This is a genomic window from Actinoplanes cyaneus, assembly GCF_016862095.1.
GTDB classification, from domain to species: Bacteria; Actinomycetota; Actinomycetes; order Mycobacteriales; family Micromonosporaceae; genus Actinoplanes; species Actinoplanes cyaneus.
In genome coordinates, this window is record NZ_BOMH01000031.1 from 112,325 (window position 1) to 168,906 (window position 56,582).

General features: G+C 70.3%; 55 protein-coding genes (1 of these 55 cut by a window edge). 28 read left to right on the forward strand and 27 right to left on the reverse strand.

Annotation, left to right across the window (positions count from 1 at the left end; all coding sequences use genetic code 11):
• The first annotated feature begins 180 nt into the window (after positions 1-180).
• A complete protein-coding gene (locus tag Acy02nite_RS20630; RefSeq protein ID WP_203742886.1) occupies positions 181-603 on the forward strand; it encodes a (deoxy)nucleoside triphosphate pyrophosphohydrolase in 423 nt (140 codons plus the stop codon).
• Here the strand turns inward: Acy02nite_RS20630 and Acy02nite_RS20635 are convergent.
• Positions 600-2,135 (reverse strand): long-chain-fatty-acid--CoA ligase, encoded by a 1,536-nt coding sequence (locus Acy02nite_RS20635; protein ID WP_203742888.1) that lies wholly within the window; start codon positions 2,133-2,135, stop codon positions 600-602. The genes Acy02nite_RS20630 and Acy02nite_RS20635 overlap by 4 nt on opposite strands.
• A 104-nt stretch (positions 2,136-2,239) precedes the next feature.
• Between Acy02nite_RS20635 and Acy02nite_RS20640 the strand changes: the two genes are divergently transcribed.
• The 4 genes from Acy02nite_RS20640 to Acy02nite_RS20655 all read left to right on the forward strand — a co-directional run bounded on the left by Acy02nite_RS20640 (position 2,240) and on the right by Acy02nite_RS20655 (position 6,252).
• Positions 2,240-2,869 (forward strand): TetR/AcrR family transcriptional regulator, encoded by a 630-nt coding sequence (locus tag Acy02nite_RS20640; RefSeq protein ID WP_203742890.1) that lies wholly within the window; start codon positions 2,240-2,242, stop codon positions 2,867-2,869.
• A complete protein-coding gene (locus Acy02nite_RS20645; protein ID WP_203742892.1) occupies positions 2,866-4,275 on the forward strand; it encodes an aldehyde dehydrogenase family protein in 1,410 nt (469 codons plus the stop codon). Before Acy02nite_RS20640 ends, Acy02nite_RS20645 begins: the two co-directional genes overlap by 4 nt.
• A complete protein-coding gene (locus tag Acy02nite_RS20650) occupies positions 4,272-5,360 on the forward strand; it encodes an alcohol dehydrogenase catalytic domain-containing protein (protein ID WP_203742894.1) in 1,089 nt (362 codons plus the stop codon). The genes Acy02nite_RS20645 and Acy02nite_RS20650 overlap by 4 nt, the downstream gene beginning before the upstream one ends.
• Positions 5,361-5,667: 307 nt before the next feature.
• Entirely contained in the window at positions 5,668-6,252 is a 585-nt protein-coding gene (locus tag Acy02nite_RS20655) for a Uma2 family endonuclease (RefSeq protein WP_203742896.1), read from the forward strand.
• A gap of 129 nt (positions 6,253-6,381) precedes the next feature.
• Here the strand turns inward: Acy02nite_RS20655 and Acy02nite_RS20660 are convergent, their stop codons facing one another.
• From Acy02nite_RS20660 to Acy02nite_RS20675, 4 genes are all read right to left on the reverse strand, one after another.
• Positions 6,382-6,795, reverse strand: a complete 414-nt coding sequence (locus Acy02nite_RS20660; RefSeq protein WP_203742898.1) for a PIN domain-containing protein — start codon at positions 6,793-6,795, stop codon at positions 6,382-6,384.
• Complete coding sequence (locus Acy02nite_RS20665; RefSeq protein ID WP_203742900.1) at positions 6,777-7,061, reverse strand: hypothetical protein; 285 nt, start codon at positions 7,059-7,061, stop codon at positions 6,777-6,779. Before Acy02nite_RS20665 ends, Acy02nite_RS20660 begins: the two co-directional genes overlap by 19 nt.
• A 96-nt stretch (positions 7,062-7,157) precedes the next feature.
• Positions 7,158-8,243 carry a redox-regulated ATPase YchF gene (ychF, locus tag Acy02nite_RS20670; RefSeq protein WP_203742902.1) on the reverse strand — a complete coding sequence of 362 codons (1,086 nt, stop codon included), beginning with the start codon at positions 8,241-8,243 and terminating at the stop codon, positions 7,158-7,160.
• Positions 8,244-8,266: 23 nt separating this feature from the next.
• Positions 8,267-9,052, reverse strand: coding sequence for an alpha/beta fold hydrolase (locus Acy02nite_RS20675; protein WP_239175045.1), 786 nt, complete (start codon positions 9,050-9,052; stop codon positions 8,267-8,269).
• A gap of 115 nt (positions 9,053-9,167) precedes the next feature.
• Here Acy02nite_RS20675 and Acy02nite_RS20680 point away from each other — a divergent pair, with 115 nt between their 5' ends.
• The 4 genes from Acy02nite_RS20680 (at position 9,168) to Acy02nite_RS20695 (ending at position 14,811) form a co-directional block, all read left to right on the forward strand.
• Entirely contained in the window at positions 9,168-10,649 is a 1,482-nt protein-coding gene (locus Acy02nite_RS20680; RefSeq protein WP_203742904.1) for an AlkA N-terminal domain-containing protein, read from the forward strand.
• Between the two features lie 260 nt (positions 10,650-10,909).
• Entirely contained in the window at positions 10,910-11,419 is a 510-nt protein-coding gene (locus Acy02nite_RS20685) for a methylated-DNA--[protein]-cysteine S-methyltransferase (RefSeq protein WP_438820864.1), read from the forward strand.
• Between the two features lie 156 nt (positions 11,420-11,575).
• Positions 11,576-14,077 (forward strand): valine--tRNA ligase, encoded by a 2,502-nt coding sequence (gene valS / locus Acy02nite_RS20690; RefSeq protein WP_203742908.1) that lies wholly within the window; start codon positions 11,576-11,578, stop codon positions 14,075-14,077.
• 152 nt (positions 14,078-14,229) lie between these two features.
• A complete protein-coding gene (locus tag Acy02nite_RS20695; protein ID WP_203742910.1) occupies positions 14,230-14,811 on the forward strand; it encodes a hypothetical protein in 582 nt (193 codons plus the stop codon).
• 97 nt (positions 14,812-14,908) lie between these two features.
• Here the strand turns inward: Acy02nite_RS20695 and Acy02nite_RS20700 are convergent, their stop codons facing one another.
• Positions 14,909-15,685, reverse strand: a complete 777-nt coding sequence (locus tag Acy02nite_RS20700) for a DUF2076 domain-containing protein (RefSeq protein WP_203742912.1) — start codon at positions 15,683-15,685, stop codon at positions 14,909-14,911.
• Positions 15,686-15,736: 51 nt separating this feature from the next.
• Here Acy02nite_RS20700 and Acy02nite_RS20705 point away from each other — a divergent pair, with 51 nt between their 5' ends.
• The gene (locus Acy02nite_RS20705) at positions 15,737-16,873 is read left to right on the forward strand and encodes a DNA recombination protein RmuC (protein WP_203742914.1); all 1,137 of its coding nucleotides are present in this window, start codon (positions 15,737-15,739) and stop codon (positions 16,871-16,873) included.
• Here the strand turns inward: Acy02nite_RS20705 and Acy02nite_RS20710 are convergent.
• Entirely contained in the window at positions 16,866-17,888 is a 1,023-nt protein-coding gene (locus Acy02nite_RS20710; protein WP_239175052.1) for a 4-hydroxy-3-methylbut-2-enyl diphosphate reductase, read from the reverse strand. The two genes, Acy02nite_RS20705 and Acy02nite_RS20710, sit on opposite strands and share 8 nt — an antisense overlap.
• Before the next feature lie 41 nt (positions 17,889-17,929).
• Here Acy02nite_RS20710 and Acy02nite_RS20715 point away from each other — a divergent pair, with 41 nt between their 5' ends.
• The 4 genes from Acy02nite_RS20715 (at position 17,930) to Acy02nite_RS20730 (ending at position 20,550) form a co-directional block, all read left to right on the forward strand.
• Entirely contained in the window at positions 17,930-18,391 is a 462-nt protein-coding gene (locus tag Acy02nite_RS20715; protein WP_203742918.1) for a hypothetical protein, read from the forward strand.
• Positions 18,392-18,437: 46 nt separating this feature from the next.
• Complete coding sequence (locus Acy02nite_RS20720; protein WP_203742920.1) at positions 18,438-18,980, forward strand: hypothetical protein; 543 nt, start codon at positions 18,438-18,440, stop codon at positions 18,978-18,980.
• Between the two features lie 9 nt (positions 18,981-18,989).
• Entirely contained in the window at positions 18,990-20,273 is a 1,284-nt protein-coding gene (xseA, locus tag Acy02nite_RS20725) for an exodeoxyribonuclease VII large subunit (RefSeq protein WP_203742922.1), read from the forward strand.
• 76 nt (positions 20,274-20,349) lie between these two features.
• Entirely contained in the window at positions 20,350-20,550 is a 201-nt protein-coding gene (locus Acy02nite_RS20730; protein WP_203742924.1) for an exodeoxyribonuclease VII small subunit, read from the forward strand.
• A gap of 54 nt (positions 20,551-20,604) precedes the next feature.
• Here the strand turns inward: Acy02nite_RS20730 and Acy02nite_RS20735 are convergent, their stop codons facing one another.
• On the reverse strand, positions 20,605-21,330 hold the full coding sequence (locus Acy02nite_RS20735; protein ID WP_239175046.1) for a DUF4245 domain-containing protein: 726 nt from the start codon (positions 21,328-21,330) through the stop codon (positions 20,605-20,607).
• Between the two features lie 99 nt (positions 21,331-21,429).
• On the opposite strand from Acy02nite_RS20735, the gene glpX reads away from it, so the two are divergent.
• Positions 21,430-22,470 carry a class II fructose-bisphosphatase gene (gene glpX, locus Acy02nite_RS20740; RefSeq protein WP_203742926.1) on the forward strand — a complete coding sequence of 347 codons (1,041 nt, stop codon included), beginning with the start codon at positions 21,430-21,432 and terminating at the stop codon, positions 22,468-22,470.
• 122 nt (positions 22,471-22,592) lie between these two features.
• Here glpX and Acy02nite_RS20745 read toward each other — a convergent pair whose 3' ends face one another.
• The 4 genes from Acy02nite_RS20745 to phoH2 form a co-directional block, all read right to left on the reverse strand.
• Positions 22,593-23,207, reverse strand: a complete 615-nt coding sequence (locus Acy02nite_RS20745; protein ID WP_203742928.1) for a rhomboid family intramembrane serine protease — start codon at positions 23,205-23,207, stop codon at positions 22,593-22,595.
• Positions 23,208-23,251: 44 nt separating this feature from the next.
• Positions 23,252-24,031, reverse strand: a complete 780-nt coding sequence (locus Acy02nite_RS20750; protein WP_203742930.1) for a S1 family serine peptidase — start codon at positions 24,029-24,031, stop codon at positions 23,252-23,254.
• A gap of 67 nt (positions 24,032-24,098) precedes the next feature.
• Positions 24,099-24,818, reverse strand: coding sequence for an aggregation-promoting factor C-terminal-like domain-containing protein (locus Acy02nite_RS20755; RefSeq protein WP_203742932.1), 720 nt, complete (start codon positions 24,816-24,818; stop codon positions 24,099-24,101).
• A 254-nt stretch (positions 24,819-25,072) separates the two neighbouring features.
• Positions 25,073-26,491 (reverse strand): RNA 5'-3' helicase PhoH2, encoded by a 1,419-nt coding sequence (phoH2, locus tag Acy02nite_RS20760; RefSeq protein WP_203742934.1) that lies wholly within the window; start codon positions 26,489-26,491, stop codon positions 25,073-25,075.
• Between the two features lie 273 nt (positions 26,492-26,764).
• On the opposite strand from phoH2, the gene otsB reads away from it, so the two are divergent.
• Entirely contained in the window at positions 26,765-27,571 is an 807-nt protein-coding gene (gene otsB, locus Acy02nite_RS20765; RefSeq protein ID WP_203742936.1) for a trehalose-phosphatase, read from the forward strand.
• 285 nt (positions 27,572-27,856) lie between these two features.
• Here otsB and Acy02nite_RS20770 read toward each other — a convergent pair whose 3' ends face one another.
• Both Acy02nite_RS20770 and Acy02nite_RS20775 read right to left on the reverse strand, forming a co-directional pair.
• Positions 27,857-28,627, reverse strand: coding sequence for an isoprenyl transferase (locus Acy02nite_RS20770; RefSeq protein ID WP_203742938.1), 771 nt, complete (start codon positions 28,625-28,627; stop codon positions 27,857-27,859).
• A gap of 195 nt (positions 28,628-28,822) precedes the next feature.
• Positions 28,823-30,631, reverse strand: a complete 1,809-nt coding sequence (locus Acy02nite_RS20775; protein WP_203742940.1) for a phosphoenolpyruvate carboxykinase (GTP) — start codon at positions 30,629-30,631, stop codon at positions 28,823-28,825.
• Between the two features lie 299 nt (positions 30,632-30,930).
• On the opposite strand from Acy02nite_RS20775, the gene Acy02nite_RS20780 reads away from it, so the two are divergent.
• From Acy02nite_RS20780 to Acy02nite_RS20790, 3 genes are read left to right on the forward strand one after another with little or no spacing between them, the layout of a single operon-like run.
• Complete coding sequence (locus tag Acy02nite_RS20780; RefSeq protein WP_203742942.1) at positions 30,931-31,695, forward strand: sigma-70 family RNA polymerase sigma factor; 765 nt, start codon at positions 30,931-30,933, stop codon at positions 31,693-31,695.
• 52 nt (positions 31,696-31,747) lie between these two features.
• Positions 31,748-32,251 carry a GtrA family protein gene (locus Acy02nite_RS20785; protein ID WP_425548214.1) on the forward strand — a complete coding sequence of 168 codons (504 nt, stop codon included), beginning with the start codon at positions 31,748-31,750 and terminating at the stop codon, positions 32,249-32,251.
• Positions 32,252-32,287: 36 nt separating this feature from the next.
• A complete protein-coding gene (locus Acy02nite_RS20790; protein WP_203742944.1) occupies positions 32,288-32,836 on the forward strand; it encodes a GtrA family protein in 549 nt (182 codons plus the stop codon).
• Here the strand turns inward: Acy02nite_RS20790 and Acy02nite_RS20795 are convergent.
• Genes Acy02nite_RS20795 through Acy02nite_RS20805 form a run of 3 tightly spaced genes read right to left on the reverse strand, consistent with a single transcriptional unit; the run spans position 32,778 to position 35,584 of the window.
• A complete protein-coding gene (locus Acy02nite_RS20795; protein WP_239175047.1) occupies positions 32,778-33,398 on the reverse strand; it encodes a PH domain-containing protein in 621 nt (206 codons plus the stop codon). The genes Acy02nite_RS20790 and Acy02nite_RS20795 overlap by 59 nt on opposite strands.
• On the reverse strand, positions 33,355-34,209 hold the full coding sequence (locus Acy02nite_RS20800; RefSeq protein WP_203742948.1) for a biotin--[acetyl-CoA-carboxylase] ligase: 855 nt from the start codon (positions 34,207-34,209) through the stop codon (positions 33,355-33,357). Before Acy02nite_RS20800 ends, Acy02nite_RS20795 begins: the two co-directional genes overlap by 44 nt.
• 46 nt (positions 34,210-34,255) lie before the next feature.
• Positions 34,256-35,584, reverse strand: a complete 1,329-nt coding sequence (locus Acy02nite_RS20805) for a hypothetical protein (RefSeq protein WP_203742950.1) — start codon at positions 35,582-35,584, stop codon at positions 34,256-34,258.
• A gap of 120 nt (positions 35,585-35,704) precedes the next feature.
• Between Acy02nite_RS20805 and Acy02nite_RS20810 the strand changes: the two genes are divergently transcribed.
• Positions 35,705-37,276: an acyl-CoA carboxylase subunit beta gene (locus Acy02nite_RS20810; RefSeq protein ID WP_203742952.1), complete on the forward strand. Its 1,572-nt coding sequence runs from the start codon at positions 35,705-35,707 to the stop codon at positions 37,274-37,276.
• Positions 37,277-37,285: 9 nt separating this feature from the next.
• On the opposite strand, the gene Acy02nite_RS20815 is transcribed toward Acy02nite_RS20810, so the two are convergent.
• The 3 genes from Acy02nite_RS20815 to Acy02nite_RS47870 form a co-directional block, all read right to left on the reverse strand.
• Entirely contained in the window at positions 37,286-38,020 is a 735-nt protein-coding gene (locus Acy02nite_RS20815; RefSeq protein WP_203742954.1) for a M50 family metallopeptidase, read from the reverse strand.
• 118 nt (positions 38,021-38,138) lie between these two features.
• Positions 38,139-38,348 (reverse strand): hypothetical protein, encoded by a 210-nt coding sequence (locus tag Acy02nite_RS20820; protein WP_203742956.1) that lies wholly within the window; start codon positions 38,346-38,348, stop codon positions 38,139-38,141.
• A gap of 83 nt (positions 38,349-38,431) precedes the next feature.
• Positions 38,432-41,674 carry a serine/threonine-protein kinase gene (locus Acy02nite_RS47870; RefSeq protein ID WP_498063716.1) on the reverse strand — a complete coding sequence of 1,081 codons (3,243 nt, stop codon included), beginning with the start codon at positions 41,672-41,674 and terminating at the stop codon, positions 38,432-38,434.
• Positions 41,675-41,775: 101 nt separating this feature from the next.
• Between Acy02nite_RS47870 and Acy02nite_RS20830 the strand changes: the two genes are divergently transcribed.
• From Acy02nite_RS20830 to Acy02nite_RS20850, 5 genes are all read left to right on the forward strand, one after another.
• Positions 41,776-41,976, forward strand: a complete 201-nt coding sequence (locus Acy02nite_RS20830) for an acyl-CoA carboxylase subunit epsilon (protein ID WP_203742958.1) — start codon at positions 41,776-41,778, stop codon at positions 41,974-41,976.
• 73 nt (positions 41,977-42,049) lie between these two features.
• Positions 42,050-42,601, forward strand: coding sequence for a hypothetical protein (locus Acy02nite_RS20835; RefSeq protein ID WP_203742960.1), 552 nt, complete (start codon positions 42,050-42,052; stop codon positions 42,599-42,601).
• Entirely contained in the window at positions 42,601-43,932 is a 1,332-nt protein-coding gene (locus tag Acy02nite_RS20840) for a hypothetical protein (RefSeq protein ID WP_203742962.1), read from the forward strand. The genes Acy02nite_RS20835 and Acy02nite_RS20840 overlap by 1 nt, the downstream gene beginning before the upstream one ends.
• Entirely contained in the window at positions 43,925-45,034 is a 1,110-nt protein-coding gene (locus tag Acy02nite_RS47615) for a S8 family serine peptidase (protein ID WP_203742964.1), read from the forward strand. The genes Acy02nite_RS20840 and Acy02nite_RS47615 overlap by 8 nt, the downstream gene beginning before the upstream one ends.
• Before the next feature lie 516 nt (positions 45,035-45,550).
• Positions 45,551-46,165 carry a Maf family protein gene (locus Acy02nite_RS20850; RefSeq protein WP_203742966.1) on the forward strand — a complete coding sequence of 205 codons (615 nt, stop codon included), beginning with the start codon at positions 45,551-45,553 and terminating at the stop codon, positions 46,163-46,165.
• Here Acy02nite_RS20850 and Acy02nite_RS20855 read toward each other — a convergent pair.
• Positions 46,162-46,938, reverse strand: a complete 777-nt coding sequence (locus tag Acy02nite_RS20855) for an ArsR/SmtB family transcription factor (protein WP_203742968.1) — start codon at positions 46,936-46,938, stop codon at positions 46,162-46,164. The genes Acy02nite_RS20850 and Acy02nite_RS20855 overlap by 4 nt on opposite strands.
• Before the next feature lie 90 nt (positions 46,939-47,028).
• On the opposite strand from Acy02nite_RS20855, the gene Acy02nite_RS20860 reads away from it, so the two are divergent.
• A complete protein-coding gene (locus Acy02nite_RS20860) occupies positions 47,029-48,780 on the forward strand; it encodes an acetyl/propionyl/methylcrotonyl-CoA carboxylase subunit alpha (RefSeq protein WP_203742970.1) in 1,752 nt (583 codons plus the stop codon).
• A gap of 310 nt (positions 48,781-49,090) precedes the next feature.
• Here the strand turns inward: Acy02nite_RS20860 and Acy02nite_RS20865 are convergent, their stop codons facing one another.
• Positions 49,091-49,729 carry a TetR/AcrR family transcriptional regulator gene (locus Acy02nite_RS20865; RefSeq protein ID WP_203742972.1) on the reverse strand — a complete coding sequence of 213 codons (639 nt, stop codon included), beginning with the start codon at positions 49,727-49,729 and terminating at the stop codon, positions 49,091-49,093.
• Between the two features lie 341 nt (positions 49,730-50,070).
• Between Acy02nite_RS20865 and Acy02nite_RS20870 the strand changes: the two genes are divergently transcribed.
• Positions 50,071-50,781 carry a DedA family protein gene (locus tag Acy02nite_RS20870; protein WP_203742974.1) on the forward strand — a complete coding sequence of 237 codons (711 nt, stop codon included), beginning with the start codon at positions 50,071-50,073 and terminating at the stop codon, positions 50,779-50,781.
• Here Acy02nite_RS20870 and Acy02nite_RS20875 read toward each other — a convergent pair.
• Complete coding sequence (locus Acy02nite_RS20875) at positions 50,708-52,108, reverse strand: NAD(P)H-quinone dehydrogenase (protein WP_203742976.1); 1,401 nt, start codon at positions 52,106-52,108, stop codon at positions 50,708-50,710. The two genes, Acy02nite_RS20870 and Acy02nite_RS20875, sit on opposite strands and share 74 nt — an antisense overlap.
• A 98-nt stretch (positions 52,109-52,206) precedes the next feature.
• Between Acy02nite_RS20875 and Acy02nite_RS20880 the strand changes: the two genes are divergently transcribed.
• Positions 52,207-52,668 carry a gamma-glutamylcyclotransferase gene (locus Acy02nite_RS20880; RefSeq protein ID WP_203742978.1) on the forward strand — a complete coding sequence of 154 codons (462 nt, stop codon included), beginning with the start codon at positions 52,207-52,209 and terminating at the stop codon, positions 52,666-52,668.
• On the opposite strand, the gene Acy02nite_RS20885 is transcribed toward Acy02nite_RS20880, so the two are convergent.
• The 4 genes from Acy02nite_RS20885 to Acy02nite_RS20900 form a co-directional block, all read right to left on the reverse strand.
• Positions 52,665-53,615: a GNAT family N-acetyltransferase gene (locus tag Acy02nite_RS20885; RefSeq protein ID WP_203742980.1), complete on the reverse strand. Its 951-nt coding sequence runs from the start codon at positions 53,613-53,615 to the stop codon at positions 52,665-52,667. The two genes, Acy02nite_RS20880 and Acy02nite_RS20885, sit on opposite strands and share 4 nt — an antisense overlap.
• A 109-nt stretch (positions 53,616-53,724) precedes the next feature.
• Positions 53,725-54,462: an SCO6745 family protein gene (locus Acy02nite_RS20890; protein WP_203742982.1), complete on the reverse strand. Its 738-nt coding sequence runs from the start codon at positions 54,460-54,462 to the stop codon at positions 53,725-53,727.
• 674 nt (positions 54,463-55,136) lie between these two features.
• Entirely contained in the window at positions 55,137-56,081 is a 945-nt protein-coding gene (locus Acy02nite_RS20895; protein WP_203742984.1) for a hypothetical protein, read from the reverse strand.
• Between the two features lies 1 nt (position 56,082).
• A protein-coding gene (locus tag Acy02nite_RS20900; protein WP_203742986.1) for an MBL fold metallo-hydrolase crosses the window boundary here: on the reverse strand, positions 56,083-56,582 show its 3' portion. It continues 136 nt past the right edge of the window; 500 of the gene's 636 nt are visible here — the last part of the coding sequence; the start codon falls outside the window, past its right edge; its stop codon occupies positions 56,083-56,085.

Consider the following 56,582-nt stretch of genomic DNA (forward strand, 5'->3'; position numbering starts at 1 on the left):
CACCACCCCCCAAAGCGTTGTTGCCGGCTTGTGGCCGAACTGTCGCCGTGTCGTCATGGTCGGTACGCACAGTCTCGTCCGTTGGGACAGTGATGTCCACGCCCACATATCCGTGTTTGGGGGACGATCGGGGCGGCTCGGGCAACCTGATCGGCCGAGTTTTGTGCGATCTTGTTTCTCATGCCGTCGGAACAGTACGTCAAACCCGCGCCGTCACCCAGGGTGATTGTGGCCGCGGTGATCATCGCGGGCGGGCGGGTGCTCGCCTGTCAGCGCAGCGCCCCGCCGGAGGCGGCCGGCAAATGGGAGTTCCCCGGCGGCAAGGTCGAGCCCGGGGAGAGCGACCAGCAGGCGCTGGCCCGGGAATGCGCCGAGGAGCTCGGCATCGCCGTCGAGGTCGGCGAGCGGGTCGGCCCGGACGTGCCGCTGGCCCACGGCCGGGCCGTGCTCCGGGTCTACGCCGTCGAGGTGCTCGACGGCGGCGTTCCGGAGGCGCTGGAGCATTCCGCCATGCGCTGGCTGGCCGTGGACCAGTTGAACAGTGTCCCGTGGTTGCCCGCCGACGTCCCGATCGTCGCCGAGCTCCCGGCGTTGCTGGCCTAAACCGAGTACTGCTTGCGCAGCTCCCGCTTGAGGACCTTCATGCTGGGCCCGAGCGGGAGCGACTCGGCGAAGCGGACCTGCCGCGGGTACTTGTGCTTGCCCAGCCGTTCGCGCGACCAGTCGATCAGCTCCTGCTCGGTCAAGCCCTTGTCCTCCAGGACCACCACGGCGCAGATCTCCTCGCCGTGCGTCCCGTCCGGCACCCCGATGACCGCGACCTGCTGGATCGCCGGGTGCCGGGCGATGACCTCCTCCACCTCGCGCGGGTAGACGTTGAAGCCGCCCCGGATGATCAGATCCTTGGTGCGGTCGACGATGCTGATGAACCCCTCGTCGTCCTTCACGCCCAGGTCACCGGTACGGAACCAGCCGTCCACGATGGCCTCCGCGGTGGCCTCCGGCCGATTCAGGTAACCGGCGAAGATGTTGTGACCGCGGATCACGATCTCCCCCATCTCGCCCGTCGGCAGGAACTCGATGCGCTCCGGCACCTCGGGGCGCGCGATCTCCACCTCGACGCCCCAGATCGGATGCCCGACGGTGCCGGGCTTGGCGCCGTACGCCGGCTGATTGGTCGTTGCCGTCGGTGACGTCTCGGACAGCCCGTAGCCCTCCCAGATGTGCGACCCGAACGTCTCGGCGAAGCGCTCGAGCACCGCCACCGGCAACGACGCACCACCGGAGACGCAGAGCTTGAGCTTGGGCAGGCGCTCCGCCTTCGCCGCCGCCTCGAGCAGGCCGATGTACATGGTCGGCACCCCGTGGAAGATCGACACGTTCTCCCGCAGGATCAGCTCGATCGCCGCCTCGCCGGAGAACCGGGGCAGCAGCACGAGGGTCCCGCCGAGCCGGAACGTCGCGTTCATCCCGACCGTCTGGCCGAACGTGTGGAACAGCGGCAGGCAGCCCAGCACCACGTCCTCGCCGGTGATCGGGTGCACGTCGAAGACGTTGACCGCGGCGTTCATCACCAGGTTGAGGTTGGTGAGCAGGGCGCCCTTCGGCTTGCCCGTGGTGCCGCTGGTGTAGAGGATCACCGCGATGTCCTCGGCCTGACGGGTCACGTAGGTGTGCAGCGCCGGGACGCCGGCCGCTACCTCCTCCAGGCGCCGCGGCGGGTTCGGCAACTCGGCCGGCAACGGGCCGACGTTCACCAGCGGCGTGCCGGAGATCTGCGCCGCGGCCGCTCCCACCTGCAGGAACGCGGAGTGCGTGACGATCAGGTCGGCCTGGCTGTCGGCGAGGACGTAGGCCACCTCCTCGGGCTGCAGCAGCAGCGACACCGGCACGACCCGGGCCCCCACGGTCAGCGCCGCGTAGTAGACCCGGGGGAAGTCGGCGACGTTCGGCAGCATCACGGCGACCGTGCTGCCCGGGCCGATGCCCAGCTCCTGCAGGCCCGCCGCGTACTCCCGGGCCTGCTGCCACAACTCGCGGTACGTGATCCGGGCGCCCGCGTCGACCACCGCCACCTTCTCCGGGTACCGGCGCGCGCTCTCCGCCAGAACTGTCGCCAGGGACAGTGTCGTCATGCTGGTTCCCCTCCGAGTGATGTACGTCGCAGCTTGCGCATAAACTAGCGGCGTAAGTTTTTGCGCGTCCAGTGTTGATTTCCGATTTCCAGGGAGTTGCCAACATGGCAAGGCCACGACAGGCGCTGCTCACCCGGGAGCGCATCGTCGAGGCCGCCGCGACCCTGATCGACGCCGAAGGCCTGGACGCGCTGTCGATGCGACGGCTCGCGACCGAGCTGGGCGTGCAGGGCCCGTCGCTCTACAACCACTTCGCCACGAAGGCGGAGATCGTCGACGCGGTCGCCGAGGCGGTGGTCGCGCAGGTGGACATCGACGTGTTCGCCGACTGCGACTGGCGGGAAGGGCTGCGGCTCTGGGCGAAGTCGTACCACGCGGTGCTCACCGCCCACCCGAACATCGTCCCGGTCCTGGCCACCGGTCCCGGCCGCCGGCCGCACGGGCTGGCCATGGCCGAGGCCGTCTACGGCGCCCTGATCGACGCCGGATGGTCCCGGTCGCGGGCCACCCACATCGGCGCGCTCATGCGCTACCTGATCACCGGGTCGGCGCTCGGCTCGTTCGCGCTCGGCTTCGACAACGACCCGGAGCTGTACGACCGCTATCCGCACCTGCACCGCGCCCACGAACTGCCGGCCCATCGCGCCGCGGTCGACGAGGGCGCGTTCGAACTCGGGCTGGACGTGCTCATCGCCGGCCTGTCCGACCACTACGACCAGGGGGTACGCCGATGACGTCGGAATTCCGCGAACAGCTCTACATCGGTGGCGCATGGGTGCCGCCGCAGTCCAGCGACCGGATCGAGGTGGAGAACCCGTACACCGAGCAGGTGATCGGGCACGTCCCGGCCGGCACGCCGGAAGACGTGAACCTCGCGGTCTCCGCCGCCCGGCGGGCGTTCGACAGCTGGTCCGCGCTCCCGATGGCCGAGCGTGGCGCCCATCTGGACCGCCTGCACCAGGCCCTCGCGGCACGCGCCGCGGACATCGCCCGGACCGTCGGTCAGGAGCTCGGCACACCCCTGAAGATCGCCCAGGCGGTCCAGGCCGGCCTGCCCCTGACGGTCCTGCGGGGGTACGCCGACCTGGCGCTCGCCCCCGTCGAGGAGCAGACGATCGGCAACTCGCTGATCGTGCGCGAGGCGGCCGGCGTGGTCGGCGCGATCACCCCGTGGAACTACCCGCTGCACCAGGTCGTCGCGAAGGTCGGAGCGGCGCTCGCGGCCGGCTGCACGGTCGTGCTGAAGCCCAGCGAACTGACGCCCCTGGTGGCGTACCTGCTGTTCGACGCGGCCGACGAGGCCGGCCTGCCGCCCGGCGTGCTCAACCTGATCACCGGTACCGGCGCGGCCGTCGGCGCGGCGATCGCCGGCCACCCGGACGTCGACATGATCTCGTTCACCGGCTCGACCGCGACCGGCCGCGCGATCACCCGCGCCGCCGCCGACCGGATCGCCAAGGTCAGCCTGGAGCTCGGCGGCAAGTCCGCGAACGTGATCCTGGACGACGCCGACCTGGTCAAGGCGGTCAAGGTCGGGGTCGGCAACGCGTTCCTGAACTCCGGCCAGACGTGCACGGCGTGGACCCGCATGCTGGTGCACCGCAGACACTACGACGAGGCGGTCGAGCTGGCGGCCAAGACGGCCGGCGGCTACACCCCCGGCGACCCGTTCGACGCCGGCACCCGGATCGGCCCGCTCGTCTCCGCCGCCCAGCGCGACCGGGTCCGCGGGTTCATCGAGCGCGCCGACGCCCGGCTCGTCGCCGGCGGGCTGGACGCGCCGCTGCCGGCCACCGGGCACTTCGTGGCGCCGACCGTCTTCGCCGACGTCGACCCGGACAGCGAGCTCGCCCAGGAGGAGGTCTTCGGGCCGGTCCTGTCGATCATCCCGTTCGACTCCGACGACGAGGCGGTCACGATCGCCAACAACTCCAAGTACGGTCTGGCCGGCGCGGTCTGGGGCGGCGACGAGCACGCGCTCGCCGTGGCCCGCCGGATCCGCACCGGCGCGATCGACGTGAACGGTGGCTCGTTCAACCCGTTCGCCCCGTTCGGCGGTTACAAGCAGTCCGGCGTCGGCCGGGAGCTCGGGCAGTTCGGCCTGGAGGAGTTCCAGCAGGTGAAGGCGATCCAGCGATGAGCCACTACGTTTCCGGACTGGTCGTGCGCGAGGGTGGTGGCCCGGCCACCGTCGAGGAGCTGCGGCTGCCCGAGATCGGCCCCGGCCAGGTTCGCGTACGTGTCCGGGCAGCCGGCGTGTGCCACTCCGACCTGTCGATGATCAACGGGACGCTGCGGCCGCCGCACCCGCTCGTCCTCGGCCACGAGGCGTCCGGCGAGGTCGTCGAGGTTGGCGAGCACGTCACCCGGGCCGCGGTCGGCGATCACGTGGTGCTGAACTGGCAGCCGCCGTGCCGCAACTGCTGGTTCTGCGACCACGGGCAGCCGTGGCTCTGCTCCACGTCCTCCGGCGTCGCGGCCCTGGAGAACGGGATCACCCTCGACGACGCGCCGGTGCACGTGACGCTCGGCCTCGGCGCGTTCGCCGAGCAGGTCGTCGCGCCGGAGAACGCCGTCATCGCCGTACCGCGGGAACTGGATTTCGAGGTGGCGGCGCTGCTCGGGTGCTCGGTGCTGACCGGGTCCGGCGCGGTCCGCAACACCGCCGACGTGCAGCCGGGCGAATCGGTGCTGGTCATCGGCCTGGGCGGGGTCGGGCTGTCGGTCGTCGCGGCGGCCCGGGCGGCCGGCGCCGGGCAGGTCATCGCGGTCGACGTCAGCGAGGCCAAGAAAGGGCTCGCCGAGGCGGCCGGCGCGACCGACTTCGTGGTCTCGTCGGACGCGCTCTCCAAGGACATCCGGGTACGCACCGAAGGCCGCGGCGCCGACCACGCCATCGAATGCGTCGGCCGGGCGTCGACGATCCGCGCGGCGTGGCGGGCCACCCGGCGCGGCGGGCAGGTCACCGTGGTCGGGATGGGCGCGGCCGACGACATGGTGCAGATCGCGGCGCTCGACATCTTCTCGTCGGCGCGGACCCTGCGAGCCTCCGTCTACGGCCAGGCGGACCCGGACATCGCGGTGCCCGCCCTGGCCCGGGACGTGCTCGACGGCACGCTGTCGCTCGACCACCTGATCACCGACCGGATCGAGCTGGCCGACGTGCCGGCCGCGTTCGAGCGGATGGCGCGCGGCGAGGGTGCCCGCTCGGTCGTCCGGCTCTGATCACGTGCACCTCACCGGGCCCGCTCAGCCCGCGCCCGGTGAGGTGCTCCACTTCTGGCGAGACCCGGCGATCACCCGCTTCGTCCGCACGTCGCGGTCACCGCTCAACGGCCTGAGCCCTAAGTCTGGGCGGTCGACGCCCCGTCCACGGTCAACGATCTGATCGACGTTCACTCCGCGGCGGGAATCCAGCTCCGGATCCTGCCGAACCTGTGGCCGTTCTAGGACGAGGTCACCGAGAGCACGCTGGGCTTCAGCGGCATTCGCCTCCACAACGCCACACCCCGCTGACTGTTACGGTTGCTCCATGACATCAGCTCTGCCCGAGTGGATGCGCCCGCCTCGCATCGAGGGTTGGTTCGCCGATGACCTGGACCATCTGCCCGAGGCACCGCGTCACACCGAGCTGATCGATGGAGCACTCGTCTTCATGATGTCCCCCCAGCGAATCTGGCACGCCATCGTCGTCGACGAGCTGCGCACAGCCCTCAGAGGACAGGCACCAGCCGACATCGGGATCATGCGGGAGATCACGATTCGGCTCGACAAACTGAACCGGCCCGAGCCGGATGTGCTGGCCGTCTCGAAGCCATACGACACGAATGCCACGTTTTTCGTGCCTGCCCAGGTGCTTCTGGTCATCGAAGTGGTCTCGCCGGAATCGGCCCACCGTGATCGGACGGTCAAGCTGCGCAAATATGCGGAGGCCGGCATCGCGCACTACTGGATCGTCGAGGAAGAGGACGAGGCGCCGGTCGTCCATACCTACGAAATCGACGGACCGACCCAGGCCTACGTAGCGACCGGAATCCATCGCACCGAATTGCGCATTTCCAGGCCGTTCCCGATCGCCATTGACCTGGACGGGCTGGTGTCCGGCTCGGGGAACTGAGCCGACGACCCGCTACAGCCCGATCGCCCGCATCCGCTGCCCGGCGAACTCGAGTCTGACTGAAGCCGCCCTCGGCGGAGCAGCATCCTAGGGCCGTGGATGTAGTCGCACAGTCAGCGAGACACAGCTTCAGACCGCCACGAGCCGAATGCGGGCGGCACAGAGTTTGCCCATGTCGTCGATGTCAGACGTCAACATGACCACGGGGCGTTGCTGGCGCAGCGCAGCCTCGGCGACCGCCGCATCGATCGCGTACTTGTGGCCGTGCAGACCGGCCTCCATCAGCAGCGTCGACGCCGCCCTCGCCTCCTCGTCACCCACCGGGACCACACGCAGCCCGGAGAGCACCCAGTTCAGGCGAGGCCTGTTCGTACGCACGTGAACAGCCTCGATGATCGTGAGTGCGCTGATCACGACCTCCATGCCGCGCGAGCGCGCCTCGGCGACGAGCGCCACAACCTGGTCGTCGTCGGCGAGCAGCTTCGAGAGCCCTTCGCTGTCCAGGACGAGGGTCCCCCCATGGATCAGCTTGCGGCGGGCCATTCCTCCTCCTCGGCGAACACCTCGTCGAACACCTGGCGCGCCCGTTGACGAGCCTGTTCGGAGACCGGCCCCTTGCGGCTCTCGTAGTCCGCCAGGTACTCATCGAGGATCTGTCCGCGCAGTTCCCGCTCGACCGCCTCGGTGATGAACGCGGAGAACTCCCGCTTACCCACCCGTGCCCGGATCGCCTCGGCAGTCCCCTCCGGCAGCGACAGGCTCACCCGCGTCGCCGGCCCTTCCCCGATGCTGTACGTCGTGTCGCCCATGGCTCAAGTGTGTCAAATGAGTAGGAAAACTGCCAACGGACGACCCGGCATGGGCGAGACAAGCCCTCGCCCACCTGGCGGCGAGGGCCGGACCCCTTACACGTTGAAACGGAACTCCACCACGTCGCCGTCCTTCATGATGTAGTCCTTGCCCTCCATGCGGACCTTGCCGGCCGCCTTCGCTGCGGACATGGAACCGGCCGCGATCAGGTCGTCGTAGCTGACGATCTCGGCCTTGATGAAGCCGCGCTGGAAGTCGGAGTGGATGACGCCGGCCGCCTCCGGAGCTGTCGCGCCGACCGGAACGGTCCAGGCGCGAGCCTCCTTCGGGCCGGCCGTCAGGTAGGTCTGCAGGCCCAGCGTCTCGAACCCGACGCGGATCAGCCGGTTCAGGCCCGGCTCGGACTGGCCGGTGGACTGGAGCAGCTCCAGCGCCTCCTCGTCGTCCAGCTCGATCAGCTCGGACTCGATCTTCGCGTCCATGAACACGGCCTCGGCCGGGGCGACCAGCGCGCGCAGCTCGTTCAGGAACGTCTCGTTGCCCAGCTCGGCCTCGTCGACGTTGAAGACGTACAGGAAAGGCTTGGTGGTCAGCAGGTGCAGCTCGCCCAGCAGGTCCAGGTCGACGCCCGCGGCCGCGGCGCCCTGATAGAGCGTGACACCGTCGTTGAGCAGCTTGAACGCGGCCTCGGCGGCGGCCACCGCAGCGGCCTTCTCCTTCTTGAGCTTCGCTTCCTTCTGCAGGCGCGGCAGCGCCTTCTCGACCGTCTGCAGGTCGGCCAGGATCAGCTCGGTGTTGATCGTCTCGATGTCGTCGGCGGGCGACACCTTGCCGTCGACGTGCAGCACGTTCGGGTCCGAGAACGCGCGCACCACCTGGCAGATCGCGGACGCGTCGCGGATGTTCGCGAGGAACGCGTTGCCCCGGCCCTGCCCCTTCGACGCGCCCCGGACCAGGCCGGCGATGTCGACGAAGCTCACCGGCGCCGGCAGGATCTTCTCGCTGCCGAACAGCTCGGCGAGCTTCCCCAGCCGCTCGTCGGGCAGGCCGACCACGCCGACGTTGGGCTCGATCGTCGCGAACGGGTAGTTCGCGGCGAGCACGTCGTTCTTGGTCAGGGCGTTGAACAGGGTGCTCTTGCCGACGTTGGGCAGGCCGACGATTCCGATGGTGAGGCTCACGGAACGCCAGTCTACGGGGTTCGCTATTCGAAGAACCTCCGCAGTTCCGCGGCGACCAGGGCGGGCCTGCCGCTGTTGTCCGCCGCGAGGTGGCCGACACCGCCCAGCGTCACGCGTGACACGTTCGGCAGCACCGGTTCAAGACCGTTCAAGACCGCTTTCAGGTACGCCGGTGAGCGCTCCCCGCCGAGCAGCAACGTCTCCGCGGTCACGCTCGCATACGTGGTCAGCGGGCCGGCCGCGCCCTCGACCACCGCCGCGTCCAGGCGCATCGACGGCACCAGCTCCGCGATCCCGGAGTTGCGCACGGCCAGCCCGGCGAGCGGCAGCATCGCGGCCCGGGGCAGGAAGCGGGCGCCGCCCGTGCCCTTCACGACGGTGGTGAACGCGGCGGCGGTGCGGCCACGGGACAGCTCACGTTCGTACCGGGGAAGCCAGGCAATCGGATCGTGGAGATCGTGCTTGAGGGGCGGCTCGTAGAGGGCGAGCCGCTCGATCGGCAGTTCCAGCGCCGCCCGCAGGGCGATGACGGCCCCCGAGCTGAGCCCGAACACGTTGCGCGCGCCGGTCTCGCCGAGGACCGCGGACAGGTCGTCGATCTCGGTCCGCAGCCCGTGACCACGTGCGGCCGGGCCGCTGAACCCACGACCGCGGCGATCGGGCACGTAGACGGTGAAGTCGCCGGCCAGCTCACGGGCCAGCTTCGTGAAGTTCGCCGAGGTCTGCATTCCGCCGTGCAGCAGCACGACCCCTGGTCCCCCGTCGCCGAAGGCCCGCCACCGGATGTCCGTCGTCACCAAAGCCATCATGCGTCAACCGTAGTTGACACATGATGGGTCGTCAACTCAAGTTGACATCACGCGCGCACGGTCAGGTCCGAAACCCGCCAGCCGGAAGGCCCGCCCGCGGAGCAGACTCGGTGACATGGAGCTGGACTTCGAGCGTTGCTACCGCGCTGTCGACAGCCGCGACCAGCGGTTCGACGGCTGCTTCTACACCGCGGTGCGTACCACCGGGATCTACTGCCGGCCGTCCTGCCCCGCCGTCACCCCCAAGCGCCAGAACGTCACGTTCTACGTGAGCGCGGCCGCCGCCCAACGCGGCGGATTCCGCGCCTGCCGCCGGTGCCGGCCCGACGTCGCACCAGGATCGCCCGAATGGGACGCCCGCGCCGACACGGTCGGGCGCGCGATGCGGCTGATCGGCGACGGAGTCGTCGACCGGGAAGGCGTGACCGGGCTCGCCACCCGCCTCGGATACACCGAACGGCACCTCAACCGGATGCTGACCACCGAACTCGGCGCCGGACCGCTCGCGCTCGCCCGGGCGCAACGCGCGCAGACCGCCCGGATCCTCGTCGAGACGACCGACCTCGGACTCGCCGAGATCGCGTTCGCGGCCGGGTTCGGCAGCGTGCGCCAATTCAACGACACGATGCTCGAGGTGTACGCGCAGTCGCCGAGCCGGCTGCGGGAGAAACGGCCCATCACGCGAGGCGAAGCCGGGGTGATCAACCTGCGTCTCGCGTACCGGCCGCCACTGCACGCCACCTCGCTGCTCGGATTCCTCGGCGCCCGGACACTGCCCGGGGTGGACGAAGTGGACGACCTGACGTACCGCAGAGGCCTGGCCCTGCCCCACGGGACCGGAAGTGTGGCGCTGCGCCCCGCGGACCGGTGGGTCTTCGCGACGCTACGACTCAGCGACGTCCGGGACCTGGCACCGGCGGTGGCCCGGTGCCGCCGGCTGTTCGACCTCGACGCGGATCCCGATGCGGTGGACACGATGCTGGGAGCGGATCCGGCGCTGGCGGCGATGGTCGCGGCGGAACCCGGGGTGCGGGTGCCGCGGGCGGTGGACGGGTTCGAGATGGCGGTTCGGGCTGTGGTGGGGCAGCAGGTCAGCGTGTCCGGGGCTCGGACGACGTTGGGGCGAATCGTCCGGGCGGCTGCCGCTGACGACGGCAGCGGCGGAACTGATGGTCTCGGCCCTTCGGGCCCCGCCCCCGCCCCCGCCTCCACCAACCAATTGACCGGATTCCCGTCGGCGGCCGTGGTCGCCGAACTGCCCGATTCCGCCTTCGGCATGCCGGCGGCCCGGCGCGCCACCATCCGCGCCCTGGCCGCCGCGGTCGCCGACGGCAAACTCGACCTCGAGCCGGGCGCCGACCGCTCCGAGACCACCGCCCGCATGCAGGAGCTCCCGGGGATCGGCCCGTGGACCGCCGGCTATGTGGCGATGCGCGCGATCGGCGACCCCGACGTCTTCCTTCCCACTGATCTGGCCGCCCGCCGTGGCGCGGCCGCGCTCGGCCTGCCGGACTCGGCGAAGGCGCTCGCCGCGCATGCCGAGCGTTGGCGCCCCTGGCGCTCGTACGCGCTGATCCGGCTCTGGCGAGCCGCCTGACCTCACAGCCCCGAACCCTCCGACGGCCGACCGGAGCGGACCTGACAGCAGAACAGAGAAACCCATTGCCCGGTACGGATCCTGGCCCGCTCGCGAGCACGGGTCCGGACTTGGCAGCCAAGCTACCTCGCCGGCCGCCCCGGGAACGCGTTGTCCACAGGCCGAGCCTTTGTCCACAGGCGACGCAGAAAGTCGCTCGTGGCCGACGGGAATCCGCGAGGCTGTACCGCGCGAAGCCTGAGAAGAAGGAGCTGATGACCATGTTGCGTCATTCCACGATGGAGACCCCGGCCGGCCCGTTCACCCTGGTGGTCGCGGAGTCCGGCGCGGTCCGCGCGTCCGGTTTCACGACCGATCTACCCGGTTTGCTGCGGTTGATCCATCCACGTCTGCTGGAGGACTGGATTCCGGCTGATGACGTCGGCCCGGCGCAGGCCGCGGTGCGGGCCTACTTCGCTGGTGACCTGACCGCGTTGGATGCGGTGGCGGTGGAGCAGCACAGCGGCGGCGAGTTCATGGCGCACGCCTGGCAGGTGATGCGGGACATCAAGCCGGGTGATCCGGTGACCTATTCGCACTATGCGGGGCTGGCCGGCCGGCCGGCGGCGATCCGGGCGGCCGCCGCCGCGTGCGCGCGCAACGCGGTGGCGCTGATCGTGCCGTGTCACCGGGTGCTGCGCCTGGACGGATCGCTGGGCGGTTATCGATGGGGTCTGCCGGTCAAGTCCTGGCTGCTGGAGCACGAGTCGCCGGACCGGGGCACGCCGTGAGACCCGGACCGGCGCGACGGGACCCGGGATGGCACGGCAGCCGATGACGGTCGGCGTGATGCCGCCCGGTGGCGGGGCCGCACAACACTCCCGTGTGGACTCAGCGGCGGGGAAAACTGCTGGCAGCGGTCGTCTTGGCGAGCCTAGGGTGGCCGCATGAGCGATACGGGAACCGGGCGCCCCGGTCTCCCCGAGCGGCCGTCGCTGGACGGGCTCGAGGACAAGTGGGCGCCGCGCTGGCAGGAGGAGGGCACGTACACGTTCGACCGGCGGAAGGGGCGGTCTGACGTGTTCGCCATCGACACCCCTCCGCCGACCGTATCGGGCGCGTTGCACCTCGGGCACGTCTTCTCGTTCACCCACACCGACACGGTCGCGCGTTACCAGCGGATGCGCGGCAAGGCCGTCTTCTACCCGATGGGCTGGGACGACAACGGCCTGCCGACCGAGCGGCGGGTGCAGAAGGTGTATGGCGTCCGCTGTGATCCGTCGATGCCCTACGAGCCGGGCTGGCAGCCGCCGGCACGACCGCCGGCCTCACCGGTCGCGATCTCCCGGCGTAACTTCGTCGAGCTGTGCGGGCGGCTGACCGGCGAGGACGAGAAGGCGTACGAGGCGATCTGGCGGCGGCTCGGGTTGTCCGTCGACTGGGGGTTGACGTATACGACGATCGGCGACCACGCGCGGGCCGTCTCGCAGCGGGAGTTCCTGGCGAATCTGGCCCGTGGCGAGGCGTATTCGTCGGAGGCGCCGACGCTGTGGGATGTCGGCTTCCGCACCGCGGTCGCGCAGGCGGAGCTGGAGGATCGGGACCGTCCCGGCGCGTTCCACACGCTGCGCTTCCACGGGCCGGCCGGGCCGATCGACGTCGACACCACCCGGCCGGAGCTGCTGCCGGCGTGTGTCGCGCTGGTCCATCATCCCGGTGATCCGCGGTTCGCCGGCGTGACCTCGGCACGGTCCCCACTGTTCGGGGTCGAGGTCCCGGTCCTCGCGCATCCGCTGGCGGAGCCGGAGAAGGGCACCGGCATCGCGATGGTCTGTACGTTCGGTGACCTGACCGATGTCACCTGGTGGCGGGATCTGGGTCTGGGCACCCGGGTCGTCCTGGGACGGGACGGGCGTTTCCTACCGGAGTCACCGGCCGGCGTCCCGATGGCGGCTTATCGGCCGTTGGCCGGGCTGACCGGCGAGGCTGCCCGGCGGGAGATCGTCGAGCTGCTGCGCGCGTCGGGCGAGTTGGTCGGGGAGGTGCGGCCGGTCACGCATCCGGTGAAGTTCTACGAGCGGGGCGACGCGCCGCTGGAGATCGTCACGAGCCGTCAGTGGTTCATCCGCAACGGCGGGCGGGACGCGGAGCTGCGCGAGCGGCTGCTGGCCCGCGGCCGGGAGCTGCACTGGGTTCCGGAGCACATGCGGCACCGTTACGAGCGGTGGGTCGCCGGCCTGACCGGGGACTGGCTGATCAGCCGGCAGCGCTTCTTCGGCGTGCCGTTCCCGATCTGGTACCGGCTCGACGACGCTGGCGAGCCGGACCACGACCAGCTTCTCATACCGGACGATTCGGCACTGCCGGTCGACCCGACCTCTGACTGCCCGCCCGGGTTCGACGAGTCGATGCGGGACAGGCCCGGCGGCTTCACTGCCGATCCGGACGTCATGGACACGTGGGCCACGTCGTCGCTGACCCCGGAGATCAACGGGGTGGTCCCGATGGATCTGCGGCCGCAGGGCCAGGAGATCATCCGCACCTGGCTGTTCGCGTCGGTCCTGCGCGCCGAGCTGAGCCACGGGGTGCTGCCCTGGCACACCGCGGTCCTGTCGGGCTGGGTCGTCGACCCGCGCCACAAGAAGATGTCGAGCTCGGTGGGCAACGTCCTGACGCCGGACCAGCCGCTCGCGCGCTTCGGGGCGGACGCGGTGCGCTACTGGGCGGCGAGCGGACGGCCGGGTGTCGACACCACCTATGACGAGGGGCAGTTGAAGGTCGGGCGGCGGCTCGCGACGAAGCTGCTCAACGCGTCGAGGTTCGCGTTGGGCCTGGGCGCGGTGGACGCGCTCCGGCAGCCGGTCACCGAGCCGCTGGACCGGGCGATGCTCGGCCGGCTGGCCGGTGTCGTCACCACCGCGACGGAGGCGTTCGACCGGTTCGAGCACACCGACGCGCTGCAGGCGGCGGAGGCGTTCTTCTGGACGTTCTGCGACGACTACATCGAGCTGGTGAAGGACCGGGCGTATGCGACGGGCCCGGCCGGGGACTCGGCACGCGCCGCGCTGGCCACCGGCTTGTCCGTGCAGTTGCGGCTGTTCGCGCCGTTCCTGCCGTATGTGACGGAGGAGATCTGGTCGTGGTGGCGTTACGGCTCGGTGCACCGGTCGCCGTGGCCGACGAGGTATGAGTTGACCCGCATCGCGCCGGAGAGCGAGCCGGCGCTGCTGGACCTGGCCGGTGACGCGCTGCGCCAGGTCCGCAGGGCGAAGTCGGACCGCAAGCTGTCGATGCGGGCCGAGGTTCCGCTCGCCGAGGCGCTCGGGCCGGGCCCGCTGCTCGACCAGCTCCAGCTGATCGGCGGCGACGTCCGCGCCGCCGGGCGGATCGCCCAGCTCGATCTGCTCCGGGACCGGACACCGGAGTTGGTGATCGCCTGCGCGTTCTGAGGCCGGCCCAGCGGAGACCGGACCTGAGGAAGTCGATCGCGGTCGCGGTCGGGGCCGCGGTTCCGGTCGGGGCCGCAGCCCCGACCGGGGTTCCGGTGGCAAATGCGGCGATCCCGGGAGCGGAGGCCGTGGTTCGGTCCACCATAGGAGGCATGCCGATCGCCCCGGAGGAGGTCGAGGCGCCGGCCGGGGACACCACGCTGTTCCGGTCGTCGCCGGCCCGGACGTTCGTCGCGGTGTTCGCCGTGCTGATGCTGTCGTACCTGGTGGTGTCGCCGATCGTGGGCCGGCTGGCCCGGGACACCGGTGACCCGTGGTGGGTGACCGCCCTGCAGGCGGTGGTCGTCGGAGGTGCGGTCGCCGCGTTCTACTCGCTGTCCGCGCGGGCCGCGCTGACCACCTGGGTCCGGGTGTCGGCCGGCGGGCTGGAACTGGCCGCGCAGGGCAGTGACCCGGTGATGCTGGCCTGGGAGGACGTGGCCGCCGTGACGGTGCGCCGCAGCGGCCTGCGCACCGTGCTCGAGGTCACGCCGGTGGACATGGACCGTGTCCACCCGGTGCAGGGCTCGGGTGCGGGCTGGCCGGCGCAGACCGTCACGTCGCGCGGGCCGGCGTTCGTGGCCGATCTGAGCCAGATCTGGCCCGGCCCGCGGGCGTTGCGCCGGGAGCTGACCCGGCGCCTGCATCCCTACCCGCGGCCGACCGCCGACCTCCGGCCGCCGCAGCCCTGGTAAATCGGCTCTGGCGGACCAGCGCCGGCGAGCCAGCGCCGGTGGGTCAGCGCCGGTGGGTCAGCGCCGGCGGATCGGCGCTGGTAGACCAGCGGGACGGTCAGAAGTCGCCGCCGAAATCGCCGCCGCCGAAGTCGCCGCCACCCCAGCCGCCACCGTCTCCGCCGCCGCTGTCTCCCCCGCCGCCGCCGAAGTCACCGAGGCCGTTGGTGTCGACGTCGTTGCCGGCGTCGAACCCGTCCTGGTAACCGTCGGCGTAGCCGCCGACGTCACCGAAGGCCGGCGAGAACAGCGCGTCGAAGATCAGCATGCCGCCGAGCACACCGGCGCCGGTGCCGAGCGCGGTCTTCCAGACCGGCTGCGAATACCACCCCGAGGGCACCGGGCGGCCCTGCACCCGGCCGCCGGGGTAGTAGTACGGAGTTTCCGGGCCGGGCTGCGGGCCGGCTTTGTAGGCGTGCCCCTGCACGCTGACCTCGCGTTCCTGGGTGAGCTGCCCGGCGCCGCGGGCCGCGGCGAGCGGGGGCAGGTCAGGGCCGGGGTCCAGACCCAAGGCGAGGCGGGCCGCCCGGACATAGGTCAGTCCCTCCAGCGACGACTCGCGGGCCAGCTCGAACTGTCGCACCGAGGTGGCCTGCTGCAACTGGCCGCCGGCCGCGTTGTACCGCTCGCTCGCGTCGGCCAGGGCCTGCCGGGCGGCCGGCTCGTCGGCGTGCAGGTTCAACACCTGGCCGCCGAGCCGTTCATACCACCTCTGGGCCTCGGCCCGGGCGTCCTCGAGCTGGGTCTGCTTGATTTTGCCGCCGCCGCGCTGGGCGCTGACGACGACCAGGGCGACGATCGCGACGATGGCCAGGATGAGCAACACGCCGTTCATGTTTTCCAAAGTACCCGCGGCGGTCTTGTCGTACCGGTCTGGCAATCTGCGATGGTGACGTACTCGACGCTCGGCGTGATCCTGCTCTGTCTGGCGGCCGGCGCCGCCCTGGGCTGGCTGGCGGCCCGTGCCCGTGCCGCTGCCGACATCGCCCGGCTGGAGGCGACGGTGGCCGCGTCCCGTGACGGCGAGCAGCGGCTGGAGCAGTCGATGCGGGCGCTGTCCTATGAGGCGACCGTCCAGTCGCAGGAGGCGGTGGCCCGGGCCGTCGCGCCGTTGCAGGACACGCTGCGGCGCTACGAGCAGCGGGTCGCCGATCTGGAGCGGGACCGGGTCGACGCGTATGCGGAGCTGCGTGAGCAGGTGCGGGCCATGGGCGCGGTCTCCACCGAGTTGCGCGGCGAGACCCGGCAGCTGGTGTCGGCGCTGCGCACGCCGCAGGTCCGTGGCCGCTGGGGGGAGCACCAGCTGCGGCGGATCGTGGAGGCGGCCGGGCTGCTGGAGCACTGCGACTTCGCCGAGCAGGTCACCGGTGAGACCGATCATCAGGGGGTCCGGCCCGACCTGGTGGTCCGCCTGCACGGCGGCCGGACCGTGGTGGTGGACGCGAAGGCCCCGCTGGAGGGTTACCTGTCCGCGATGGAGGCCCGGGACGAACGTGACCGGGATCTCTATCTGGATCAGCACGCCCGGCATCTGCGGGCGCATGTGGACGCGCTGTCGGCCAAGGAGTATTGGACGGCTTTCGCGTCGTCGCCCGACTTCGTGGTGCTCTTCGTCCCGGCCGACCCGTTCCTGGACGCCGCTCTGCAGCGCGACCCGGTCCTGATGGAGTATGCGTTCCGTCGCAACGTCGTGATGACCACCCCGGCGACGCTGATCGCAATGCTGCGCACCGTCGCGTTCTCCTGGCGGCAGGAGACGCTGACCGGCAACGCGGTGGCGGTGCACAACCTGGCGCGGGAGCTCTACGGCCGGCTGGCCACCATGGGTGACCACGTGAGCCGGCTCGGCGTCTCCCTGAATGGGGCGGTCAGCGCGTACAACAAAGCGGTCGGCTCGCTGGAGTCGCGGGTGCTGGTCAGCGCCCGCAAGCTCGCCGAGATGGGCGTCTCGGACGAGGAGCTGGCGCAGCCACCCCAGATCGAGGTGGCCCCGCGCCAGCCCCAGGCGCCCGAGCTCAGCTAGCGGCGCGCGCCGCGGCGGCGGCCTTCATGTCGCGGCGCAGTTCCTGCGGCAGGGAGAAGGTGAGCCGCTCCTCGGCGGTGGTGAACTCGGTGACCTCGCCGAAGCCACGCTCGGCGAGGTGCGCGAGCACCTCCATGACCAGCTCGTCCGGCACGCTCGCGCCGGAGGAGACCCCGACCGTGGTGGCGCCCTCGAGCCACGAGTCCTGGATCTCGGCGGCGTAATCGACCAGGTGACCGGCGCGGGCGCCGGCGCCGAGGGCGACCTCGACCAGGCGCACCGAGTTCGACGAGTTGGTCGATCCGACCACGATCACCACGTCGCACTCGGGCGCGATCTCCTTGATCACGTGCTGCCGGTTGGAGGTGGCGTAGCAGATGTCGTCGCTGGGCGGGGACTGCAGCAGCGGCAGCCTCGTCTTGAGCCGGGCCACGGTCTCCATCGTCTCGTCGACCGAGAGCGTGGTCTGCGACAGCCAGACCACCTTCGACGGGTCGCGGACGACGACGTTCTCCACGTCGTCGGGGCCGTCGACGAGTTGGATGTGCGCGGGGGCCTCGCCGGAGGTGCCGATGACCTCCTCGTGCCCCTCGTGGCCGATCAGCAGGATGTCGTAATCCTCGGCGGCGAACCGCTTGGCCTCGTGGTGCACCTTCGTGACCAGGGGGCACGTCGCGTCGATGGCCTTGAGGTTGCGCTCGCGGGCCTGGTCGTGCACCTCGGGCGCGACGCCGTGCGCGGAGAAGACGACCGTGGAGCCCTCGGGGACCTCGTAGTTCTCCTCGACGAAGATCGCGCCACGGGCCTCGAGCGTGCTGACCACGTGCTTGTTGTGCACGATCTGCTTGCGCACGTAGACCGGGGCGCCGTAGAGCTTCAGCGCCTCCTCGACGGTCTGCACCGCACGATCCACGCCGGCGCAGTAACCACGCGGCTTGGCGAGCAACACCCGCTTACGAGCTTCAGTCACCCGGCAATGGTACGTGCCCCGCTCGGCGCCCCGCTCTTCTGCGATCAGCGCCACAACGGTGGTGGCCGGATGGTAGACATCGCGTCGTGACACCCGACCCGAAGATCGCCGACCATCCGGTTCCCGTGCTGATCGGGGCGCCCTCGTGTGCGGCCGGCGTGATCGCCGTCGTGTTCACCCCGGCCGGGCTGGTGCCGCTCGCCGCCGGTCTGGCGCTGGTCTTCTGGCACCGGCTGCGCCCTTCGGCCGCCGGGTCCGCCGTGGGCGCGGTGGCCGGTGCGGCGGCGGGCACGTTCGGGACTCTCGCGGTGCGTACGGAGAAGCTCTGTTGCATGTTCGGCTGGTCCGAGAGTCGTGGCGGGCCGTATGCGTGGCTGTCGCGCTCGGGCGTCGCGGACACGCCCGGGGCGGCGCGCGAGCTGGCGGTCGCGGCCGGATGGCGGCCCGACGTGGTGCACCTGCTCATGGACGTGGCCTTCTGGGCGTACGCCGGATTCCTGATCGTCGTCGTGGCGGGTCTGGCCTGGCGGGCACGTCCCGGCCGATGATCCGTTTCGCCCCGAACGGGTGGTAATCGGCGGGATACTCGGGTTCATGACAGCCGAGCGGGACGACGGGTGGCCCTCGATCCCGACCGTGCTGCGCGTCATGACCGGCTGGTTCCTGTTCGGCGTCGGCGTGCTCGACCTGGCGACCGGTGCCGACGGCGTGGTCTTCGTGGTGTTCCACGTGATGGTGGCCCTCGGCGGGGTGGTGCTGCTCGGGCTGCACCGGGTTCGCCCGAGCCGGGCCGGCTACCTCGCGGCCGCCCTGGTGACCGTGGCCGGGCTCGGCGCCGGGCTGCTGGTCGACACCGATCGGTGCTGCCTCGCCGACTATCCGCAGCGCCGCGGCTTCCCGTTCCCGTTCCTCGGCCTCGGTCGCGGCGTGCACCCCGACCTGCGTCAGCTCGGCTCTGACCTGGTGTTCTGGGCGTGTGCGGGACTGGTGGCGACGGTTCTCGTGCGAGCTGTCGAGAAACAGCTGCCCGAGCGGCGTACGCCGGTGGACCTCGACGACTACGTCGGCCGTCACGCCGAGCCGCACGCGTACGTGGCGCAGCATCGCGCCGACGAGAATGTCGGTGGGCTGACCTAGTCTGGCCGGGTGAACGAAGCCCAGGCAGCCACCACGGCGTCGACGGGAGCTGCCCCGTCGGCGAGTGCCGGTCCTCCGAAGAGCACGGCGGACGATCCGTGGCCGGTGCGCGTCGTCAGCCAGAAGATCGGCGCCTGGATCACCAAGCTCGGCTGGGTGTGGGTGGACGGGCAGGTCGCCCAGATCAACCGTCGCTCCGGCTCCCGCGGCCTGATCTTCATGACCGTGCGCGACCCCGCCGCGAATCTCAGCCTCACCGTCACCACCAGCGAGGACGTGCTCGAGGCGGGTGCACCGGAGCTGGCCGAGGGCGATCGGGTCACGCTGCACGCCAAGCCGGAGTTCTATCCGGCTCGTGGCACGCTCAGCCTGCGCGCCGACGAGATCCGTCAGGTCGGCCTCGGTGAGCTGCTGCTGCGGCTGGAGCGGCTGAAGAAGCTGCTCGAGGCCGAGGGCCTGTTCGACCGCCGCCGCAAGCGCCCGCTGCCGTTCCTGCCGAACCGGATCGGCCTGATCACCGGGCAGAACACCGCGGCCGAGCGGGATGTCCTGATGAACGTGCGCCGCCGCTGGCCGGGCGCCGAGTTCCGGGTCGCGCACGTCGCCGTGCAGGGGCCGAGCGCGGTGTCGCAGATCCTCGGCGCGCTCAAGGTCCTCGACGAGGACGAGTCCGTCGACGTGATCGTGATCGCCCGCGGCGGCGGCAGCGTGGAGGATCTGCTGCCCTTCTCCGACGAGGCGCTGTGCCGGGCGGTGTTCGCGGCGCGCACGCCGGTGGTCAGCGCGATCGGCCACGACCCGGACACCCCGCTGCTGGACTATGTGTCCGACTTCCGCGCCTCCACGCCGACCGACGCCGCCAAGCGGATCGTCCCCGACCTGGCCGACGAGATCGACCGGATCTCCGAGGCACGTCACCGGCTGGACCGCGCGATCCTGACGAAGATCGACCGGGAGCGGCAGCGGATCGACGCGTGGCGCTCCCGGCCCGTCCTGGCCCGGCCGGAGACGCTGGTCGAGCAGCGGGCCGACGAGGTGACCGCGCTGCGCGACCGGGCCGTCCGCAGTCTGGAGCACCGGGTCCGGCGCGCCGACGACGAGCTGCGGCACACGCTGGCCCGGCTGCGGGCGCTGTCGCCGCTGGCCACGTTGCAGCGGGGCTACGCGATCGTGCAGCGCGGCGATGGTCACGTGGTGCGCGCGGCCGGCGAGGTCGGCGCGGGTGATCCGCTGCGGATCCGGGTGGCCGAGGGCGGGATCACGGCCGTGGTCACCGCCGGGGACGACGCGTGAGCGTCCGGCGGGCGACGCTCGCGGGCGTGGTGACCAGTGACGCGCTGAAGACAGCGGTTGATGCGGGAGAGGGCGAATGAGCGACGAGAGTCTGAGCTACGAGCAGGCACGGACCGAGCTGGCCGAGGTGGTGGGCCGGTTGGAGCAGGGCGGCGGGAGCCTGGAGGAGTCGCTGGCGCTGTGGGAGCGCGGCGAGAAACTGGCCGACATCTGCCAGAAGTGGCTGGACGGCGCCCGGGAGCGCATCGACGCCGCCCGGGCGGCCCGCAACAGCTGATCGGCCGTGTCCGGTGCCCCGTGACGCCGCGCCTGCCGGGTGCGTTCCGTGCTCCTACTTCAGGGAGCCGGCGAGGGTCTCCAGGTTCTTCTGGCCGGTCTTGCCGATGATCAGGACCGTGCGGCCGGCCTCGGTGAGGATCAGGGCGGTCTCGTCCGGGCGGCCGCTGTAGGCCAGCCAGGAGCGGGCGTCGGTGCGGTAGGCCCCGGTGCGCTTGCCCTCCTTGCCGACCTCGGCGGGGACGAGGGTGTCCGCCGGGGTGGTGCTCTCCACGAGCTGGACCGGGTTGTCGTCCGGGTCGACGTAGCCCAGGCGCAGGGTGGCGCCCCCGGCCTCGCGCTTGAAGGTGGCCGCGGTGACCCGCCAGTCCGGTCCCAGCCCGGCCGGGGCCAGGACGGTGAACTGCTTCGACGCGAGCTGGATCGACGAGGACGGGTCGACGGTCAGCGGCTCGTCGCCGTCGAGGACCACCCGGTAGAAGATCAGCAGCAACGCGATCGGCACCATCAGCACCAGCAGCGACATGGCCATGTCGCGGGGCGAGCGGCCCTCGCGCTTGGTCAGGCGCGGCGTGGCCGGTGCGGGCTCGTCCCCGGCGACCGGCACGCCGGTGGCGACGGGAACGGAGAGAGCGTCGATCACGTCGGGTGCGCTCGAACCACCGGCACGGCCCGGGGCGGCGGAACCGCTCGGCGCAGCCGCGTCGTCCGGCGTGGCCGGCGCGGGCTGGGCGGGCGCCGGGGAAGCGGTCGGCAGGGGTTCGGTAGCAGCGGGTTCCACGTGCTCATTGTTAACCATGTCGCTGAACCGGGACTTGGCAGTCCTCAGGTGCCAGGATCAGGGGAACCACCAGCCCCGCAAAGACGCGAGGAGGCCGACATGCCTGCACGGGTTCCCCAGGATCTCGACCGTAACATCGCCCTCGACCTGGTCCGCGTGACCGAGGCCGCCGCCATGGCCGCCGGCCGATGGGTCGGGCGCGGCGACAAGAACGGCGGTGACGGCGCGGCCGTCGACGCCATGCGCAAGCTCATCAACTCGATCCAGATGCGGGGCGTCGTCGTCATCGGCGAGGGGGAGAAGGACGAGGCCCCGATGCTCTACAACGGCGAGCAGGTCGGTGACGGCACCGGGCCGGAGGTCGACGTCGCGGTCGACCCGGTCGACGGCACCACGCTGATGAGCAAGGGCATGCCGGGCGCCGTCGCGGTCCTCGCGGTCGCCGAGCGCGGCGCGATGTTCGATCCGAGCGCGGTGTTCTACATGGACAAGATCGCCGTCGGGCCGGACTGCGCCGACGTGATCGACATCAACGCCGGCGCGACGGAGAACCTGCGCCGGATCGCGAAGGCGAAGCGGTCCAGCGTCTCCGACGTGACCGTCTGCATCCTGGACCGGCCCCGGCACGCGAAGCTGGTCGAGGAGGTCCGGCAGGCGGGCGCGAACATCAAGTTCATCTCGGACGGTGACATCGCCGGGGCGATCTCGGCGGCCCGGGCGGAGTCCGACGTCGACGTGCTGATGGGCATCGGTGGCACGCCCGAGGGCATCACAGCGGCCTGCGCGATCAAGTGTCTGGGCGGCATGATCCAGGCCAAGCTGTGGCCGCTCGACGACTCGGAGCGGCAGAAGGCGCTGGACGGCGGCCACGACCTGGATCGGGTGCTGACCACCGACGATCTGGTCACCGGCGACAACTGCTTCTTCGTGGCGACCGGGGTGACCTCGGGTGACCTGCTCAAGGGGGTGCGGTATCGCTCGGGCGGGGCGCACACCCAGTCGATCGTGATGCGGTCGAAGAGCGGGACGATCCGGGTGATCGACTCGTATCACCGGCTGGAGAAGCTCGCGCTCTACTCCGCGGTGGACTTCGACGGGCACCTGCCGACGGTGCCGATCGGCGACGAGCCGGTCATCTGATCTCCGGGTGAGGCAGGTCCGGGTGTCGCCCGGGCCTGCCCGCACACGTCACGCGCGCGGGCTGCCCGCATACGTCACGCCGGGCGGACCGGCCGTGCTCGCCGCCGGGCCGCGGGAGTGGATCAGCGGCGGCGGAACAGGAACGCGGCGATCAGGCCGCCGGCCAGGCCGAACGCGTGCCCCTGCCAGGAGATCGCGCTGTCGGTCGGCAGGATGTTGTAGATCTGGTACCAGTAGAGGAGCCCGATGAACGCGGCGACCGCGAGGCTCCACCAGCTGCGCTCGACGAAACCGCGGGCGAAGAGCAGGCCGAGATAGCCGAAGATCACGCCGCTGGCGCCGACCACGACCGTGCCCGGGTCGCCGGTGAACCAGACGCCGAGACCGCTGACCAGCATGATCGTCAGGGTCGACCAGATGAACCGGCGGGCGCCGCCGGCCAGGGCGAACGTGCCGACCAGGATGAGCGGCACCGCGTTGCCGTAGAGGTGGTCCCACCCGTCGTGCAGCAGCGGGCTCAGCAGCACGCCGTCCAGGCCGTCGACGCGGCCCGGGATGATGCCGCCGGCCACGTCGAGGGTGCCGCGGCCGACCGCCACGTCCAGCGCCTCGATCAGGAACAGGATCGGGACGACCGCGCACATGGTGACGAACGCGCGCCCCATGGACGCGTAGAACGCGTCGGTGCCGAACCTCGGAGCCTGTTCGGTACGCGTGTCGGCCGGCCCGTAGCTCATGACTCGATGGTTCCAGGCGTTCGGGCGAGCGGCCACTCGCGCGATCAGGCGATCTTGCGGGTGGCGGCGAGGATGGCCGTACGGAATCGGGAGATCTGGGTGTAAACCCCCGGATAGGCATCACGGGCGCAGCCCAGCCCCCAGCTCACGATGCCGACCTGCGCCCATCGGCCCTCCTTGTCGCGCCGCACCATCGGCCCGCCGGAGTCGCCCTGGCAGGTGTCCACGCCGTGCCGCGCGGCGCAGATCGAGTCCTCTGTGACCAGTGCGATCTTGGTGGGCAGGTACGCCTTGGCGCACGTGTCGTCCGGGATGGTGGACACCGTCGCGTAGTGCAGCCGCCGCTCCTGGCGCAGCGATCCCTCCCCGGTCTGCCCCCAGCCCATGACGGTGACGTCGCCGGTGTCACCGGACGCGTCCGGCACCAGGTCGAGCGTCGGCAGGCCGAGCGCCCGATCGAGTTTGATCACCGCCCAGTCGTCGCCACGGGTCTCGGTGACGAAGCCGGGCGCACGGATCACCGCGACGGAGTGCGCGGTGACGGCGCCCCGGGCTTCGAGGTCGGCGACGCCGGCGGTCACCGTGATCTTCTTGTTGGGTCCGGTGGGTCCGACGCAGTGGCCGGCGGTGAGCACCACCCGGGGTGCGGTGAGCGCGCCGCCGCAGCCCGTGGAGAGCCGCACGGCCCACGGGAACTCACCGGTCTTGGCCTCGTTGCCGCCGACGACTTCGAGGACCGGCGGCCGGTCGGCGCCCGCGTATGTCGGCACGTCGCCGGAGGCGAGGAGGATCGCCAGGGCAATCAGAGGGACATTTCGGACCATGCGGGCATTTGATCACAATGGAACGGGGCCGCGCGGAATGCCGCGCGGCCCCGTTATCCAAGCGTGCTCAGTACCAGCCGACGCTCTCGGAGTGGTTCCAGGCGCCGCACGGCGTCGAGTAACGACCCTCGATGTAGTTGAGACCCCACTTGATCTGCGTGGCCGGGTTGGTCTTCCAGTCCGACGCGATCGAGGCCATCTTGTTGCCCGGCAGGGCCTGCGGAATCCCGTACGCCCCGGAGCTGGTGTTGGTGGCCTTGTAGTTCCAGCCGCTCTCGCGCTTCCACAGCTTGTCGAGGCACGGGAACTGATCGATCTTGAAGCCGGCGTCCAGCATCAGCGCGCAGCCGACGCCCCGGGAGCCCGAGTACTCGTTGCAGGAGGACGGGATGTCACCGGTGTACGGCACCTCGGCGCCGGACTCGGCGGCCTTCTTCGCCTCGGCCGCCTTCTTCTCGTCCTCGGCCTTCTTCTTCGCGGCAGCGGTCGCGATCGCCGCCTTCTCGAGAGTGAGCGCCTTGGTGGCGGCCGCCTTGGCCTCCTCGGCAGCCTTGCCGGCCGCGGCGTTCTCCGCCGAGCTGCGGTAGGCGCGAGCGGCGGCATGCTCGTTCTGCCGCTGCTTCAGCAGGGTGACCTCTTCCTCGTTCGCCTGCATGACGAACTGGGCAGAGTTGCTCTGCTGCTGATCGTCCCGGTCCTGTCCGAGGTACACACCGCCGCCGAGTCCCGCCACCAGCAGGCCGACAGACGCCGTGCGAACTCCGAGCCGGCTCCAGAGCCGATTCACGAAGATTCCCTTCGTCGGGGGCAATGACGCGGCGGGCCACCGCTGGTCAGCGGAGTATCCGTGCCGCGAGCACCGCGATCCCGCGCGGGATCTGTCCTGCCGGCTGGTCGATCTCCGACTTCACTGCCACGGCACGGTGCCCGCCAGACACCATGCCGTGGCGTGAGAGGGATGTGAAATGCCAACGCGGATCTGTGACTTTAGTCACGGCCATTTTCCCTACAATCAGGACAAAGACCCGCGCTGACATCACCTCACAGGGGAATGTCCTCCAGAAGGTCCGTAACCACCTCGGCGATCGGCGACCGCTCCGAACGGGTGAGGGTGACGTGGGCGAAGATCGGATGCCCCTTCAGCGCCTCGATGACCGCGGCCACGCCGTCGTGGCGGCCGACGCGCAGGTTGTCCCGCTGCGCGACGTCGTGCGTCAGGATGACCCGGGAGTTCTGCCCGATGCGGGACAGGACGGTCAGCAGCACGTTGCGTTCCAGCGACTGCGCCTCGTCGACGATCACGAACGCGTCGTGCAGGCTGCGGCCACGGATGTGGGTCAGCGGCAGGACCTCGAGCAGGCCTCGGGCCAGCACCTCCTCGACCACGTTCGCGTGCACCACGGCGCCGAGCGTGTCGAAGACCGCCTGCGCCCAGGGCGACATCTTCTCCGACTCGCTGCCCGGCAGGTAACCCAGCTCCTGGCCGCCCACCGCGTACAGCGGGCGGAAGACCACCACCTTCTTGTGGCGGTTGCGCTCCATGGTCGCCTCCAGGCCCGCGCAGAGCGCCAGCGCGGACTTGCCGGTGCCGGCCTTGCCACCCAGCGACACGATCCCGATCTGCTCGTCGAGCAGGATGTCCAGGGCGATCCGCTGCTCGGCGGAACGGCCGCGCAGCCCGAACGCGTCCCGATCGCCGCGGACCAGCTTCACCGTCTTCTCCGGGGTGATCCGGCCCAGCGCGGAGCCACGGGACGAGTGGATCACCAGGCCGGTGTGGCAGGGCAGGCTGTCCGCCTCCTCGATGTCCAGCTCGTCACCCGAGTAGAGCGCGTTGACCTGGTCCTCGCCGAGCTCCAGGTCCGCCATGCCGGTCCAGGTGGGGTCGCTGGCCTGGCCGTGCCGGTACTCGTCGGCGGTCAGACCGACCGAGGCCGCCTTCACGCGCAGCGGCATGTCCTTGCTGACCAGCGTGACGTCCCGGCCCTCCGCCGCCAGCCCGAGCGCCACCGAGAGGATCCGGGTGTCGTTCGAGTCGTTGCGGAAACCCTGCGGGAGCACGCTCTGGTCGGCGTGGTTGAGCTCGACGCGCAGCGTGCCGCCCTCGTCGTTGCAGAGCACCGGCTGGTCCAGCCGGCCGTGCTTGATGCGCAGCTCGTCCAGCATCCGCAGGGACTGCCGGGCGAACCAGCCGAGCTCGGGGTGGTGACGTTTGCCCTCCAGTTCGGAGATGACCACGAGGGGGACGACCACCTCGTGATCGGTGAACCGGCGGAACGCCGCCGGGTCGGACAGCAGGACCGAGGTGTCCAGGACGAAGACCTTGCCGGCGGGCGCCGGCTCGGCGTCCGCGTGCCTGTCCCGCACCTTGCGGCGCGACGTCACGGCACGGGTCTTGGTCACCTTGTCGGCCGGGTCGGAAGAAGAAGCGACACCGGCATCGGTACGGCGAGATGTCACAGGCCTGCTCCAGCGGGCGTGCAACCCGCCACCCGCGGTCCGCCACCTCCGGCCGCCGGCTCGTGCACAGGGACGGGATGCGGGCCCTGTGGCGCATGAAATCGCAGGTCCGGGCCGACCGGCTGGCCCGGGATAACCCCGTGCCATGACACAAACGCTAGCGGTCAACAGCCTCCCGCGGTAGTGCGCAAAATCGGGCACTCACGGGTGACGCTCGCCCCACGGGAATTCCGCCGGGCATAAAACGACACCCTCCGCGGGTAGTCTGACGACGTGGCACAGACCGATGGTCAAACCCATCCCGCGAGCGCTGACGACGCCTGGGCGCACACCGCCCGCCACGCGTCGAGGACAACGTTCTTCTTCGATTTCGACGGCGTTCTCTCCCCGATCACGAAGAAGCCTGGCGAATCTCAGCCGGTGGCCGCGGTGCCGGTGGTTCTGGAACGACTGGCCACCAAGGTCGGCCGGGTGGCGATCGTCTCGGCCCGTCCGGTCGACTTCCTCCGCGGCCGTTTCCCCACCCTGGCCCACGTCGACTTCTACGGGCTCTACGGCCTGGAGATGCTGCACGAGGGTGAGGTCGTCACGAAGCCGGCCGCGCTGGAGTTCGTCGAGGCCATGCGCGCGCTGGACGCCGACGCCCGGATCGCGCTGCGCGAGCCCGTCGAGGTGGAGTACAAGAGGCTTTCCGTCGCCCTGCACTACCGGAACTGCCCCGAGCGGGCCGCCGAGGTCGAGCAGTGGGCGCGGGAGCGCGCCGAGCGCGACGGTCTGAAGATCCAGGGCGGCCGCATGGTCGTCGAGCTCAAGCCCCCGGTCGACCAGGACAAGGGCATGGTCATCACCGAGGCCGTGCAGGACGCCGCCTGTGGGTGGTATTTCGGGGATGACATGTCCGACATCCGCGCCTTCGACGCGTTGCGCGCCCGCGAGGCCGTCGACCCGGGCTTCTTCGGCATGGCGATCGCCGTGGCCAACGACGAGACGGGCGAGGCGGTCTCCAGCGCCGCCGACCTGACCCTGGCGTCCCCCGAGGCCGTCGCCAAGTTCGTCAACGACGGAATCAACCGCTTCTAAAACCCTTCTTCGGTACGACATTTTCGGCGCCCCTGGCCAGGCGACGCGACCAAGCCCCGTGCGTGTGCTGCGCGGCCTGCCCGGTGGTCCGGCTCGCTGCGCGCGTCTCGGTTCCGGCTGGTTCTCATGGGCGTTATGAGAGACGAATAACGCCCATGAGAACCAGCCGGAACAGTGAGCCGCGCCGCGGCCAGGGCCGACGACGGAGGCCGCGCGCCATTCTCACGGGGCTGGGTCGCGTCGCCTGGTCACGGGCGCCGAGAATGTCGTACCCCATGATGGGGTTTATGCGCCGTAACGCCGCTGGCGGTTGCCGTAGCTGCGCAGGGCACGCAGGAAGTCGATGCGGCGGAAGTCGGGCCAGTTGGCGTCGTGGAAGTAGAACTCCGAGTGCGCCGACTGCCAGAGCAGGAAACCGGACAGCCGCTGCTCACCGCTGGTGCGGATGACCAGGTCGGGGTCGGGCTGGCCGCGGGTGTAGAGGTGCTCGGCGATATGCTCGACGTCGAGGATCTCGGCGAGCTCCTCCAGCGTGCCGCCGGTCGACGCGTGCTGCTGCAGCAGGGAGCGCACCGCGTCGGTGATCTCGCGCCGGCCGCCGTAGCCGACCGCCATGTTGACCTCGACGCCGCCGGAGCGGTCCTGCGTCTTCTCCTGCGCGGCCTTGAGGGTCGCCGCCGTCCCGGCGGGGAGGATGTCGAGCGCGCCGACCATCCGCAGCCGCCAGGGGTTGCCCTCCTCGGCCAGCTCGGTCGCCAGATCCTCGATGATCTTCACGAGGGGGTCGAGCTCGGCGGCCGGGCGCTGCAGGTTGTCGGTGGCCAGCAGGTAGAGCGTGACGTGCTCGATCCCGGCCTGATCACACCAGGTGAGCAGGTCCTTGACCCGGACGGCGCCGACGCGGTGGCCGTCGTTCGGGTCGACGAACCCCATCTCGCGGGCCCAGCGGCGGTTGCCGTCGCACATCACGCCGACATGGCGGGGCACCGGCTTGCCGACCAGCTTTCCGGCGAGCCGCCGTTCGTAGAACCTGTAGACCAGCGAACGCACACTCATCACGGGCAAGGGTAGCCATGTTCGGCGTGCACTCAAGCAGTGGCGGTGCGCGGTGGAACCATCCGGGCCTGGATAAACCTGTTCGTGCCACCGCCTCGTGGGCCATCCGGGTGACGCAACTCGCGAAAGCGTTGTCGAAAGCGTTATAGAAGGCCGGCCGCGCCCGCCCTCGCCGTTGAGGGCGGGCGCGGAGCCTCACCGGGCGTCGGCCAGGCGCGCGCGCAGCGCGTCCAGCTCGGCCCAGAGCACCGCCGGCAGCTTGTCGCCGAACTTCTCGAACCACTCGGTGATCTGCGGCAGCTCGGCGAGCCACTCGTCCTTGTCGACGCGCAGCACCGCCTCCAGCGCCGCCGGGTCGATGTCGAGGCCGGTCACGTCGATCGCCGCGGGCGTGGCGACGTGACCGATCGCGGTCTCCACCGCGTCGGCCTTGCCGTCGAGACGCTCGACGACCCACTTGAGAACCCGGCTGTTCTCGCCGAAGCCGGGCCAGAGGAACCCGCCGTCGGCGTCGCGCCGGAACCAGTTCACGTAGAAGACCTTGGGCAGCTTGGACGCGTCGCCGGAGGCGCCCTTGGCCATGTCGATCCAGTGCTGGAAGTAGTCACCGGCGTGGTAGCCGATGAACGGCAGCATCGCCATCGGGTCGCGGCGCACGACGCCGACCTGGCCGACCGCGGCCGCGGTCGTCTCGCTGGACAGGGTGGCGCCCAGGTACACGCCGTGCACCCAGTCCCGGGCCTCGGTGACCAGCGGGATCGTGGTCTTGCGCCGGCCGCCGAACAGGATCGCGTCGATCGGCACGCCGCGCGGGTCGTGGTACTCGTCGGCGAGAATCGGGCACTGCTCGATCGGGGTGCAGAAGCGGCTGTTCGGGTGGCTCGACGGCGCCTCCGACTCCGGCGTCCAGTCCTGGCCCTTCCAGTCGGTCAGGTGCGCGGGCGGCTCGCCCATGCCCTCCCACCAGATGTCGCCGTCGTCGGTCAGGGCCACGTTGGTGAAGACCGAGTTGCCCTTCGCCAGGGTGCGCATCGCGTTCGGGTTGGTGTGGAAGTCGGTGCCGGGCGCGACGCCGAACAGCCCGAACTCCGGATTGGTGGCCCAGAGCCGGCCGTCCTCGCCGAAGCGCATCCAGGCGATGTCGTCGCCGACGGTCTCGACCTTCCAGCCCGGCAGGGTCGGCTCGAGCATGGCCAGGTTGGTCTTGCCGCAGGCCGACGGGAAGGCGCCGGCGATGTAGCGGACGACGCCCTCGGGCGAGGTCAGCTTCATGATCAGCATGTGCTCGGCCAGCCAGCCCTCGTCGCGGGCGGCCACGCTGGCGATGCGCAGCGCGTAGCACTTCTTGCCGAGCAGCGAGTTGCCGCCGTAACCGGAGCCGAACGACCAGATCTCCCGGGTCTCCGGGAAGTGCGAGATGTACTTCGTCTCGTTGCACGGCCAGGCGGCGTCGCTCTGCCCGGGCTCGAGCGGCGCGCCGATCGAGTGCAGGCACGGGACGTAGTCCGCGTCGTCGCCCATCGCGCTCAGGACCTCGGCCCCCATCCGGGTCATGATGCGCATGCTGGCCACGACGTACGGGCTGTCGGTCAGCTCCACGCCGAACATCGGGTTCTCGGCGTCGAGCGGGCCCATGCAGAACGGGACGACGTACATCGTCCGGCCCTTCATCGAGCCGCGGTACAGCTCCGTCATCAGGGTCTTCATCTCGGCCGGCGCCATCCAGTTGTTGGTGGGGCCGGCGTCGGCCTCGTCGGCCGAGCAGATGAAGGTGCGTTCCTCGACGCGTGCCACATCGGACGGGTCGGTTCGCGCCCAGAACGAGTTGGGCTTCTTCTTCTCGTCGAGCCGGACCAGCGCGCCCGACTCGACGAGCTCGTCGGTCAGCCGGGTCCACTCGGCGTCCGAACCGTCGCACCAGACGATCCGGTCGGGTGTTGTCAGGGCGGCGACCTCGTCGACCCACGCCAGCAGGCGCGGGTGCGAGGTGTGGGGGTGAGTCAAGTGAAGCTCCTTCGGTCGGCACTGACCAATGACGGAACAGCCGGTGAAATCCGGCTGGTGTCATGGGAGTCACATCAGGTTAAGCCCCACAGCCATGCAGTTCATCGGTCGAACCTGTGGATAACCGCACAATCTTTGGCTGCGATGCGCAATGACGATTGATTCTTCGCTGCACAGCGCACGAGCGCGCACTCGGTCCAGCCACACCGTCACTCCCGACAACTTTCGCAAAAGGGACATAGCGCCGTACACTTTCACCTAATCGGGCTTTCCTCGCAGTTCCTGCCACAGGAGGCGGAATGACGACCCCGGGCAACGACGTGCACTCGGACACGGATCTACTCGCCGCCGTCCGGGCCGGCGACACCGCCGCCTACGGGACGCTCTACGAGCGGCACCGGGCGGCGGCCCGGCTCTTCGCGTGCGGCCTGGCACGCGACAGCGCCGACGCCGACGATCTGGTCGCCGAGACGTTCGCCAAGGTGTTCGCGTCGCTGCGGGCCGGTCGCGGCCCCCTCGTGGCGTTCCGCGCCTACCTGCACACCACCATGCGGCACGTCTGCTACCAGCGGGCGCGCTCGGACCGGCGGCTGGAGTTCACCGACGACCTGACCCGGTACGACGCCGGGGAGCCGTTCACCGACCCGGCGCTGGACCAGCTCGAACGCAGTTTCGCGGCGGCCGCCTTCCGGCAGCTCCCGCCGCGCTGGCGGGACGTGCTGTGGCAGACCGAGGTGGAGGGCAGCACCCCGGCCGAGCTCGCCCCGCGGATGGGCCTGACCCCGAACGCCGTGGCCGTCCTCGCGCACCGGGCCCGCGAGGGCCTGCGCAGCCTCTACCTGCAGCAGCACGTCACGGCGGGTGAGCATCCGGAGTGCCGGTGGGCCGGCGACCGGCTCGCCCCGCAGGTGCGTGGCCGGCTCGCGCCGCGCGACGCGCACCGGATGCACACCCATCTCGGCCGCTGCGCCGAGTGCCGGGGCCGGCTCGCCGAGATTCGCGAAATCGACGCATTTCGTCACGGCCCGTATCGGCAGCGTCACCATGCCGGCACCGCTGGTTGAGACTGTGCAACGAGGTCAGCAAGGCGTGCCCCGCGCCGGTACATTCGGTCCCGTGCCCCCCAACTCGCCGCGGCCCGCCGGAATGCGAGCCCGGCTGCGCTCCCTGGCGCGGGAGGCGAGCAAGTTCGGGGCGGTCGGCGCTGTCGCGTTCGGCGTCGATCTGATCATCTTCAACCTGCTGCTGAACGCGGGCAGTGAGACCCTGAGCGCCAAGACGATCTCCACGGTCATCGCGACCACGCTGGCGTTCATCGGGAACCGGTTCTGGACGTGGCGCGACGGAGCGCATACGCACCTGGCCCGGCAGTACACGACGTTCTTCGTGCTGAACGCGATCGGGCTGGGCATCGCCCTGGCCTGCCTGGCGATCAGTCACTACGGTCTGGGCCACTTCTGGCCGGCGTTGCGGAGCCAAGCCGCCGACAACGTCGCGGGGCAACTCGTCGGGACCGCTATCGGTACCATCTTCCGCTTCTGGTCCTATCGGAAGTTTGTTTTCCGGGCCGATACGGACCGGAACCCCGGGATGACATCGTCGTCACCCACACTTTCGTGATCCGGCGTTCGCGCCCCACCCCCGTAAGGTTGCCCTATGCCCTCAGCCCCCTCGCTGACGGACCGGCTGCGCCGTGTCGCTCCGGAAGCTGTCGCCTTCGCCATCATCGGAGCCGGTAACACCCTGCTCTACCTGGCGATCACCTGGGTCGCACTGCCGATCGGCGCGGTCAAGGCGAGCATCATCGGTACCGTCGTCACCACGACCCTGGCGTACCTGGCGAACCGCTACTGGACGTACCGGCACCACACCCGCACCGCCCTGCGCCGGGAGTATGCGCTGTTCTTCGGCTTCAACCTGGTCGGCATGGCGATCCAGTCGGGCATGGTCGCGATCGGGAAGTACGGGTTCGGCCTCACCGAGCAGAACGACAAGATCGCGTTCCTCGCCGTGACGGTGTTCGGCATCGGCATCGCCACGGTCTTCCGCTTCTGGGCGTACCGGACGTTCGTCTTCCTCAAGCCCCCCGTCGACGGTCACGAGGGCGCGATCACCGAGATGGACGCGACCGCCGGTTTCGCCGAGCTCAGCGCGATCGACGTGCCGGGAAGCGCGGCGGAGCTGGACGTCCGCCTGCGGAGCTGATCTCCTCCTCCTCCTCCTCTTCCTCGTCGTCCGGGGCCTGCTCGATCAGCTCGTACAGCGTCGTCTGCACCTGCTGCGCGTGCGGGACCCCGGCCAGCCGGGCACTCTGCTCGCCGATCGAGTCGATCACCAGGGTGCCCGTCCCGAAGACCCGGTCCAGCAGTGACTGGGTCAGGGCATGATCGTTCACCCGGTTCAGCGGCAGATCCCGCCGCTCGCGCACGAGCAGGCCACGCTGGGTCAGAAGCCGCTCACCGGTGATCACCCAGTGCGTGCAGCGCCATTGGACGAGCGGGATCATGCCGTACCGGATGCCGTGGTAAGCCATGATCGCGACGACCAGGCCCAGGCCGATCTGGCCGCCCTCGTTACCCGGCAGCAATACCCACGCCAGGATCGTGCCGGCCGTCGCCAGCAGCACCACCAGGGACGGGCCGACCACGGACTTGCCGTGGGGGCGCAGGTGGAGGACGACCTCCTCCTGCTCCGAGAGAACTTCCGCCGGGAACGCCACGCGGTCAGCGTACGTGCAGAACATCACCCGCTGAGACGCGATGTTCACTGCCATCCACCGTACGGACCACGAGTTGCCCGTCCCGATCCACGGTGGCCGCCTCGCCGGTGAGCTCGCCGCCCCCGGGCAGCAGCACCCGCACGTCCCGGCCGATCGTCGCGCACAGCCGCCGGTACTCCCCCAGCAGCCCGCACATCTCGGCGTCGCCACCGGACTCGCGCCAGCCGCCGTACCACCTCTCCAGGCCGCGCAGCAGCGCCCGGAGCAGCGGATCCCGGTCCAGGCTCTCGGCGCCGGCCAGCCGCAACGACGTCGCCGGGACCCCGGTGGTCTCCGGCAGCTCAGCGGCGTACGTGCTCACGTTCAGTCCGATCCCGACCACGATCGCGTCGCCGGCCATCTCGGCCAGGATGCCGGCGCACTTACGGTCACCGACCAGCAGATCGTTCGGCCACTTCAGGGCGGCCTCGACCCCGGCCACCCGGGTCACCGCCCCGGCCAGCGCGACGCCGGCCAGCAGCGGCAACCATCCGAACGTGCCGGGCGGCGCGGCCGGCCAGCCGCGCTCCGCGTCCGGGGTGCCGGGACGCAGCAACACCGTCAGGGTGAGGCCGGCCCGGGCCGGGCTCAGCCACTGCCGGTCACGCCGGCCACGGCCCGCGACCTGCTGTTCCGCGACCACGACCAGGCCTTCCGGCGCGCCCGCGCGGGCGGCCTCGGCAGCGTCCGCGTTCGTCGACCCGGTCTCGGCGCGGATGTCGATCCGCGACCAGAGGCCGCCGGGCTGCACGAGGGCCCTGGTGAGGGCGCGCTCGGAGAGCGGCGGGCGGTCCAGATCGGTGTACCCGGAGGCGGCCATCCCGGCAGCCTATGCCCCTGCCGTCAGCGCCCGCCGCGGCGGGACCTCAGCGGTGCGGGCCGGCGGCATGGCGACTGATGTACGCGGAGTCCGACTCGGCCGCGGCGGGCCGGGGACGCGGCCGGGGGCGAGGCCCGTCGGCCGCACGACGGCTCCGCCGTGCCGGCTCGCTCCAGGACGGCTGCTCACGGTTGATTCCGATTCCGCTACGGTCGCCGCCCGGCCCGAGCCCGTCCCGCCCAAGCCCGTCCCGCTCGTCCCGCCCCCGCTGGTCCCGCTCCGCCCACGATCGCGGCAGCCGGATCCGGTGATCCGGGCTCGGCGGCCAGTCCGGCACGTGCGTGGTGGGCTCGGCAGCCTCCACCGGCGACAGATCAAAACCGGTCACCGGCTCGTAGTCGGGAACGGCCGCGAGACGCTCCACCGGCACCGGCCAGCCGTACCCACGGGCCGACGGCTCAGGATCGGTGTAGAGATCGTCCGGCACCGGGGTCCAGTAGTCCCCGGACGGTGGCCGATCGTCCAGTTCGGGATAGCGGGGACGAACCCAGCCGTCGATCCGGTCGCCGTACCCGCGGTCGGAGCGGTCTATCGGCGCCGGCCGGGGCGGCGGCCCACCGTAGGGCTCGTCCGTTTCCGGCTCGTGCTCGGTCTGCCAGGCGCTGTTGTCGATCATCCGCGACGCCTCGCCCGGGACCGCGGCCGGCTCGTCAGAGCAGGACTCCACCGCCTGCCACGGCTCCGGTTCCTCGTTCCACGACCGATCGCCGTGCCAGACCGGCTCCTCACCCGCCCACGCCTGCTCGTCACCGGCCCACGCCGGCTCCTCACCGGGCCAGACCTGCTCCCCACTGGCCCACACCCGTTCCTCGCTGGACCAGACCTGCTCCTCACCGGCCCAGACCTGTTCCTCGCTGGACCAGATCTGCTCCACGCTGGACCAGGCCTGCTCCACGCTGGGCCACGCCGGCTCCTCACCCGGCCACGCCGGCTCCTCACCGGGCCACGATTCCTCGGGATGGCTCGGTTCCTCGGCGCGGCGGGCCCGTGGCTCGCGGGGCTCCGGCTCCGCGTCCTCGGCCAGACCGATCGACGCCAGCCCGTTGATGCGCTCGGCGCGCGCCTCCCATCGACCGCTGAACGCCGCCGCGAGCCGCCGCCCACGTCCCGGTTCGTTGTCCACGGGCACCGCGTCCACCCGCGGGGACTCGATCTCCGGCGGCGCCGGGTGGCTCGTGCGGGCGGGCCGCGTCGCCGTCCGAGGACGGGCCTCACCGTCGTCGCCGCCACCGAACAGCACGGCGCGGAAACTGATCAGCGTGGCGAGGCCCCCCGCGATGAAGGCGAGCCCGGCCGCGGTCATCCAGTTCGTCACGTGAGGCGTAACGAATAAGACAAGAGGTGTGAAACGGACGCATCGCCACGCTCCCTGCGCCCGGTACCGACGCGGCTACGATCATCGGGAGTGCATCGCCGCCCTTCTGTGGAGACCATCGTGACAACGCAGCCCGACATCCACACCACCGCCGGTAAGCTCGCCGACTTCGCGAACCGGTCCGAGGAGGCGGTCCACGCGGGTTCCGCGCGTGCCGTCGAGAAGCAGCACGCGCGCGGCAAGAAGACCGCCCGCGAACGGATCGAGCTGCTGCTCGACAAGGACTCGTTCGTCGAGCTCGACGAGCTGGCCAGGCACCGGTCCACCGCCTTCGGCCTGGAGAGAAATCGGCCGTACGGCGATGGGGTCGTCACCGGCCACGGCACCGTCGACGGCCGGCAGGTCTGCGTGTTCTCGCAGGATTTCACCGTCTTCGGCGGCTCGCTGGGCGAGGTCTTCGGCGAGAAGATCGTGAAGGTGCTCGACCTGGCCATGAAGATCGGCTGCCCGATCATCGGCATCAACGACTCCGGCGGCGCCCGCATCCAGGAGGGCGTGGTCGCGCTCGGCCTCTACGCCGACATCTTCTTCCGCAACGTCCGGGCCAGCGGCGTCATCCCGCAGATCTCCCTGATCATGGGCCCGTGCGCGGGCGGCGCCGTCTACTCCCCCGCGATCACCGACTTCACGGTCATGGTCGACCAGACCTCGCACATGTTCATCACCGGGCCCGACGTGATCAAGACGGTCACCGGTGAAGAGGTCGGCATGGAGGAACTGGGCGGCGCGCGCACCCACAACACCCGCTCCGGCAACGCGCACTATCTCGCCTCCGACGAGGAGGACGCGATCGATTACGTACGCGCGCTGCTGTCCTATCTTCCCAGCAACAACCTCGACGAGCCGGTCGTCTACGCCGAGGACGCCGACCTCGGCTCCGGCCAGGCCGACCTGGCGCTGGACACCCTGGTGCCGGACTCACCGAACCAGCCCTACGACATCAAGACCGTCGTCGAGACGGTCGTCGAGGACTTCCTCGAGGTGCAGCCGCTCTACGCGCAGAACATCGTCGTCGGCTTCGGCCGGGTCGAGGGGCGGCCGGTCGGCGTGGTCGCGAACCAGCCGATGCACTTCGCCGGCACACTCGACATCGCGGCCAGCGAGAAGGCCGCCCGCTTCGTGCGCACCTGCGACGCGTTCAACATCCCGGTGCTGACCTTCGTCGACGTGCCCGGTTTCCTGCCCGGCACCGGCCAGGAGTGGGACGGCATCATCCGGCGCGGCGCGAAGCTGATCTACGCCTACGCCGAGGCCACCGTCCCGAAGGTCACCGTGATCACCCGGAAGGCCTACGGCGGGGCGTACGACGTGATGGGCTCCAAGCACATCGGCGCCGACATGAACTTCGCCTGGCCCACCGCGCAGATCGCCGTGATGGGCGCCCAGGGCGCGGTCAACATCCTGTACCGCGGTGAACTGGCGTCAGCGGAGGACCCGGCGGCCCGCCGCGCCGAGCTGATCCAGCAGTACGAGGACACGCTCGCGAACCCGTACATCGCCGCGGAGCGCGGTTATGTCGATGCCGTGATCCGGCCGTCGGAGACGCGCGCGCAGGTCACGCGGGCGCTACGGATGCTCCGCACCAAGCGGGAGACGCTGCCGCCGAAGAAGCACGGCAACATTCCGCTCTGACCCGACGCCTCAGACGCTGGCCGGCAGCCACTGGCCGGCCAGCAGGAAAGCGCCGACGACCAGGGCGCCCAGGTTCACCACGAGGAAAACGCCGACCCAGAAGAGGGCGGGCACGTGCGTGATCCGCGCCAGCTGGTCCGGGTCGGAATCCCGCATCCGGCCGCGGCCGCGCAGGCTCTGCAGCTCGAAGACCGGCCGCACCCCGCCGAAGAGCAGGAACCAGACGCCCGCGTACGCAAAAGCGGACTGCACCTCCGGCGACGCGTACCACGACACGGCGAACACGATCGCGCCCGTGACCAGCAGCGAGATCACGCCGAACAGGTTCCGGATGTTGATCAGCATGAGCAGCAGCAGGGCCACCGCCAGCCAGAGCAGCAGCGTGATCCGGTTGCCGCCGAGCAGCCACGCGCCGAGCACCCCGACCAGCGACGGCGCGATGTAGCCGCCGAGCAGGGTCAGGATCATGCCCAGACCGGTCGGACGGCCCGACGACAGGGTCAGGCCGGACGTGTCGAACTCCAGCCGGATACCCCGCAGCCTGCGACCCGTGAGCAGCGCGAACAAGGCATGACCGCCCTCGTGCGCGATGGTCACCGCGTTACGGGCCACCCGCCAGACTCCCCGGATCGCCACCGCGAGGAAGCCGGCCACCGCCGTCAGGGCCACCAGCAGTCCCGGAGGGTCGGGCTGTGCGCCCAGCAGCTGGTTCCAGAGGTCGCTCACACCGTCGATCGACAACACGCCGGGGACTGTAGCCGATCACGCTAAGAGTTGCGTCGCACCGACTGTCGTCGATCGACAAAGACCCATGCGCATGTACGTCTTCACAGACCCATTCGTGCGTACGTCTTCAGCACGCTCAGGCCCGGCGGCGGACCGTGGCCTTCGCCGGGGCGGGACGGCCGAGACTCCGGGCCGCGAAGACACCCGCGGTCACGACGAGCAGGCCGGCGACGAGCAGCAGCAAGGTGACCACGCCCGCGGCGGTCGCAAGGATCGCGACGTCGGCCAGGGCGACCAGCATCCACAGGGCAAGGGTCGGCTTCCTGCCGTACGGTCGGCAGTTCATGTCGTACCTCCATCCGTGATCCTCTTCAACTACCCCCGTCGACGAGGAATCACGCATGAAGTTCGCGTTTTCGGCCTGCCGCTCTATCCCACCTTGAAACCGGCGAACACGGCGGCGAGGTCCTTCTGCGACGCCTGCCAGTCGTCCTCCATGGCGTACCAGCAGATCTGGTACGTCTTACCGTCGACCGTGAAGCCCCGTCGCAGAACCCGCTGCTTCCCGCCGTTTCCGGTGCCGCGGTAGTACTGCCAGTCGGCCGCCGGACGCCCCTGATAGGTGAGCTGCTCGAGGCTGATCTGCCCCTGGAACCCGGACGGCCGAGGGTTCAGCGGGAACATCGTCGCCGGACTCTCGTCGCCGCTGTACTGGAAGATGTACAGCTGCCGGCCGTTGAACTCGGTCTGCTTGCTCCCGCCGGAACCGCCGCCGAACGAGGCGTTCGCCGGCACCGCGATCGAGTAGCTGCCGAGCGAGACGGTCTTCCAGCCGGCCGGGACGGACGCGGCCGGTGCGCTGGACGCCGGCGCACTCGACGGCGGGGCAGCCGACGGCTTGGTCGCCGCCGCACTCGCGCCACCGGTGCTGCCGGTGCTGGGCCGCGCATCCGGCGCCTTGCCACCGGCCACCGCCGCCGGCGTGCTCGCGCCCGGACTCGCCTGCTTGTCGTCGCCGTCGCCGAACGCCTGCACCAGGATGATGCCGACGAGCAGCACGAACGTCAGCACGATGGCCGCGCCGATGATCGCCTGGCGCCGGGTCAGCGTGGTGCCGAAGATCGTGACGCCCTCGACCCGGCGGACCGGCGGGCGAGCCGGCATCGGAGTCCACGCCGGACGGCTCGACGGGGCGAACCCCGGGACGCTGGGCAGGGAGCCGACGACCCTGGTGGCGCCGTCGTCCGGCCGGGTCGCCGGGGACTGCGGGGCGATCGCCGTGAAGTCGACGACCGAGGTCTTGTCCTCGGCCCGGAAGACCGAAGTCTTGTCCTCATCGCGGGCGACCGACTTCTTCACCTCGGGACGGACGACCGAGGTCTTGTCCTCGTCGCCGACGACCGGTGTCTTCAGCTCGTCGCGGGTCGTGGACTCCGGTCGGCGGCCCGGGACGAGAGCGGTGGCCGGGCGGTCGGCGGACTTCTCCTCCTTGACCGGCTCAGGCTGCTTCGACTCGGGCTGCTTCGACTCGGGCTCGGGCTGCTTCGCCTCGGACGGGTCCGGCTCGGGCTGCTTGGCCTCCGGCTGCTGGGCCTCGGGCTGCTCTTCCGGCTCGGGCTCCGGCTCAGTGGCGGCCGGCTCGGGCTCGGCGGATCCCTCGGCTGCCTGGACGGGTGCTTCCGCCTCAGCCGTGGGCGCTTCCGGCTCGGGCTTGACCGGCTCGGAACTGTCCGATTCGGCCTGATCGGGATCGGACTCGCGCGGCTCGGACTCGTACGCCTCAATCGTGGCCTGCTCAGCCACCGTCCCAGCCGCGACGCTCTCCTCGGCCTGGACCGGCGTGGGTTCCGCCTTTTCCGGCTTTTCGGGCGTCGGCTTCTCCGCTGCCACGACGGCCTCGGCCGGCGCTTCGGCTGTTTCGGCCTCCGCCGGCTCCGGAGTGGCGACCACCGGGTAGGCGCCGGTCGCCGCGGCCAGGGACGCCTCGTGTTCCGGCGCGGCCTGCCTGCGACGGTTCGCGGCGACGTCGGCAGCGGTGAAACCGACCCTGGCGGTGTTCACCATCGGACCGGCGGAGTGATCGGCCGGGGTGGCCCGGACCGGACCGGCACCATGCGGCGGCGTGGCGGTGCCCGGCGGGGTGGCGCGCGGCGGCGTGGCCTGCCCCGGGCGGGTGTCACGGGTCGGCGCAGCCTGACCCGGAGCGATCTCGCGGGGCGGTGTGGCCTGGCCCGGAGCGATCTCGCGGGGCGGTGTGGCCTGACCCGGAGCGATCTCGCGGGGCGGCGTGGCCTGGCCGGGACCGGCAAGGGCGGCCGGAGGGACGGGGTGCTGACCGGCGGGGCTGGCGAGGCCGCGCGCACCGGGCGGGATGCCGGGACTCGCCAGGCCCTTCGGCTCGTCGACGACCGCGGGACCGTCGACCTTCGTCGCGTCCAGCGGCTTGTGACCCGGGCGGACCGGCGGCCGGCTCGTCCCGGTGACACGGCCGGGCTGCGGGTCGCCCACCGGAGCGCGGCCCGGCTGCGAGCTGGGTGGCTGGTTGCCGACAGTAGCGCGCCCCGGGGCGAAGCTGGACCGGCCGACCGGGGGCACCGGCGGAGTCGCAGAACGGCCCTGACTGCTGTTGCCCACACCGCTGGGGCCACTCTGCGAACGGCCCGGCGCGTCAGCCGGACGTGACGTCACCGGCGGGCGCGGAGTCGGCACGACCGGCGCGGAACCGGTCGCGGTGACGAACCCGCTGCCCGGCAGCACCGGCGGACCGCCCGGACCACTCGGCAGCGACGGCCGCTCCCGACCGACACCAGGGCGGCGCATCGTCGGGCTCATCGGGAAGCTGATCTTCGCCCGGCGCCCGGCCGCCCGTGCCAGCAGGCGTTCCGCCTCGTCAGCGTCGATCCGGTGCGCGGGATCCTTGCGCAGCAACCCGTTCAGCACGGGCTTGAGCGGCCCCGCGTTCCGCGCCGGCGGCACATTCTCCGTGGCGAGCGCGGCGAGCGTGGCGATCGCGGACGGCCTGGCGAACGGGGACTGGCCCTCGACCGCGGCGTACAGGGTGGCGCCCAACGACCAGAGGTCGGCGGCCGGACCGGCGGTGCCGTCCCGCGCGCGCTCCGGAGCGATGTACGCCGGGGAGCCCAGCACGAGGCCGGTGCGCGTCACGTTCGGGTCGCCCGGAACGGTGGCGAGACCGAAATCGGTCAGCACCACCCGGCCGTCGCCACCCATCAGCACGTTGCCCGGCTTGATGTCCCGGTGCACGACGCCGGCCCGGTGCGCGGCCTTCAACGCGTTCAGCACGCCCAGGCCGATCTCGGCGGCGCGAACCGGGTTGTACGGCCCGTCGGCGGCGAGCGTGTCCTGCAGCGATCGGGACGGCACATACTCCATGACGATCCAGGGATCGGCATCCGTCCGGAGCACGTCGAAGACACGCACCACGTTGATGTTGTTGAGGCGGGCGATGGCCCGAGCCTCACGCAGGGAACGCTCGCGCATCTCCTGCCGCTCGGCGGGCGTCAGTCCGGGCGGGGGCACCAACTCCTTGATGGCCACCTCGCGGTGCAGGACGACATCGGTCGCCCGCCAGACGCGACCCATCCCGCCCTGACCGAGCGGCGCAACCAGCCGGTACCGATCAGCGACAATGAGCGGGGGAGAAGAAGACATCACGCAGAAAATACCTGGTTCTGTCGAGCGGCCGCGAATTGATCAGCCGAGTGTGGGACACGTGTCACCGGAAGCCGGGGCACCCGTCGTACGCTCGGCCGATGAATGAGGAGCCGCTGGTCGGAGTCGTACGTGGAAGCCTAGACGATCATGAGCTGGCCGCTCTGGTCGCCATCCTCGCAGTCCGATCCATACCGGTCAATTCCTCCAGTCGCCCGCAGACCGCCTCGGACTGGATCCGATCAGGGCGTCCGTCAGCCGGCGCACGCTCGTGGAAGTCCTCCGCCCTCCCCCGCCACTGACGTTCCCCACGTTGTCCACAGGCTCCTTCCACAGGGGTCGATGTAGCGCGTCGTGAGCGGCTAGCCTCGCTGAGTGGCACCCAACGACGACCCCTGGCGCGATGACGGTCACATCTCGGCCGACATCACCGCGATGGAAGACTTCGCCCGGAAACTCCTGGCCGACGTCGACGATCACTACGCGCCGTTCGCCGACACCCTGGCGAACCGCATGCTCTCCGGCCTGCCAGCCGCCGATCACCAATTCGGCGAGCTGTACGCCTTCGTCACCGTTCTGGCGTCAGCGCAGGACACCTGCCAGCAGAACATCTACAACTTCGCCAACGGGACGCATGGGTTCGCGAAAGCCGCTGAGCAGGTCAGTGGGCTTTATCGGGGGACGGATGCGTTCGCTCGCGCACGCCTCGCCGACGTCGAATCGGCGCTGATCACCGCGGGACTACTGCCACCGTCCACCGCCTCCCCCGCGGACTCTTCACCCACCGCCGCTCCGGCCGCGGGCACTCCCGCCGCCTCTCCGGCTGCAGGCACTCCCGCCGGCTTCCCGACCGGCAGTTCCGGCGACAGATCCGTCCCATTCAATCCGGCGGCGTCGTCGCCTTCCGAGGCAGAGGGAGGTACCTGATGTTCGCGGACTCCGACAACGGAGGCGGAACCGACTGGGCGCTGAAATCCGTCCCTGAGATGTGGTCCATGATCGCCGCCCACGACGGAACGGCCCACAAGAACTTGCTGCTCACCTGGCTGCAGTCGGCCGACCTGCTGATCGACCACCTATCCCGGGTCAAGCGCTACCGCGACAACCTCGCCGAGGCATGGCCCCCAGACAAAAGCCAAGCCGCCGCCAAGTACCTGGACCGCCTCGACGACCTGATCGCCCACCTCACCAGCACCTACGAAGCAGCCGTAGAAAACCACCGCGCCCTCGGCGCCGCTACGTCCTCCATAGTCGGTGCCAGGTTCAAGCTCGAGCCGATCTACCGGGAATACACGGCCAACCAGCAGGAATTAAGCGCCTACGAAGCAAAGCTTCGAACGAATGCGCAGGTGGTCGGTAAGTACCGTGCCATCCTCCCCACGCCGCCGACTGCGGTTGAGGCTCGCCAGTTCGAACTTCAGCTACAGGCTCAGTCACTGATGTCTGCCCTCAGCACAGATCTGGCCCAAGCCCAACTGAACATCACGACACCGCAGCACTACAAGCCTGCCGAAAAAATGGGTCCGCCGAGCGAACCGATCGATTCCGACAGTAATAATTTACACCCCTCTAGCCTCCCACTATCCGCCTCGTACGGCAACCCACAGACCAATCCCGCAAGCGAGGCAAAAACACTCAACCGGAATGACTCCCATTCTTCAGAAGATGCCAACGAGGGATACCTAAACCCTCACAACCATCCTTCTACACCACTTCAAGCAGCGACGGAGATTCCGCGATCCCCCACCCCAGCGCTAAGCGGAATCGAACCATCTTTTAGTCAACTACCTTCACAACTACCATCCGGCCCGTCTGAAAGCATGCCAAACACTAACGGATCGACGACATACACCACACCAGGAGTAGCTGCCCAATACCCGCGGACAAAAGGGGCGACACCAGGAATCGGCCATTTAGCCGAGCCTTTCCGATCAGGAAATCCTGGAACTCCACGCTCGATCGCCGGTGGGGTCATAGGCGGCGATCCCGTCGTTGCAATTCCCCGTGCAGGCGGCAGCACAAATCAGACTCAGCGGGTTAATCCCAACGGCGGAATAATCGGACATCCCGGATCGGCCCTGAATCCCTTAGGTGCTACCACGAGATCCAAGAGGCTCGAAGAAAGCCATCAACACCGTACTGCCTGGGATCCTGACGACCCATGGCAAGTCGACAAGGGAATTGCGCCGGTCCTCCTCCCTCCAGAGAAGCAGGAAATCGACCCAGGCCCCGCGATCGGACTTCCACGAGATGCATGACTTTGCCAAGAATATAACTATAAACGCCGCTTTGTCGCTGTCATTTACGCTTACTCCAACCGCGCTCATTGAGCGCCGAGACAGTATACGAACGGCGGAATGGTTCCTCGATTTCTTGCAAATTGGACAGGCTCATGCATTGAGCACCGGGTCCGGAGTAATCATCGGACTACCCGATACCGGAACCTTTCCCCATCGCGACATTAGCGACAATGTCGCAGGCGGACCCGATCTCATATCTGGGCTCGGGAATCAAACCAACAATGACAGGGATGGGCACGGAACCGAGATGGCCGGACTAATCGTTGGCCATGGACACGGACGCAACGAAGGGATTCTCGGCGTCGCCCCGGCCGCCACACTCATTCCAATAAAGGTAACAGAAGGCGGCGCCTCGATCTCCAAGCTTGGTGAGGGTATAAAGCTAGCCGCAACGCTAGGCGCCAAGGTTATTAATGTTTCAGCAGTCACCGGCCCGTCCGAATCTCTCCATGAAGCCATCAATGCCGCCGCCCAGAGGGACGCCATCGTGATAGCCGGTGCAGGAAATAACTTTTCGACCTCACAGATGGGTTACCCTGCACTACTTCCCGGCGTACTGGCCGTTGGAGCGGTCGACCGAAGCGGAAAGCACGCCTCTTTTTCCATTACTGGCAGCAGTGTTGCCATCTGCGCACCGGGCGCAGAAATCCCAACGACGGAGATATCCAATAAGTACAGCAAAGTAGTTGGAACGTCCGCGTCAACTGCGATCGTATCGGGTGCCGCAGCACTAGTGCGGGCTAAGTTTCCGGGGCTTTCGGCTCAGGAAGTTATTCATCGCCTTACGGCTACGGCTACTGATATTGGGGCCCCTGGGCGGGATGAGCAATGCGGGTATGGGGTGCTCAACATCGTCAAGGCTCTTACCGCGGATGTTCCGCCGCTCAGTGGTGCGGGTTCGCCTGGCGCCGGTGATTCCAGTAGTGCGGTGGCCGACGGGACGCATGGGGGACGAGGTGGGTGGAGGTTTGGGCTGCTTGCTGGGGTTGCGGTTGTACTGACTGGTGGGGTGCTTCTGGCATTCTTGGCTGTTCGACGGCGGAATCGAAAGCGGGCGTAATAAACCAAGGATGCTGAACGACTTGCAGCCCGAGCTCGCTTGCCCTCGCGGACGGCACGCACGATCAGCCGTGGCTTGGCTGATGCTTCTGAACAGATTTTTGACGGCTTGAGCGTGCAGGTTCTCCGGTGGTCTCGCACCAGAGCGTGTCCGCGGCGTGAGGATCGCGGCGTCCGCGATGCGGCCAGGACGAGAGTCCCCGGCCCTCCGCCCGTGACGGCTGAGACCGATGTGGCTGTCGGCCCGCTCGGTGTCTGTGGGCGCGGTTTCGGTGGGCCGCGCGGTGTGGGCGGCGAAACGCCGTGGCTGCCAAGGGCTTGACGAGGGCCGTTGAGAACGGAACCTGGCGAGCATGGGGCGGCGACTGTAGCGGGGCGTGGCTGCGATGGGGATGGGCGGCGGGGCCCGTGCGGCGACAACGAGCGGATGGGAGCCCCGTGGGAATGCTGGGTTTGTGGGTGGAAGATGGGGCTTGCGTGCACTTTCGGGCACGACGGGCTTGTAGTCTCAGTTTTTGTGCAGAGTGACAACGCGTACCGGCTGATTCTTGCCTCGGCAAGCCCTGCCCGGCGGGCCCTGCTCACCGGGGCCGGGATTGATGCTGAGGTGATCGTCAGTGGCGTGGACGAGAGCGTCGTGGAGGCCGAGGATGCCTACACGCTGAGCCTCGCGCTGGCGCGGATGAAAGCGCGGACCGTGGCGGCGAACCTGCCGGCGGATCCGGGGGCGCTGGTGCTCGGGTGTGACTCGGTGCTGGCGTTCGAGGGTGAGATCTTCGGGAAGCCGGCCGACGCTCAGGAGGCGGCGCAGCGGTGGTTGGCGATGCGCGGCAAGTCCGGGGTGCTGCACACCGGGCATCACTTGACCGGGCTGGTCAGCGGGCGGCAGGCCGAGGCGGTCGGTACGACGGTGGTGCATTTCGCGGACGTGACCGACGCCGAGATCGAAGCCTATGTCGCTTCGGGTGAGCCGCTGCAGGTCGCCGGGGCGTTCACCCTCGACGGGCGTGGGGGTGCGTTCGTCGAGCGGATCGAGGGTGACCCCGGCAACGTGATCGGGTTGTCGCTGCCGCTGCTCAGGACGTTGCTCGCGGAGATGGACGTCCCGATCACCTCCCTGTGGCGTAACTAGGCCGGCAGTGGGGAGCCCGTCTCCAGCTGGGTTTTCAGGCTGGAGAGGATGGCCGGCCACCCCTGGCTGACCTGCTCCAGGATCGTGCTGCCCTGGTCGAAGTCGTCGTGCGTGACCGTCAGCTTGACCAGCTCGCCCATCGGTTCGAGGTCGAACGTCACCTTCGACCGCCGCTCCGCGGTGACCGTCGCGAGCCATTCCGGGGAGAAGCCGTGCTTCTCGGCGAACTCCGGCGTGAACGTGTGCCAGGTGTACGACAGCCGCGAGCCGGGCACCGACTCCAGCACCACCTGCTCCGGGTCGGTGATGGCCAGGTCGCCCATCTTCCAGGTGACCGGTGAGCCGGCTGCCCAGTTGCTGTCGAACGACACCCCCCAGTACTGACTGGTGAACGCCGGCGACGTGAGCGCCTCCCACAGTTTCTCCGGCGTGGTCGCGATGTACGTGGTGTAGACGAAGCTCATCGGTGGTCCTTCCAGCGCGGTCTTCAGGTCGGCGAGCGCCTGGACGCGCCCGCGGTCGTAGCGGCTGATCCACCGGTCGGCGATGGCGTTGACCGGCTTGGCGTTGAGGTGGTGCAGCTTCTCCCGCCCGCGACGGCTGGTGGTGACGAGACCGGCCGATTCCAGGACGGCGAGGTGTTTGCTGACCGACTGCCGAGCCATGCCGAGGCCGGAGCAGAGCTCGCGCAGCGTCTGCCCGTTCCGCCGGTTGAGGCTGTCGAGCAGGTGCCGGCGGCTGGGATCGGACAGCGCTTTGAACACCTCGTCCATGGGCCCATGATAGGCAGCCATCCGGCTGCCTATCAAGCGGACGAGAGAAGGGGCGGCGACGACGCACTGAACTGCCGTTAGGCTCTAGCCGTGCGGAAGATATTGATCGCCAACCGCGGCGAGATCGCCCTCCGGGTCATCCGGGCCTGCAAGGACGCCGGTCTCACCAGCGTCGCCGTCTACGCCGACAGTGATCGCGACGCGCCACATGCCCGGCTCGCCGACGAGGCGTTCGCGCTGGACGGCGAGACCGCCGCCGACACGTACCTGCGGATCGACAAGTTGATCGAGGTCGCGCGGCGGGCCGGTGCTGACGCCGTACATCCGGGTTATGGATTTCTGTCGGAGAACGCCGAGTTCGCTCAGGCTGTCCTCGACGCCGAGCTGACCTGGATCGGGCCTAGCCCGCAGGCGATCCGCGACCTCGGCGACAAGGTCACCGCGCGGCACATCGCCCAGCGCGCCGGGGCGCCCCTGGTGCCCGGCACGCCGGATCCGGTGGCGGACGCCGGCGAGATCGTCGCGTTCGCCGAGCAGCACGGGCTGCCGGTGGCGATCAAGGCGGCGTTCGGCGGCGGCGGCCGCGGCCTGAAGGTGGCCCGCACGATCGAGGAGATCCCGGCGCTGTTCGAGAGCGCGACCCGGGAGGCGGTTGCCGCGTTCGGGCGGGGCGAGTGCTTCGTCGAGCGCTATCTGGACCGCCCGCGCCACGTCGAGGCGCAGGTCATCGCGGACACGCACGGCAACGTGATCGTGGTCGGCACGCGTGACTGCTCGCTGCAGCGCCGCCACCAGAAGCTGGTCGAGGAGGCGCCCGCGCCGTTCCTCACCGCCGAGCAGCGCGCCAAGATCCATGAGAGTGCGAAGGCGATCTGCCGCGAGGCGGGGTACTACGGCGCCGGCACGGTGGAGTACCTGGTCGGCCAGGACGGGACCATCTCGTTCCTGGAGGTCAACACGCGACTGCAGGTGGAGCACCCGGTCAGCGAGGAGACCGCCGGCATCGACCTGGTCCGCGAGCAGTTCCGGATCGCGTCCGGCGAGCCGCTCGCGCTCACCGAGGACCCGGAGCCGCGCGGCCACGCCATCGAGTTCCGGATCAACGGGGAGGACGCCGGCCGTGGCTTCCTGCCCGCGCCGGGCACGGTCACCGCGCTGACCTGGCCGTCCGGGCCGGGCGTGCGGGTCGACTCGGGCGTCGCGACGGGCAGCGTCATCGGGGGGAACTTCGACTCGATGCTCGCCAAGATCATTGTCACCGGCGCGACCCGTGAACAGGCGCTCGAGCGTTCCCGCCGGGTGCTCGACGAGACCGTCATAGAGGGCATCGCCACGGTCCTTCCATTCCACCGCGCGGTCGTCCGCGACGAGGCGTTCACCGCCGAGCCGTTCACCGTGCACACCCGGTGGATCGAGACCGAGTGGAACAACGAGGTGCCGCCGTTCGGCGCCCCGGCCGTCGCCGGCGGCGAGCCCGCCGAACGCGAGACCGTCGTGGTCGAGGTCGGCGGCCGGCGCATCGAGGTCCGCCTTCCCAAAGACCTCATTTCGCGTACGTCGTCAGCCGCCGGCCCGCAGAAACGCGCGAGCCGTCCGCGCGGCGGCGCCGCGACCGCGGCCGCGAGCGGGGACAGCCTGACCGCTCCGATGCAGGGCACGATCGTGAAGGTCGCCGCACAGAACGGTGACGTCGTCAACGAGGGCGACGTGATCGTGGTCGTCGAGGCCATGAAGATGGAGCAGCCGCTGAACGCGCACAAGGCCGGCACGGTGAGCGGCCTGTCGCTGGAGGTCGGCGCCACCGTCACGTCCGGCGCCGTGATCTGCACGATCGAGGGCTGAGGTTTTCCACACTGACGGCTTGTCCACAGGCTGTCAGCGGGACCCCGCGGTTTCCCGCGACACTGACCAGCGGGACCTCCCCCAGGGCGGGTGGGGTGTGAAGTGGGGCGCAGCGTGAGGCCAGGCGCGGCGTGAGGCCAGGCGCGGCATGCCGTCGGGCGGGGCGGAGGTCAGGGCTGGGCGTGCCGTCCGGTGGGGCGTGCCGTCCGGCGGGGCATGTCGTCGGGCGCGGCGTGAAGTCAGGGCGCAGCGCGTCGTCGGGCGCGGCGCGAGTTCGGGCGGGGCGTGAGCTCAAGCGCGGCGTGACGCGTCAGCCGCCCAACTGGCGGACCCTGCCGAGGATCTGCCGTGCCGCCTGCACCGGGTCCTCCTGGGCGCTGTCCGGGAACGCACCGCTCAGCCACAGCGTCGCGAAGCCGTGGACCATCGACCACGCGGCGAGCCCGGCTTCGCGTACGTCGTCGGAGACCAGCTCGGCGGTGCCCTCCTTCGCGGGCCGGGCGGGGCCGGTCGTGGACGGCCCGGCGAGCGGCGCGTCCGGCAGGTCGGTCATGCCGGCGTAGAGCGCGTCGGCCGCCTGTCGCCGCGCGGCGAGCAGCTCCGGGTCGTCGGCGTGGTAGAGGTCGGTCCGGAACATCACCTCGAACGTCGCTCGGTTGGCCAGCGCGAACCGCAGGTACGTGACCCCGAGTTCGAGCAGGCTGTTGCTGGCCAGCCGGGAGGTGGCCAGCGCTTTGGTGAGCCGTTCGAAGCCGTCGGTGGCGAGTGCGGTGAGCAGCCCGGCCTTGTCGGCGAAGTGGTGGGCGGGCGCGGCGTGCGAGACACCGGCCCGGCGGGCGAGGTCGCGCATGCTCAGCGCGGTCACCCCGGAGTCGGCGATCGCGTCGGCGGCCGCGGTCAGCAGCGCGCGACGCAGGTCACCGTGGTGGTAGCTCTGCCTGGTCACCACGCCAGGATAACTAGTCAGTGGCAAGATTCGGGCGCTCACCCCGTACGGCAAACCGGCCTTGACCTTGATGGTGAAAGGACGGGCCGCCGATACGGGACCTACCGGCGGCCCGGGCCCACGGCGCGTCGGAACGGGGGATCCGGCGCCGGCGGGCAGCCCCAACGGTACGCCCCGCCGTTGTGGACACTTCGAAAACCACGGGCGCTTCAGGGCCTACCGGACGTAGCGTGGCGGGCATCACGGCCGGGTTCACAGACAGTGGGGCATGCTGAACACAGCGCCCTCTCAGGTGCGCTCACGCAGAATGCCGTGAGCCCTGAATCCGCGAGGTGGCCACTGCGATGACCGATCTGCTGACGATGGTGACCTCTCCGCTCTGGGTTTACCTCGCGCTGTTCGGGTTCCTCGCGGTGGACGCGCTCATCCCGGTCGTGCCGATCCAGGCCATCATGATCACCTCGGGCGCGCTGACCGTCTACGGAGATCTGCACCTGGCGCTGGTGATCCTGATCGGCGCGCTCGGCATGTTCACCGGCGACTCGGTCGCGTTCGTGCTGGGCCGCTCCACCGGGCACCGGCTCGGCGCCCTCCGTGCCCGTTTCGCCCCGCGGCACGAAGAAGGTGAGAATTCGCGCGCCCGGCAGGCCGCCGCGCGGTTCACCCGGGGCTTACGCCGTCCCGGTCCCCTCGTGGTGCTGCTGTGCCGGTTCGTCCCCGGCGGGCGGATGGCGGCCGGCTATCACGCCGGCCGCACCGGCTACCCGGTCCGCTCCTTCGTCGGGTACGACGCCGTGGCCGCGGTCTGCTGGGCCTGTTACGGCGGGCTGGTCGGGCACCTCGGCGGCACCGCTGTCACCCAGTCCGCCTGGCGGCTGTTCGCGATCGCGGCAGCCGCCGCCCTCGTCTTCGGCACCGCCGGCTGGATCCTCGCCCTCTTCGGCGGCAAGGAGAGCCCCGACGCCGACGCGGGCAAAGACGTCACTGAATCTCGTGCTGCATCAACTGACGAGCCGCTTCCGCGATCGAACCCGACAGCGACGGATAGATCGTGATGGTGTGGGCCAGCTGGTCCACCGTCAGGTTGTTCTCGATCGCCATGGTGATCGGCAGGATCAGCTCGCTCGCCTTCGGCGCCACGACCACGCCGCCGACGATCTGACCGGTCGCCGGGCGGCAGAAGAGCTTCACGAAGCCGTCGTGCAGGCCGGCCATCTTCGCCCGGGCGTTGCCGGTCAGCGGCAGCATCACCTGGCGGGCCGGGAAGCGCCCGGAGTCCACCTCGTTCTGCGAGACGCCGACGGTGGCCAGCTCCGGGTCGGTGAACACGTTCGCCGAGACGGTGCGCAGCCGCAACGGGGCGACCGCCTCGCCCATCGCGTGCCAGATCGCGATCCGGCCCTGCATGGCGGCGACACTGGCCAGCGGCAGCACGCCGGTGCAGTCGCCGGCCGCGTAGATGCCCGGCACGTTGGTGCGCGACACCCGGTCGACGGTGACGTAGCCGCCGTTGCCGACCGCCACCCCGTACTCCGCCAGACCCAGGTCGGCCGTGTTCGGGATGGCGCCGACCGCGATCAGCGCGTGCGACGCCTCGATCACCTTGCCGCCGGACAGGGTGACCCGGACGCCGTCGCCGGTGTTCACCACCGAGTCGCCGCGGGACTGGCTGAGAATGGTCATCCCCCGGTCGCGGAAGACCCGCTCGATCGCCATCGCGGCGTCGGCGTCCTCGTGCGGCATCACGCGCTCGCGGCTGGAGACGAGTGTGACCTGCACGCCCATCGCCAGGTAGGCGCTGGCGAACTCGGCGCCGGTGACACCCGAACCGATCACGACCAGGTGCTCGGGGAGCTCGGTCAGGTCGTACACCTGACGCCAGTCGAGGATGCGCTCACCGTCCGGGCGGGCGGTGGGCAGCACGCGCGGGGTGGCGCCGGTGGCGAGCAGGACCGTGTCGGCCTCCACCGCGTACTCAGCGCCGCCGTCGGGCGTGATCAGGACCTGGTGGGTGTGGCCGAGCCGGTCCTCACCCATCCGGGCGCGGCCGCGGACGACGTCGACACCGGCCTTGACCAGCTTCGTCTGGATGTCGGCGGACTGCGCGAGCGCCAGCTTCTTCACCCGCTGGTTGACCGCGACGGCGTCGACACTGACCCCGTCGAGACCGCTGGACCGGATCCCGAAGGCGTCGTTGCGCCGGTAACCGGTCATCACCTCCGAGCTGGCGATGAAGGTCTTCGACGGGACACAGTCGGTCAGCACGCAGGCGCCGCCGGGCCCGTCCGCCTCGACCAGGGTCACATCGGCATCGAGCTGGGCGGCGACCAGGGCCGCCTCATACCCGCCCGGTCCCCCACCGATGATCACGATCCGACTCACGATTCCCTGACCTCCAAGAAACGGGTAAACCCCATTGGACGTGCCGACACGCACGTCTCATATTCTCACCGACCGTCGTTGCGACTATCGTCGTCGCCGTGCGTCACTACGCCGCGTATGGCTCGAACCTGGACCCAGCTCGCATGCTGGCCTACTGTCCGCACTCCCCCATGGTCGGGGTCGGGTGGATCGAAGGCTGGCGCCTGACCTTCGCAGGAGAAGGGGAAATGGGCTGGGAGGGGGCGGTGACGACGATCGCCGAATCGCCCGGCGACCGCGTCTTCGTCTCCCTCTACGACGTCCATCCGTGGGATGCCTCACAGCTCGACGAGGTCGAGGGGGTGCCCGCCGGGACGTACCAGAAGCTCACCGTGCGTGTATCGACGCTCGACGGTGAGGTGCCGGCCTGGGTCTACGTCTTCGCCGGTTACGAGGGCGGCCTGCCCACCGCGTGGTACCTCTCCGAGATCGCCACGGCGGCGGAGAAGGCCGGGGCTCCCGACGACTACGTCAGCGAGCTGCGGCACCGCCCGACCAGGACGGCCACCCCAGAGGTCTAACTACCGGCCGCGGTGACCGTGGTCTGGTAGACGTTCGCCCGGTAGAGCGGGGCCATCCCGACCTTCCGGTAGAGGCGTGCGGCCTCGGTCGGGTTCGCCATGTCCACCCCGAGCCCGACCTGGGGGCGTCCCTGGCCTGCGAAGACGGCGAAGGCGCGGCGCAGAAGAGCTTCACCGACACCCCTCTTCCGGTACGGCCGCAGCACCGCCAGATAACGCACCCACGCCTCGTCACCGCCGTCGTCCGGCTCGGTGGACTGCAGCACGCCGGCCAGCTCGCCGTCCGTCTCCGCCACGAAGCAGTCGCCGCCGCGGAACTGACGGCGCCAATCGGCGTATGCCATCGACGGGTGATCCGAGTCCAGGAAAGCCTCCTCGATCACCGCGTGGAAGCGCCGCATCTCGCCGTCGTCGTCCTGCCGCGCCGGCCGGATCGTGACGCCCGCCGGTGGCTCCGGGGCAACGGGCGACACGTCTCGCAGGGACATCCGCATCCGCGCGTGCTGCTTCAGGAACGTGAACCCGGCCGCGGTCAACGTGTCGATGTACGCCAGCTCGGTCGGGATCGCGCCCGCCCGCACGGTGTACACGTCGTGACCCAGCTCCGCGGCCCGCTCGGTCATCCGCGCCAGGAGCAGGTCGAGCAGGGGACGCTGAGCGGGCAGGCCGCGCTCCGGCCACACGTACACCTCGGCGAAGTCCCGGGCCTGACCGGTCGGGTTCCGCGGATAGGCCCAGCCGGCGATCGCCCCGTCCGCGTCGAACGCCAGCCAGCAGTCGCGCGCCAGGTCCGTGTTCGGGCCGGTCAGCTCCTCACGCACCTCGTCCTCGCTGAAGTCGGGCTCGCCGACCGCTGCGATGTCACTGGCATGCACCAGCTCGAGGATCAGCGGGACGTCGTCGAGGGTGGGGCGGCGGGTGGTCCAGCCGGGTGGGAGCACGTTCATGCCCGGCATCCGACCACGGCGGCCGTGAACGCGCCATCGTTTTCACCCACCCGGACGCGCCGCGGCCCGCCGGCATGCGGTCCCGGCCGGCGCTCGGGCTGTCAGGACGTCAGCGGGCGAAGCGGTGCGACAGGGACTCCAGAAGCCCGGCCAGCTCGACGCGTTCCGGCCGGTCGAGGGTCGCCCACGCCTGCCCCGCCAGCGCGTTCGCCACCGACTCGGCCCACATCAGCCGGCGCACGAGCGGACCCGCCGGCGGATACGGCGACTGCCACCCCAGCGCCACCGCGCCCGTCTCCCCCTCCGGCCCGGCGATGATCGCCTCCAGCGGGGTCAGGCCACCGGCGCGGACCGCGATCACGTACACCCCCTGCCGGTGCTCGTGCAGCAGATGCAGCAGGAACGCGGCCCGCGCGCCCGGCTCCTGGCTCGGCACCGGCATCGCCCGCCACGCGGCGAACAGCGGCAGCCCCGCCGGATCGACCTCGCTCAGCACGCGCTCGGCCAGCTCCAGCAGCCGGCCCAGCCGCGGGAAGCCGCCGACCTGCTCCACGCCCCAGGTGCACAGCTCACGCAGGTGCCAGGTGGCCACCTCGGAGGGCTGTGAGCTCTTCGCCGTCGCCTCCCAGCCTTCGGTGACCGCCTCGGGCGCGATGAACGCGATCGCGGCCGCCACCGTCTCCGGCCGCACGTCGCCGAGCGCGCCGGCCCGGGCCGAGACGTGATAGGCCCAGCCGGACAACCCGAGCAGGCGGGCACGCCGCAACGTCTGCGGGGACTCGGCGAAGGCTCCGACGATGGTGGCGACGCTCGCCTTGGCGTTGGCCGCTGCCTGTTCGGGGGTCACCGCCCGATTCTGCTCCGATTGACCGATTAAGAAAACGCTCTACTTGTCCGCCCACGAACAAAATCAAGATCAATATCCTCATGTCCCAGGTCCGCTGTGGTCCGGATCGTCGCTCCCGCGGGGACCCTTCCGGGCTGAGCAGGGCCGCGGGCGGCCCAGAAAGCTCAGCCCGGAAGGGCGATCTCCGTGGGTGGGCACGGTCAGAGCAGAAGGCCCGTCCACGCAGTGGAGTGGGGTAGGCACGGCCGGAGCAGAAAACCCGTCCACGCAGTGGAGTGGGTAGGCACGGCCGGAGCAGAAAACCCGCCCACGCACTCGAGCCAGGCCGCGCAGTGCCGCCGCCCGGAGCCCGCGACGCCGCTGGTGGTCCCGGTAGCAGCGCGCCACCAGGTTCCGGCTGGTCCTCATGGGCGTTATTCGTCCCTCATAACGCCCATGAGGACCAGCCGGAACCGCAACGCGCGCAGCGGCCTGGAGTGGGCCGGGAGGTCGCGCAAGCTGCGATCGGGAACGTGTCCCATCCGTCGTCGCACGCGCACGCTGCCTGTCGGGAGGTCGCGCACGCTGCGATCGGGGAGGTGTCTCCATCGGTCGTCGCCCGCGCACGTCGGCCGCCGTGCAGAGCGCCTGGAACTCGTCCGGGCGGCGGCGCGGCGTCGTGCGGGTGCGCGGGTTCAGTCCAGGTCGTCGAGAGCGGCCTGGACGTCGCCGACCCGGCGGCGGGCGGCGGCGGCCTCGCGCTCCGCGGTGCGACGGGCCAGTTTGCGCCGGCCCACTTCGGCGACCGCCTCGGTGCGCCGCCGTTCCAGCTCGGCCAGTTCCGCTTCCAGGTCGTCGACCAGCGTCTCGGCGTCCCGTTCCGCCGACTCCGCCCGGGTCAGCTGGTCGTCGGCGCGGCGTTCACCGGCCTCGGCGGCGCTCAGCTCACGTTGCAGTTCGCGGCGCCGACGCTCGGCCTCCCGGCGCCGGCGCTCCCGGGCGGCTCGTTCCCGGGCCTCCCGGGCGGCCGCCTCGCGGGTGGCCTCCTCCGGCTCGGTCTCCTCCCGGCCCTCCGCGCCGCGGATCGGCACCGGCGCATCCGGCTCGTCGTCGTCGACCTCGTCCTCACCGCCGGTGATCAGGCGCAGGCGCGGCCGCGGGACCTCCCCGAACCCGGCGTAGGCGGCGGCCCGGATCAACCGCCCGGTCTGCACCTGCTCGGCGATCTCCGGGTCGGCCAGGGCCGCGGTCAGCGTCGCCTCGACCTCGCCCATCGGCAGCTTCGCGGCGCCCGCTCCGGCCGCCACCGCCAGTTTGCGAGCCGCCGTGACGAGCGCCGACACGAACGCCCGGCGCTGCTGCGACAACTCCCGCAACTGGTCGCCTTGCAGCTCGCGCTGCGCGGCCCGGAGCGCCCCGGAGAGCTCGACCAGCTCACCGATCAGGTCCGGGCGCTTACGGACCAGCAGGTTCACCACCCACGCGGCAACGGTCGGCTTCTTGAGGGCGGCGAGCCGCTTGGCCGTCTCGCGGTCACCGGCCGCCCGGGCCTCGCCGACGGCGGCCGCCCGGGTCGCCACGAAACCGTCCGGCGGCTCCTCGTACAGCCGCCGGACCACGTCGTCGATCACACTCGGCACGTCAGTCGAGCGTGGTGCCGGGCGCCACGTGCCGGTACCGGGTCTGCGAGAAGTTCTCCAGGTGCCCGTCGGAGACCTTCGCGCCCCGCTCGTTGAGCAGCCCGTCGTGGATCGCGATGGCCCGCTCCGGCTTGACCGCCCGGGCGAACTCGATCGCTTCGGAGATCTTCAGCCACGGCGCGTTCAGCGGGACGCAGAGGGTGTCGACGGTCGCGCCCTCGGGGACGACGAACGAGTCACCGGGGTGGTACACGTTCGTGCTCCCGTCGGTGATCAGGTAGCCCAGGTTGGCGATCCGCGGGACGTACTCGTGGATCACGGCGTGCTGACCGCCGTACGCCGAAAGGGTGAAGCCCGCGGCCTCGAACCGCTCGCCGGGCGCCACGGGCGTGGTGGCCTCAGCGACGTCGCCGAGCTTCTTCAGGACCTCCTCGTGCGCGAAGATCCGCAGCCCGGGCCGGCGCTCCACGGCCGCGGTGACCGCCGCGACGTCGAGGTGGT

Coding starts and splice junctions, on each gene's coding strand:
- Acy02nite_RS20630 (WP_203742886.1), top strand. CDS start 181: ATGCCGTCGGAACAGTACGTCAAACCCGCGCCGTCACCCAGGGTGATT.
- Acy02nite_RS20635 (WP_203742888.1), bottom strand. CDS start 2,135: ATGACGACACTGTCCCTGGCGACAGTTCTGGCGGAGAGCGCGCGCCGG.
- Acy02nite_RS20640 (WP_203742890.1), top strand. CDS start 2,240: ATGGCAAGGCCACGACAGGCGCTGCTCACCCGGGAGCGCATCGTCGAG.
- Acy02nite_RS20645 (WP_203742892.1), top strand. CDS start 2,866: ATGACGTCGGAATTCCGCGAACAGCTCTACATCGGTGGCGCATGGGTG.
- Acy02nite_RS20650 (WP_203742894.1), top strand. CDS start 4,272: ATGAGCCACTACGTTTCCGGACTGGTCGTGCGCGAGGGTGGTGGCCCG.
- Acy02nite_RS20655 (WP_203742896.1), top strand. CDS start 5,668: ATGACATCAGCTCTGCCCGAGTGGATGCGCCCGCCTCGCATCGAGGGT.
- Acy02nite_RS20660 (WP_203742898.1), bottom strand. CDS start 6,795: ATGGCCCGCCGCAAGCTGATCCATGGGGGGACCCTCGTCCTGGACAGC.
- Acy02nite_RS20665 (WP_203742900.1), bottom strand. CDS start 7,061: ATGGGCGACACGACGTACAGCATCGGGGAAGGGCCGGCGACGCGGGTG.
- Acy02nite_RS20675 (WP_239175045.1), bottom strand. CDS start 9,052: ATGATGGCTTTGGTGACGACGGACATCCGGTGGCGGGCCTTCGGCGAC.
- Acy02nite_RS20680 (WP_203742904.1), top strand. CDS start 9,168: ATGGAGCTGGACTTCGAGCGTTGCTACCGCGCTGTCGACAGCCGCGAC.
- Acy02nite_RS20685 (WP_438820864.1), top strand. CDS start 10,910: ATGTTGCGTCATTCCACGATGGAGACCCCGGCCGGCCCGTTCACCCTG.
- valS (WP_203742908.1), top strand. CDS start 11,576: ATGAGCGATACGGGAACCGGGCGCCCCGGTCTCCCCGAGCGGCCGTCG.
- Acy02nite_RS20695 (WP_203742910.1), top strand. CDS start 14,230: ATGCCGATCGCCCCGGAGGAGGTCGAGGCGCCGGCCGGGGACACCACG.
- Acy02nite_RS20700 (WP_203742912.1), bottom strand. CDS start 15,685: ATGAACGGCGTGTTGCTCATCCTGGCCATCGTCGCGATCGTCGCCCTG.
- Acy02nite_RS20705 (WP_203742914.1), top strand. CDS start 15,737: ATGGTGACGTACTCGACGCTCGGCGTGATCCTGCTCTGTCTGGCGGCC.
- Acy02nite_RS20720 (WP_203742920.1), top strand. CDS start 18,438: ATGACAGCCGAGCGGGACGACGGGTGGCCCTCGATCCCGACCGTGCTG.
- Acy02nite_RS20730 (WP_203742924.1), top strand. CDS start 20,350: ATGAGCGACGAGAGTCTGAGCTACGAGCAGGCACGGACCGAGCTGGCC.
- glpX (WP_203742926.1), top strand. CDS start 21,430: ATGCCTGCACGGGTTCCCCAGGATCTCGACCGTAACATCGCCCTCGAC.
- Acy02nite_RS20745 (WP_203742928.1), bottom strand. CDS start 23,207: ATGAGCTACGGGCCGGCCGACACGCGTACCGAACAGGCTCCGAGGTTC.
- Acy02nite_RS20750 (WP_203742930.1), bottom strand. CDS start 24,031: ATGGTCCGAAATGTCCCTCTGATTGCCCTGGCGATCCTCCTCGCCTCC.
- Acy02nite_RS20770 (WP_203742938.1), bottom strand. CDS start 28,627: ATGAGTGTGCGTTCGCTGGTCTACAGGTTCTACGAACGGCGGCTCGCC.
- Acy02nite_RS20780 (WP_203742942.1), top strand. CDS start 30,931: ATGACGACCCCGGGCAACGACGTGCACTCGGACACGGATCTACTCGCC.
- Acy02nite_RS20790 (WP_203742944.1), top strand. CDS start 32,288: ATGCCCTCAGCCCCCTCGCTGACGGACCGGCTGCGCCGTGTCGCTCCG.
- Acy02nite_RS20800 (WP_203742948.1), bottom strand. CDS start 34,209: ATGGCCGCCTCCGGGTACACCGATCTGGACCGCCCGCCGCTCTCCGAG.
- Acy02nite_RS20820 (WP_203742956.1), bottom strand. CDS start 38,348: ATGAACTGCCGACCGTACGGCAGGAAGCCGACCCTTGCCCTGTGGATG.
- Acy02nite_RS47870 (WP_498063716.1), bottom strand. CDS start 41,674: ATGTCTTCTTCTCCCCCGCTCATTGTCGCTGATCGGTACCGGCTGGTT.
- Acy02nite_RS20830 (WP_203742958.1), top strand. CDS start 41,776: ATGAATGAGGAGCCGCTGGTCGGAGTCGTACGTGGAAGCCTAGACGAT.
- Acy02nite_RS20840 (WP_203742962.1), top strand. CDS start 42,601: ATGTTCGCGGACTCCGACAACGGAGGCGGAACCGACTGGGCGCTGAAA.
- Acy02nite_RS47615 (WP_203742964.1), top strand. CDS start 43,925: ATGCATGACTTTGCCAAGAATATAACTATAAACGCCGCTTTGTCGCTG.
- Acy02nite_RS20855 (WP_203742968.1), bottom strand. CDS start 46,938: ATGGACGAGGTGTTCAAAGCGCTGTCCGATCCCAGCCGCCGGCACCTG.
- Acy02nite_RS20870 (WP_203742974.1), top strand. CDS start 50,071: ATGACCGATCTGCTGACGATGGTGACCTCTCCGCTCTGGGTTTACCTC.
- Acy02nite_RS20885 (WP_203742980.1), bottom strand. CDS start 53,615: ATGAACGTGCTCCCACCCGGCTGGACCACCCGCCGCCCCACCCTCGAC.